The sequence below is a fragment of the Thermomicrobiales bacterium genome (assembly GCA_023954495.1).
Classification (GTDB): domain Bacteria; phylum Chloroflexota; class Chloroflexia; order Thermomicrobiales; family CFX8; genus JAMLIA01.
The window spans coordinates 1-42,901 of record JAMLIA010000023.1; the positions used below are offsets into that span (position 1 = coordinate 1).

General features: G+C 63.2%; 43 protein-coding genes. 29 read left to right on the plus strand and 14 right to left on the minus strand.

Going from position 1 to position 42,901, the window contains the following annotated elements; all coding sequences use genetic code 11:
• Together M9890_06450 and M9890_06455 are read left to right on the plus strand one after the other, a co-directional pair.
• Positions 1 to 1,197, plus strand: a 1,197-nt coding sequence (locus tag M9890_06450; protein ID MCO5176596.1) for a sensor histidine kinase, incomplete at its 5' end; no start/stop codon positions are given.
• Between the two features lie 76 nt (positions 1,198 to 1,273).
• Positions 1,274 to 1,906, plus strand: coding sequence for a response regulator transcription factor (locus tag M9890_06455; GenBank protein ID MCO5176597.1), 633 nt, complete (start codon positions 1,274 to 1,276; stop codon positions 1,904 to 1,906).
• Between the two features lie 265 nt (positions 1,907 to 2,171).
• Here M9890_06455 and M9890_06460 read toward each other — a convergent pair whose 3' ends face one another.
• The gene (locus M9890_06460; protein ID MCO5176598.1) at positions 2,172 to 4,250 is read right to left on the minus strand and encodes an LCP family protein; all 2,079 of its coding nucleotides are present in this window, start codon (positions 4,248 to 4,250) and stop codon (positions 2,172 to 2,174) included.
• Between the two features lie 312 nt (positions 4,251 to 4,562).
• On the opposite strand from M9890_06460, the gene dcd reads away from it, so the two are divergent.
• The 7 genes from dcd to M9890_06495 all read left to right on the plus strand — a co-directional run bounded on the left by dcd (position 4,563) and on the right by M9890_06495 (position 11,227).
• The gene (gene dcd, locus M9890_06465) at positions 4,563 to 5,168 is read left to right on the plus strand and encodes a dCTP deaminase (protein ID MCO5176599.1); all 606 of its coding nucleotides are present in this window, start codon (positions 4,563 to 4,565) and stop codon (positions 5,166 to 5,168) included.
• Positions 5,169 to 5,186: 18 nt separating this feature from the next.
• Positions 5,187 to 5,390, plus strand: coding sequence for a hypothetical protein (locus M9890_06470; GenBank protein ID MCO5176600.1), 204 nt, complete (start codon positions 5,187 to 5,189; stop codon positions 5,388 to 5,390).
• Between the two features lie 158 nt (positions 5,391 to 5,548).
• Positions 5,549 to 7,009, plus strand: a complete 1,461-nt coding sequence (locus M9890_06475; GenBank protein ID MCO5176601.1) for an aldehyde dehydrogenase family protein — start codon at positions 5,549 to 5,551, stop codon at positions 7,007 to 7,009.
• A gap of 216 nt (positions 7,010 to 7,225) precedes the next feature.
• On the plus strand, positions 7,226 to 9,442 hold the full coding sequence (gene argS / locus M9890_06480) for an arginine--tRNA ligase (GenBank protein MCO5176602.1): 2,217 nt from the start codon (positions 7,226 to 7,228) through the stop codon (positions 9,440 to 9,442).
• A 2-nt stretch (positions 9,443 to 9,444) separates the two neighbouring features.
• A complete protein-coding gene (locus M9890_06485; protein MCO5176603.1) occupies positions 9,445 to 10,404 on the plus strand; it encodes an arginase in 960 nt (319 codons plus the stop codon).
• On the plus strand, positions 10,401 to 10,841 hold the full coding sequence (locus tag M9890_06490) for an NUDIX hydrolase (GenBank protein MCO5176604.1): 441 nt from the start codon (positions 10,401 to 10,403) through the stop codon (positions 10,839 to 10,841). Before M9890_06485 ends, M9890_06490 begins: the two co-directional genes overlap by 4 nt.
• A gap of 74 nt (positions 10,842 to 10,915) precedes the next feature.
• Positions 10,916 to 11,227, plus strand: a complete 312-nt coding sequence (locus tag M9890_06495) for an MFS transporter (protein MCO5176605.1) — start codon at positions 10,916 to 10,918, stop codon at positions 11,225 to 11,227.
• Positions 11,228 to 11,346: 119 nt separating this feature from the next.
• On the opposite strand, the gene M9890_06500 is transcribed toward M9890_06495, so the two are convergent.
• A complete protein-coding gene (locus M9890_06500) occupies positions 11,347 to 11,649 on the minus strand; it encodes a hypothetical protein (protein MCO5176606.1) in 303 nt (100 codons plus the stop codon).
• Between the two features lie 2 nt (positions 11,650 to 11,651).
• Here M9890_06500 and M9890_06505 point away from each other — a divergent pair, with 2 nt between their 5' ends.
• The 4 genes from M9890_06505 (at position 11,652) to M9890_06520 (ending at position 13,913) form a co-directional block, all read left to right on the plus strand.
• Complete coding sequence (locus M9890_06505) at positions 11,652 to 11,993, plus strand: MFS transporter (protein ID MCO5176607.1); 342 nt, start codon at positions 11,652 to 11,654, stop codon at positions 11,991 to 11,993.
• Between the two features lie 215 nt (positions 11,994 to 12,208).
• Entirely contained in the window at positions 12,209 to 12,421 is a 213-nt protein-coding gene (locus M9890_06510; protein ID MCO5176608.1) for a hypothetical protein, read from the plus strand.
• A complete protein-coding gene (merB, locus tag M9890_06515) occupies positions 12,418 to 12,843 on the plus strand; it encodes an organomercurial lyase (GenBank protein ID MCO5176609.1) in 426 nt (141 codons plus the stop codon). Before M9890_06510 ends, merB begins: the two co-directional genes overlap by 4 nt.
• Before the next feature lie 29 nt (positions 12,844 to 12,872).
• A complete protein-coding gene (locus M9890_06520) occupies positions 12,873 to 13,913 on the plus strand; it encodes a beta-lactamase family protein (GenBank protein ID MCO5176610.1) in 1,041 nt (346 codons plus the stop codon).
• Positions 13,914 to 13,995: 82 nt separating this feature from the next.
• On the opposite strand, the gene M9890_06525 is transcribed toward M9890_06520, so the two are convergent.
• On the minus strand, positions 13,996 to 15,198 hold the full coding sequence (locus tag M9890_06525) for an amidohydrolase family protein (GenBank protein ID MCO5176611.1): 1,203 nt from the start codon (positions 15,196 to 15,198) through the stop codon (positions 13,996 to 13,998).
• 183 nt (positions 15,199 to 15,381) lie between these two features.
• On the opposite strand from M9890_06525, the gene M9890_06530 reads away from it, so the two are divergent.
• Entirely contained in the window at positions 15,382 to 16,440 is a 1,059-nt protein-coding gene (locus M9890_06530; protein ID MCO5176612.1) for a DPP IV N-terminal domain-containing protein, read from the plus strand.
• Positions 16,441 to 16,447: 7 nt separating this feature from the next.
• On the opposite strand, the gene M9890_06535 is transcribed toward M9890_06530, so the two are convergent.
• Positions 16,448 to 17,887, minus strand: coding sequence for a Trk family potassium uptake protein (locus tag M9890_06535; GenBank protein MCO5176613.1), 1,440 nt, complete (start codon positions 17,885 to 17,887; stop codon positions 16,448 to 16,450).
• A complete protein-coding gene (locus tag M9890_06540; GenBank protein ID MCO5176614.1) occupies positions 17,884 to 18,573 on the minus strand; it encodes a TrkA family potassium uptake protein in 690 nt (229 codons plus the stop codon). Before M9890_06540 ends, M9890_06535 begins: the two co-directional genes overlap by 4 nt.
• Before the next feature lie 203 nt (positions 18,574 to 18,776).
• Between M9890_06540 and M9890_06545 the strand changes: the two genes are divergently transcribed.
• The 3 genes from M9890_06545 to M9890_06555 all read left to right on the plus strand — a co-directional run bounded on the left by M9890_06545 (position 18,777) and on the right by M9890_06555 (position 21,179).
• On the plus strand, positions 18,777 to 19,457 hold the full coding sequence (locus M9890_06545; protein MCO5176615.1) for a sigma-70 family RNA polymerase sigma factor: 681 nt from the start codon (positions 18,777 to 18,779) through the stop codon (positions 19,455 to 19,457).
• 42 nt (positions 19,458 to 19,499) lie between these two features.
• Complete coding sequence (locus M9890_06550) at positions 19,500 to 20,363, plus strand: zf-HC2 domain-containing protein (GenBank protein MCO5176616.1); 864 nt, start codon at positions 19,500 to 19,502, stop codon at positions 20,361 to 20,363.
• Between the two features lie 69 nt (positions 20,364 to 20,432).
• Positions 20,433 to 21,179 (plus strand): SIMPL domain-containing protein, encoded by a 747-nt coding sequence (locus M9890_06555; GenBank protein ID MCO5176617.1) that lies wholly within the window; start codon positions 20,433 to 20,435, stop codon positions 21,177 to 21,179.
• Positions 21,180 to 21,427: 248 nt separating this feature from the next.
• Here M9890_06555 and M9890_06560 read toward each other — a convergent pair whose 3' ends face one another.
• Both M9890_06560 and M9890_06565 read right to left on the minus strand, forming a co-directional pair.
• Positions 21,428 to 22,207: a PIG-L family deacetylase gene (locus tag M9890_06560; protein MCO5176618.1), complete on the minus strand. Its 780-nt coding sequence runs from the start codon at positions 22,205 to 22,207 to the stop codon at positions 21,428 to 21,430.
• A 145-nt stretch (positions 22,208 to 22,352) separates the two neighbouring features.
• The gene (locus tag M9890_06565) at positions 22,353 to 23,603 is read right to left on the minus strand and encodes a trypsin-like peptidase domain-containing protein (GenBank protein ID MCO5176619.1); all 1,251 of its coding nucleotides are present in this window, start codon (positions 23,601 to 23,603) and stop codon (positions 22,353 to 22,355) included.
• Positions 23,604 to 23,830: 227 nt separating this feature from the next.
• Here M9890_06565 and M9890_06570 point away from each other — a divergent pair, with 227 nt between their 5' ends.
• The 5 genes from M9890_06570 (at position 23,831) to M9890_06590 (ending at position 28,477) form a co-directional block, all read left to right on the plus strand.
• On the plus strand, positions 23,831 to 24,769 hold the full coding sequence (locus M9890_06570; GenBank protein ID MCO5176620.1) for a rhodanese-like domain-containing protein: 939 nt from the start codon (positions 23,831 to 23,833) through the stop codon (positions 24,767 to 24,769).
• 56 nt (positions 24,770 to 24,825) lie between these two features.
• Entirely contained in the window at positions 24,826 to 26,259 is a 1,434-nt protein-coding gene (locus tag M9890_06575) for an SLC13 family permease (GenBank protein ID MCO5176621.1), read from the plus strand.
• 200 nt (positions 26,260 to 26,459) lie between these two features.
• The gene (locus M9890_06580) at positions 26,460 to 26,831 is read left to right on the plus strand and encodes a hypothetical protein (protein MCO5176622.1); all 372 of its coding nucleotides are present in this window, start codon (positions 26,460 to 26,462) and stop codon (positions 26,829 to 26,831) included.
• On the plus strand, positions 26,828 to 27,136 hold the full coding sequence (locus tag M9890_06585) for a hypothetical protein (GenBank protein ID MCO5176623.1): 309 nt from the start codon (positions 26,828 to 26,830) through the stop codon (positions 27,134 to 27,136). The genes M9890_06580 and M9890_06585 overlap by 4 nt, the downstream gene beginning before the upstream one ends.
• The gene (locus M9890_06590) at positions 27,137 to 28,477 is read left to right on the plus strand and encodes a hypothetical protein (GenBank protein ID MCO5176624.1); all 1,341 of its coding nucleotides are present in this window, start codon (positions 27,137 to 27,139) and stop codon (positions 28,475 to 28,477) included.
• 51 nt (positions 28,478 to 28,528) lie between these two features.
• Here the strand turns inward: M9890_06590 and M9890_06595 are convergent, their stop codons facing one another.
• Positions 28,529 to 29,542, minus strand: coding sequence for a hypothetical protein (locus tag M9890_06595; protein MCO5176625.1), 1,014 nt, complete (start codon positions 29,540 to 29,542; stop codon positions 28,529 to 28,531).
• Positions 29,543 to 29,738: 196 nt separating this feature from the next.
• On the opposite strand from M9890_06595, the gene M9890_06600 reads away from it, so the two are divergent.
• Positions 29,739 to 30,014 (plus strand): helix-turn-helix domain-containing protein, encoded by a 276-nt coding sequence (locus M9890_06600; protein ID MCO5176626.1) that lies wholly within the window; start codon positions 29,739 to 29,741, stop codon positions 30,012 to 30,014.
• Between the two features lie 14 nt (positions 30,015 to 30,028).
• Here the strand turns inward: M9890_06600 and M9890_06605 are convergent, their stop codons facing one another.
• From M9890_06605 to M9890_06615, 3 genes are all read right to left on the minus strand, one after another.
• On the minus strand, positions 30,029 to 31,000 hold the full coding sequence (locus M9890_06605) for a nitronate monooxygenase (GenBank protein ID MCO5176627.1): 972 nt from the start codon (positions 30,998 to 31,000) through the stop codon (positions 30,029 to 30,031).
• A 27-nt stretch (positions 31,001 to 31,027) separates the two neighbouring features.
• The gene (locus M9890_06610; protein ID MCO5176628.1) at positions 31,028 to 32,674 is read right to left on the minus strand and encodes a beta-lactamase family protein; all 1,647 of its coding nucleotides are present in this window, start codon (positions 32,672 to 32,674) and stop codon (positions 31,028 to 31,030) included.
• A 128-nt stretch (positions 32,675 to 32,802) separates the two neighbouring features.
• Positions 32,803 to 33,711: a hypothetical protein gene (locus M9890_06615; protein ID MCO5176629.1), complete on the minus strand. Its 909-nt coding sequence runs from the start codon at positions 33,709 to 33,711 to the stop codon at positions 32,803 to 32,805.
• A 697-nt stretch (positions 33,712 to 34,408) separates the two neighbouring features.
• Here M9890_06615 and M9890_06620 point away from each other — a divergent pair.
• From M9890_06620 to M9890_06635, 4 genes are all read left to right on the plus strand, one after another.
• A complete protein-coding gene (locus tag M9890_06620) occupies positions 34,409 to 34,816 on the plus strand; it encodes a hypothetical protein (GenBank protein ID MCO5176630.1) in 408 nt (135 codons plus the stop codon).
• Positions 34,817 to 35,159: 343 nt separating this feature from the next.
• Complete coding sequence (locus tag M9890_06625; GenBank protein MCO5176631.1) at positions 35,160 to 36,362, plus strand: Re/Si-specific NAD(P)(+) transhydrogenase subunit alpha; 1,203 nt, start codon at positions 35,160 to 35,162, stop codon at positions 36,360 to 36,362.
• Positions 36,363 to 36,434: 72 nt separating this feature from the next.
• Positions 36,435 to 36,746, plus strand: coding sequence for an NAD(P) transhydrogenase subunit alpha (locus M9890_06630; GenBank protein ID MCO5176632.1), 312 nt, complete (start codon positions 36,435 to 36,437; stop codon positions 36,744 to 36,746).
• Complete coding sequence (locus tag M9890_06635; protein MCO5176633.1) at positions 36,743 to 38,179, plus strand: NAD(P)(+) transhydrogenase (Re/Si-specific) subunit beta; 1,437 nt, start codon at positions 36,743 to 36,745, stop codon at positions 38,177 to 38,179. The genes M9890_06630 and M9890_06635 overlap by 4 nt, the downstream gene beginning before the upstream one ends.
• A 77-nt stretch (positions 38,180 to 38,256) precedes the next feature.
• Here the strand turns inward: M9890_06635 and M9890_06640 are convergent, their stop codons facing one another.
• A complete protein-coding gene (locus tag M9890_06640) occupies positions 38,257 to 38,781 on the minus strand; it encodes a cupin domain-containing protein (protein MCO5176634.1) in 525 nt (174 codons plus the stop codon).
• 166 nt (positions 38,782 to 38,947) lie between these two features.
• Here M9890_06640 and M9890_06645 point away from each other — a divergent pair, with 166 nt between their 5' ends.
• Together M9890_06645 and M9890_06650 are read left to right on the plus strand one after the other, a co-directional pair.
• Positions 38,948 to 39,508, plus strand: a complete 561-nt coding sequence (locus tag M9890_06645) for a TetR/AcrR family transcriptional regulator (GenBank protein ID MCO5176635.1) — start codon at positions 38,948 to 38,950, stop codon at positions 39,506 to 39,508.
• A gap of 61 nt (positions 39,509 to 39,569) precedes the next feature.
• The gene (locus tag M9890_06650; GenBank protein MCO5176636.1) at positions 39,570 to 40,802 is read left to right on the plus strand and encodes an amidohydrolase family protein; all 1,233 of its coding nucleotides are present in this window, start codon (positions 39,570 to 39,572) and stop codon (positions 40,800 to 40,802) included.
• A 77-nt stretch (positions 40,803 to 40,879) separates the two neighbouring features.
• On the opposite strand, the gene M9890_06655 is transcribed toward M9890_06650, so the two are convergent.
• Both M9890_06655 and M9890_06660 read right to left on the minus strand, forming a co-directional pair.
• Positions 40,880 to 42,148, minus strand: coding sequence for a hypothetical protein (locus M9890_06655; GenBank protein MCO5176637.1), 1,269 nt, complete (start codon positions 42,146 to 42,148; stop codon positions 40,880 to 40,882).
• Entirely contained in the window at positions 42,139 to 42,723 is a 585-nt protein-coding gene (locus tag M9890_06660; GenBank protein ID MCO5176638.1) for a sigma-70 family RNA polymerase sigma factor, read from the minus strand. Before M9890_06660 ends, M9890_06655 begins: the two co-directional genes overlap by 10 nt.
• Between the last annotated feature and the right edge of the window lie 178 nt (positions 42,724 to 42,901).

Genomic DNA, 42,901 nt, shown 5'->3' on the forward strand with positions numbered 1-42,901 from the left:
GCAGACCACACTGCGCAAGAGATTCCCGCTCTGCTCTGGGCCCGAATCAAACGCCTCCACCCACTGACGCTCTACCGAGCGATCGCGCTCGCCGTCGCCGTCGCGATCATGGCGTCGCATCTTCACGCTGAGAGTACGGTCCGTGGTGAGCTGCTGGGAATCACGATTGCCCTGCTACATCTGATCGCTACCGCTGTCGTGATCCGCCGCCTTCCGCGCCGGCTCACACCCGTCACGGCTGCAGCAGTGCTCATTGATGCGGCGGTGTGCGTGCTGCTGATCGGCACCAGTTATGGCTGGCAAGGGCCATTCTGGCTCTACGGGCTGTCGGCAGTCTTCTGGCCAGCGTTCGTCATGCCGTTGGTCTGGGCGATCGTCTGGGTCGCGCTCTTTGATGCGGCGATCCTGCTCACGAACCTTGACCGTATTCGATCGACATTCAACGACGGCTTCGGGGGCGACCTGGCAGCCCGACTGCTCATGGTCTTCCTCATCGCTGGTGCGATCTCGCTGGCTGCGCGCATGATGGCGGCTGTACGCGTTCTGGCGACCGAGGCGGAACGCAATCGCATCGCCCGTGACCTGCACGACGGTGTCGGCAAGACGCTCGGCGGCATCAGCCTGGAGGCGCGCTCGCTGGCGCAATGGATCGAGCGCGATCCAGTCGAGGCGCGCCGCCGCGCCCGCTACGTCACGCGCATCTCCGAACGCGCCGCGATGGAGGTCCGCGATGTCATCCGTAGCCTGCGCCAGACAGAGGCAACTGAGTATCTCCTGCCCGCCGTCACCAGCCTGCTCGAAGAGTGGGACCAGCGTCGGCCGGAAACGCTCCACGTCCGCACCAATGGGCCGGATAATCCAGTGCCGATCCTGATTCACTCCGAGATTCTGCGCATGCTGGAGGAGCTGCTGAGCAACGTCGAGCAGCACGCCGACGCGAAGAATGTCTGGGTTCGCCTTACACTGTCGTCGATGGCCGTCACGTTGTCGGTTCGCGACGATGGCGTCGGCTTTGATCAGCGCTGGCTCGATCCATGGGCGGATGATGGACATTTCGGTCTGCTGGGTGCGCGCGAGCGCGCTACGATCATGGGTGGGCATTTCGAGCTCGAGTCTGCGCCGAGAGTCGGGACTGAAGTGACCGTCGACATCCCCCTGACACCGCGAGAGGAGCGCCCCGTTCGTGTCCTTCGGTGAGATCTCAACACCAACCACGGGGCAATCGCCCGTAAGTAAAGACGTCTATGCAACCGTCCCAGGTGAGGTGCGAGTCGTGATCGTCGACGACAACTTCGTCGTTCGACGCGGTCTGCAATCGAGCCTGGAGTTTGACCCGGAGATCGAAGTGATCGGTGAAGGAGCATCCGGCGACGAGGCAATTGAGCTGGCCCGCGACCTGGTGCCCGATGTCATCCTGATGGATATTCGTATGCCGGATCGTGACGGTATCTCCGCAACGGAAGTTATCAGCGATGAATCGCCAACGTCGAAAGTCCTGATCCTGACGTGGTCTGAGGATCCCGAGCACTTGCGGAGTGCCGTACTGGCAGGTGCGAAAGGCTATCTCGTCCATGGACGGTTCTCCCCGGAGCGTCTCTCCGAGGCGGTCCACATCATCCACGAAGGCGGCGCGCTGATCACGCCGATGCTTGCGCCGGCGCTGCTCGAGTTCGTGCGCTCCAGCGCCCAGAGCGGCCGGAGTCGCACCGCCCCCGGCTCCGTGCTGACACCGCGCGAGCTGCAGGTGCTGGAGTTCATCGTCGCCGGCAAGTCGAATCGCGAGATCGCAGAACTCCTCTTCATTGAAGAGAAGACGGTCAAGAACCACATCAGCAACATCTACTCGAAACTACACCTGAAGAACCGCTACGAAGCCATCACCCGCGGCCGCGACCACCTGCGCTAGGAAACCCGGAAGGAACGATACTGGCGTGTGTTGTGGACGAGGCGGTGTCCGGGCGTTCGGCAGTCGGTTCTGGGCCAAATGGGCGTTCGCGATAAACCCCAACATTGGCTGCGTAGCCCAACACATGGCCCGGTTCGCAAGGCACTAGATTTGCGGAACGGATGCGGTGATGCAGGAGCGTATTGCATACGCCCGTTCAGGCTCACAACCCCGTTTGGGCAACGCCCTCCAACGTTGTGACCGCCGCACCAGTTCAGTGCGTGGCCTACGGACCGAACCGCGAGACAAGATCATCGCCGACAGAGACGACGATGCCGGTGCCGCCGCTGCCAGGCACGACCGCTGAGGCGTCCAGACCCAGCTGGCGGGCAATGGCTTCCGCGGTCTCAGGGTCCGACACGTAGTCGTAAATGGTCGTCGTCGGCATCACGTTGACACCCATCTCCTGGGAGACCGTCGTGAATCCGGCGTCTTCGAGCAGGTTGGAAGCTATCGCGCCGCCGGTGTTGCTCGAGGTGTCGTCACGCACGATGATCGGGATGTCGAGGTTGCCGATCGCCGTGGAACTGGCCGCGGTGCTGCTCGTTGTCGATGTCGACGCAGCGCCGGCAGTCGTATCAGCTGTCTTCATCGGGAAGTACGTGTCGAACAAATCACCGGCGATATCCCAATCGAGCACCATGTAGAAGGCGTCCCCCTCGTACTCGGGGTTGTGTTCGACCAGCGCTCCCTCTTCCCAGAGGTTGACGCGGGCGATGTCGGCCGGGTCAATATCGCGAGCGAGGTTGGCCAGCGCCAGAAGCTGGTTGAAGCTCAGGTCGGTCGTGAACGAATCCCCCATGCTCTCAATCAGCGAACGCGCGTTGAGCAGGAGATCGACATTCAGCGTCGAGCCCTTTTCGCGCATGGCCATCAGCACCTGCTGCTGCCGTTCACTCCGGGCGATGTCGTTGTCACCGTGGCGCGTCCGCGCATAGCGCAGCGCGGTTTCGCCGTCCATCTTCTGCAGACCGGTCGGGAAGTAGACGCGGGTCAGGCCGAAGTCTTCAGACGGATACTGGTCGTCCTTGATCGGCGCATTAACATCAATGGTGATGCCGCCGAGCGTATCGATGATCTTGCGGAACCCGGCGAAATCGACCGTTACAAAATAGTTGATCTGGATATTGAAATTGTACGAAATCGTCTCGGCCAGCAACGACGGGCCACCGCCGGTTCGCGCATCTTCGCCGTACGCGAACGCAGCGTTGATCTTTTCATCCCCATAGTCCGGAATCGTCACGAGCAGATCACGAGGAAGGCTCATCATCGAGACTTCTTTCGTGGCCGGATCGATACGCATGATGATGATCGAATCGGAGCGAGCCGGCTCTTCATCGCCGTTGCGGAAGTCAATGCCGATCAGCAACAGGTTGATCGGGTCCTTTTCATCCCAGTTTGGCAGGTATTGCGCCAGCTGCTCCGTCGGTACGGCAACCGGTGTGCCCTGTTCGTTGACGGTGTAGAGCGTATACGGCGTCGGGTCGACATGGGCCTTGTCAAAGGCGTCATTAATCGCCAGCGCGATGTAGAGCACGTAGGCGAGAGCGGCGATGACGAGCACACCAATGACGATGCCGAGCGCGATCAGCCAGCGCTTCCAGCGTCGCGGTCGCGACGGTTCGTCAATACCAACGCCGCCATCGTCCGGAGGGAGCGAACCGCCGCCCTGCGCCGCGCGTTGGCGGCGGACGGCGTCGGGCGTCAGAACAGTCACTGCGCCCGCCGCCACATCGGCTGCGGTATCGGCACCGGCTGACGCTTCCTGCGGCTCGGCTGGCTCTGCGACATCGCCGCGCTCGCGAGCAGCCGCTTCTTCGACGGATCGCACGACATCAGCATAGTCTTCGCTCCCGTCAGCCGCTTCGATGACCGTGGTGTCATCGCTGACCGCGTCGACATCCGGCAACTCGTCTGCCACTGCCACTGACTCATCAGCCTGCTCAGCGACTGCGACGTCTTGGGCAACTGCGTCGTCAACGACCGGTTCCGGTGTCTCGTCGGCGTCATCGACAGCGGCAATCTCGTCCGGAGCATCAATCGCAGGTGCTTCAGCGACAGCCTCAGGCTCGTCGGCAGATTCTTCTGGGATGTCTTGTTCGACTGACTCTGGAGCAGCTGCGAAGTTGGGGATTTCGAAGGCTGCGGTATCGGTCCGCACCGAGTCGAACTCGGTCTCTCCCGAATCGGACAGCGCATCTGCCGCGTCATCAGCCGCGGCACGCCCACCGCGCCGGACCTGATAGGCCGGAACGGGTCGTCGTCGCGCCGGGCGCGGCGTCAGGATTATCTTGCGTTGGGGCATCCAGGTCTCCGGAGCATCAGCAACGTCCCGCCTTACGTGGAACCCAGACGAGACACGCCCGGGGCACCGGCACAGTACAGAGTGTTGATTGCTCACGCTTCCCAAGACGCATTCGGGAAGTATAACAGCGGGATAGGGTCGGCTCAGGCATCGGCCCGATCTGTCCTTGACTCGCAGTCACGCGATGCAGTACTGTACGTACATAGCGTTGCCGAAATCCGATTGCAGGGCTTCCGGCGAACGCACGTGACAATCGCGCATCCTGCGTTCGGTCACGCGATGGGGACGGATTGGAACGAGGGTACGACAAGCATGATCCTTTCAGATCGTGATATCCGCGCCGCGATCGCGAGCGGCCGCATCAAAATTACGCCACAGCCCAACCTCGACGAGCATCTCGGTTCCGTCTCAATCGACTTCCGACTCGGCAACACATTCATGGTGTTCGAGCATTCGCGCTTCTCCTACATCGACCCGCGCCAGCCGCAGTCGATCGGCGAAGCGATGCGCACCATCGTCGTGTCCGACGACGAACCCTTCATTATGCAGGCGGGTGACTTCGCTCTCGCATCAACCGTCGAATCGCTGGAGCTGCCGGACGACCTGCTGGGTCGGCTGGAGGGGCGCTCGTCCATCGCACGGCTCGGTATCACCGTTCACTCTACGGCCGCTGTCTTCGAGCCGGGCTGGGTTGGCACCGCGACGATGGAGCTGTCGAACCTCGGACGGATGGCCGTGGCGCTCTATCCGGGCATGCGCCTGTGCTCATTCACCTTCGAGACGGTGTCGTCGCCGGTCGAAACGCCATACCGCCTGAAGAAGGGCAACAAGTACGCCGGGCAACGTGACCCACGCGCCAGCATGCTCTCCGAGGAGCAATCGTCGCTAGCTGGTCACGCCAACGGAACGCACTCATAGAACGGAAAGGTCCGTGCCATGCGATCTGTCCCTGAGCGCTTCGTGACCTATCGCCAGCAGCACGCGTCTGAACCGCGCCGCACACGCGGCTCACGTCGCAACCGCGCGCCACTGACGGCACCGCGTCGCTCACCGCTGCGCCCGACGCCAGCCTGGTCACGCCGCTCGCAAGCCGAGCGCCGACCGGTGAGAAACCTCCATCGCTGCAACATCAACTGGTAACGCCCACGCATCTACCGTCATGAATCGTCGATTTGGCACCGGATTCGGCTGCCAAATTGGCGTTTGCATGCCTATTCAATGATTGAGGACTGATAGAATAGACGTATCGAGTTGCAGCCGGGCGGAATAAAACCGCCGGGAGGGAGACAGGAAGACGCATGGCCACTGAGACAGCAACTGCTGACTTCAAGCTGCTCATCGCGGGCAAGATGGTTGACGCGGCGAGCGGCGAAACATTCGACGCCTATAATCCGGCGACGAACCAGGTCATCGCCAAGGTAGCCAAGGCCGGCACCGAGGATGTCGATCGCGCGGTCGCTGCTGCGCGCAAGGCGTTCGATGAGGGCACCTGGGCAAACTCCGCGCCGGCCGCGCGCGGACGCATTCTGCAGAAGATCGCCGACCGCATCCGTGAGCGCGCCGACGAGGTCGGTGAGCTGGAGAGCCGCAACACCGGCAAGCCGATCGCCCGCGCCAAGGGCGAGATCCTCGGCAGCGCGGCTGTCTTCGAGTACTACGCAGGTGCCGCCGACAAGTTCTACGGCGAGACGCTGCCACTGGGCGGCAACATCCTGAACACCACCTGGCGCGAGCCGGTCGGCGTCGCCGGCCAGATCGTGCCGTGGAACTTCCCATTCATGATGGCCGTCTGGAAGGTCGCACCGGCACTGGCCGCCGGCTGCACGGTCATCCTCAAGCCGGCCTCGAACACCCCGCTCTCGGCTGTCCTTCTCGGCGAGATCTGCTACGAGGCAGGTGTACCGGAAGGCGTCGTCAACGTGCTGCCGGGTCCGGGTGGCCTGATCGGCGAGCACATGTCGGCACACCCGCTGATCGACAAGATCGCCTTCACCGGCGAGACGGCGACAGGCGCAGCCATCCTGCGTGCATCGTCGGACACGATCAAGAAGGTATCGCTGGAGCTGGGCGGCAAGAGCCCGAACATCATCTTCGCCGATGCCGATCTGGAGAAGGCTGCCGCCGCCGCCGTCCCGGCCGCGTTCGGCAACTCCGGCCAGGTCTGCACCGCCCGCACGCGACTGTTCGTCGGCTCGAAGGCCTACGACGATGTCATGCAGGTGCTGGTCGATCAGGCCGAGTCGTTCAAGGTCGGCGACCCGCTGGACGCCTCGACCTCGATGGGCCCGGTCATTTCGCGCAGCCAGTGGGATCGCGTCACCTCCTATGTCGACATCGGCAAGGACGAGGGCGCTGAGCTGATCTACGGTGGAGGCCGCCCGTCGTCGTTGGCCGAGGGCCACTTCATCCAGCCGACGATCTTCGGCCAGGTCTCGAACGACATGCGGATCGCCCGCGAGGAGATCTTCGGCCCGGTCCTGTCCGTCATCCCGTTCATGGACGAGGAAGACCTGATCCGCGAGGCAAACGCCAACGACTACGGTCTGGCAGGCTCGGTCTGGACGAAGGACATCGGCAAGGCGATGCGTGTGGCGAAGGCCCTGCGCACCGGCCAGGTCGCCATCAACTCCAACGGCGGCCCGGGCGTCTATGGTCCGTTCGGCGGCTACAAGAAGTCCGGCCTCGGCCGCGAGCTCGGCATGCACGGCATGGAGCTGTACACCGAGATCAAGAACATCTACATGGACCTGAACCCGTAAACAACGGGAACTCACAGCGTTCATTGAGAGGCCGGGGCCGTAATTGGCTCCGGCCTACTTGTGACGTGTCGGCCTCCTCATTCAATCGCAGGGCAACTCCGTCGGTTGCGATCATGATGCAGCGGGCACGAGCGATTCCACGTCTCCAGACATGGAATACTTGACGTTGCCTTTCCTGATGGGCGAATGGCGCAGCAGCGACGACCTGGAGGACGGATGTTTCGGAGCTACGAGCAGCAGGCGGTTTCCCGGATCAATGACATCATCACCGAGCTCGGGTTCCAGCCGCGTCCGTTCGAGATGCGGGCGATCCCGTTCTCGGGCCAGTGGGGCACGGCGGCGTCAGTTGCTTACGCGCTAGCCAACGAAGTCGCGGCCAACGAGCCGGACGACGACGCCGAGGGGCTGTCCAAAAAGGAGCGCAAGCAGCGCCAGCAGGCACGCAGCCGCGAGAAGGCGCAGGAGATCGCCGAGCAGATCACGGCCAAGCTACTGGAAGACGGCGATTACGCGCGCATTGAGGCGGCCAACGGCTACATCAACATCTATTTCGATACACACAAAGTAGCCAATGAGGTGCTTGGTGCAGTTCACCAGCACGGGACAGACTATGGCCGTGGCGAGCACAAGGCCGACAAGGTCATGATTGAGTTCTCGCAGCCGAACACGCACAAGGAATTTCACGTCGGCCACCTGCGCAACGCATCACTGGGCGACGCTGTCTCACGGATCACCGAGTTCGCCGGCTTCGACACCGTCCGCGCGAATTACATCGGCGACATCGGCATGCACGTCATCCGCTGCCTCTGGTGCTTCCTGGAATTTCATCAGGACGAGAAGGACCAGGTCACGCCGTCAGACCGTGGGCGCTGGCTTGGCAATCTCTATGCCGAATCGGTTGCGCGGCTGGAGTATCGCGATCAGATCGTCGGGCTGCTGAACGAGATGGCCAAGATGGACTCCATCTTCAGCAAGGCAGTCGACCGGCTGATGAAGGAGCTCTACAAGGCCAGCGGGCATGGCGAGGATGTCGCCTACCTGCTCGGCCAGATCGCCAATCAGCGCGAGATCAAGTCCGACGCGATCTACAGCGACCGAACGATCCCGGCGATGTGGACGATCCTCGGCGAGCAGCTTGAGTCCGAGCTTGAGACGCTGCGCGCCGAAGGTCCGCACCAGGCACCGCCAATTCCGTCGCACTCTGGTGGGCCGCCGACGATCCCGCCGGTCGTCACGGTCGAGGACACCGAGGAGCGACTGGCACGCTGGCAGCGGCTGGGCGAGCATCTCGATTGGTGGCCGCACGTCCCGCGCTGGCAGGAGCAGATCCGCGAGACGTTCCAGCGCTGGGAGCAGCGCGACCCCGAGTTCCTGGCGCTGTGGGACGAGACGAAGCGCTGGAGCATGGACGGCTTCCATCGCATTTACAACGAGCTGGGCATCCCGTTCGATGTCTGGTTCTTTGAGAGTGAGGTTGAGGACGAAGGCCGCGCCATCGTCCAGGAGCTGCTGGATCGCGGCATCGCCGAGGTCAGTGACGGGCTGCCGGTGGTCAAGATCGACGAGCAGCTTGGCCTGACCAAGGAGACGTACCGCACCATCCCGATCCTGCGCTCGGACGGCACGACGCTGTATTCCACGAAGGACCTCGCGCTGACGCGGCGCAAGTTCGAGGATTACGCGATCGACCGCTCGGTCTGGGTGATCGACGTCCGCCAATCGCTCTACATGCAGCAGATCTTCAAGGTCATGGAGCTGTACGGGTTCGAACAGGCCGACAAGTGCTTCCACCTGGGCTACGAGGCGGTCATGCTGCCGGAGGGCGCGATGAGCAGCCGCCGCGGCAACGTCGTGCTCTACGACGATCTGGCCGCCGAAGCGCAGCGCCGGGCGCGCGACATCATCGAGGAGAAGGTGCGGCAGCTCGACCTTGCCGAGGAGCAGCGCCAGCAGATCGCCCAGCAGGTCGCCATCGGCAGCATGAAGTACATGATGCTGGCGCGCGACAACAACCGCGTCCTCGTCTTTGATATGGAAGAAGCGCTATCGTTCGAGGGCCATGCCGCGCCGTACATCCAGTATGCGCACGCGCGCGCTTGCCGCATTCTGGAGCGCGCCGGCGAGCTGCCGACGGCGGGTGAGATTACGTTCGGCGACCTGCAGCCGGAGGAGACGGACCTGATCCAGCAGATCGGCATCTTCCCGACTGAGGTGCAGCGCGCGGCAGACGAATATAAGCCGCTTGTTATCGCGAACTACGTCTTCGAGCTGGCGCGCCGGTTCAACGACTTCTACGCCGATATCGACAAGCGCCCGGTGCTGACCGCGCCAGAGCCGCAGCGCACGATGCGCCTGCGCCTGGTCGACGCAACGCGCCAGACGCTCGCGACTGGCCTCGGCCTGCTCGGCATCGCCGCACCGGAAGTAATGTAGCCATGCGCGACGAAGGCGACAGGACGAACCGGCTTAGCGATCCTTCGACCCCGATCGACGTCTTTCAGGTTCCGATGGCGCTCGGTGCCAACCGCGAGGGCGTCGACCTCGGTGCGGCGGCGCTCGATGACGCCATGCGTCGCCTGCTCACGTCGCGCGGGTATCAGCAGGTCGCGGCACGGCTCCGGCCTTCGGTCGAGATCGACGTCGTGCCGTTCGATCCAGCCAGCGACGACCGCGGCGATACGCCGAACGCCTGGCACGTTGATGCCATTGCCAACGCCTGCGGCAGGCTGGCGGACGCTGTCGCGGAATCAATCGCTGCCGAACACTTCGCGCTAATGCTCGGCGGCGACCATGCCGCGTCGATCGGTTCGCTGGCCGGAGCTGGTGTATCCGGTCGCGTCGGAGTCATCTGGATCGACGCACACGCCGACATCAATACACCGGAAACGAGCCCGAGTGGCAACGTCCATGGCATGCCGTTGGCCGTCGCGCTGGGGCACGGCCCCGAGCGACTGACTGCAATCGGGAGTCGTTCCGGTTTGCAGATGGACGACCTCGTCTATATCGGGCTGCGTGACCTCGATCCAGCCGAACGCGATCTGCTACGCAGCGGTCCGGCGCTCGTGTACACGGCTGACGCCATCGAAGAGCGCGGCATCGAAGATGCCGTCATGACAGCAATTGACCGTCTGCTGAGCAATCACGTCGACGCGGTTCACCTGTCGATCGACATCGACTCGCTGGATCCGTCGGTCGTCCCCGGAACCGGCACGCGCTTCCCCGGCGGCCTGACTTATCGCGAGCTTACCCGCGCCGTCGGGCAGCTCCGACGCAGCAATCTGCCGATCGCCTCGGCCGATGTCGTCGAGCTGAATCCACTGCTCGACCCAACCGGCGGCTCGACGATCGTCGCTGCGGCACTGACGACCGCGCTGCTGGGCCGCACCGCGCTGTGACCGACTTCCGCATGATCGTGAACGTCGAGGTCGCAATCGTTAACGCGAGCGGCCACTACCTCATGATCGTGCGCAGTGACGACGAGCCGTACATGCCGGGAGTGCTCTCGATGCCCGGCGGCAAGGTCGATCCGGTCGTGACGGTAGACGCGCTCGAAGACACCGCCATCCGCGAAGTCCTCGAAGAAGTCGGCTTGCGCATCGAGCGGCCACAGTACGTCGAGAGCCACACGTTCTATGCCGATGATGCGCTCGTCCTCGATGTCGTCATGCTGGCTCGGCATCAGGGCGACGAGCCGCAGATCGTTGCAGCCGACGAGGTCGCCGGGCTGCGCTGGATGACGCTGGCCGAGATCGAATCCGATACCGACATTCCTTCGTGGACACGCAACAGTATCCTGCGCGCAGAAGCCGTTCGTCAGATCCTGGGCTGGTAGCCCCCGCAGCAGGCGGCGAGCGAGTACAATCCCCGAACCGTCGGTCGGCGGCCAGCCGCCACGGATTGGGGGGAATGGCTACGTCTCAGCCGGAGAGCTCACCACCACCAACGCCAGTTCGTGAGCCGCCGCGCCGCTCAGTCGGCGGATCGGTCACGCTCGCACTGCGCCTCTACCCGTCATTCCGCGCGATGTGGCTGGGGACGGTCGCCACCAACCTCGGCCAATGGATGCAGAACATCGCCCTCGGCTGGTACATGCTCGTCCTGACCGATTCTCCACTCTGGGTCGGTCTGATCGGCTTCGCAGCCGGTGTGCCGTATCTGTTGATCACCCTGCCGGCCGGAGCGCGCTCATCGACCGCGCCGACGAGCGCAAGGTCCTGATGGGCACGCAATGGGCCGCAATGGCGACGGCAACCGCGCTGGCGGCACTGATCCTCAGCGGCGCAGCTGAGAGCTGGCATCTCCTTATCGCTGCGGCAGTATTGGCGCGATCATGGCGGTCAATGGCACCGTCCGGCAGACGTTCGTGCCGTCGCTCGTCTCGCGCGACCATCTGGCGAACGCGGTCTCCTCAACTCAGCCGGCGCGAACGCGATGCGCATCATCGGCCCATCGATCGCTGGCGGCATCATCGGGCTGTTCGGCGTCGCCATCACCAGCCATCCTGCAGGCGGTCGCGCTCGCGGGCGCCTTCGCCCAGCGACGGTCAGGATCGAGCCGGTGCCGAACACGCGGGCCGGGATCGCGCCGGGCGGCATCATGACGGTCTCCATGAGGTTCGACGCAATCGGCGCTCGGCTCACTCATGATCCTGACTGCCGTGCCGGCGACGCTCGTCTTCCCCTATATCCAGCTCATGCCAGTGTTTGCCCGCGACGTCTGGGATATCGGTGCCAGCGGCCTCGGCGCACTGATGGCCGCCAGCGGTGTCGGCGCATTGACTGGCGCGCTGATCGCGGCGACGATGGATCGTGTCGAGCGCAAGGGCATCGCGGTGATGCTGCTGACGACGATCTACTGCGCTGCCGTCGCGGCGTTCGCCGCCAACCCGACGCGATCCTTACACGATGCAAGAGCTATTCGTATCCGGCGTCACCGGCTCGATCTTCGGTTCGCTCAGCAATGCGCTGCTCCTGCTGCTGAGTAATGCGCGCGTTCGCGGTCGTGTCATGGGCATCTACATGCTGACAAGCGGGTTCACGCCGTTCGGCGCGCTGGCGTTAGGCGCGATCGCTGAGAGCATCGGCACGCCCAAAGCAGTCTCCGGCGCGGCCTTCCTGGCCATGCCATTGTCGGAATCGCCACAACACGGATGCAACGACTCCGCACGTAGCACAATAGAGAGAATCGGAGGAGGGGAACATGAGCCGCACCCATCTGGGGCGAGCGACGGCGCTGACGCCATCGCAGCGCCTGCTCTATCGTGCGCTGATCGACGCAGTCATTGATACCGGCGAAGCGCCAACGATGGAGACCATGAGTCAGCGCGTCGGCTTGTCAACGCGGGAGACATCACAGATCGCCGGAGAGCTTGTCGAAGCGGCTGGATTGCCACCGACGACGAGGGTACGGTGACATGTGTCTACCCATTTTCCATTGCTCCGACGAGCATCAACGCCAACTGGGATAACGTCGAGCGGGCGATGATGCGCGGTCGATGCGCTCGGCGCTGCGCCGATGCTGGAAAGTCCGTACTCGTGCGCGCCAACTGCCAGCACTGCAACCGGGCGATCACCATCGACGTGGAGCCGGATCGTCTGAAGAAGCGCACGCCGCGCTCAACAGTCATCATCCGCCGACGCACAGTCGGCCCAGCAGCCGCGAGCCGCTGCGCCGCCACGCGCTTCGCCTGCTCACCAGACCACGCCCAGCAGTGGATCCACGAGCACGGCGGCCCGGACGATGTCATACAGTCGCTGGAAGCGTCATTTATTGAGGGGCGAACGATTTTCGCCAACGCCTATCGGCACGGCAGCTCAGCACACCACGACGACTGAGCAGGCCAGAGAGAAGGGGACTGGAGACGATGGCAAGCACCACCGACCTGGAGCGACGAGACCCGGCCGACCTGGGGTTCGACCCGGAGAAGCTGAGCGCCGCAATCGCGTTCGTCAGCGACCACGAAGCGCGCGGTGACCACCATACGCGGGTCGATCTCAACCTGCCGGACAACGACATCGTCGGTCCGCTGAAGGATCGCGGTGGACATAACGGCATGATTCTGCGCCACGGCGCGGTCGCCGCCGAGTGGGGCGACACCGGGCGCGTCGACATGACCTACAGCATCTCGAAGAGCTACCTGTCGACCGTCGCCGGTCTGGCCTTCGATCGCGGCATGATCCGCGACCTCGACGAACGCGTCGCCGTGCTGGTTCCGACCGAGCACTTCAGCGGCGAGCACAACGGCCAGATCACCTGGCGGCACCTGCTGCGCCAGACGAGCGAGTGGACCGGCACGCTGTGGGGCAAGCGCGACATCGCCGACCGCCGCAAGGGTGTCGACCGCGAGATCCAGCAGCCCGGCACGTTCTACGAATATAACGATGTGCGAGTAAATCTGCTCTCGTTCGCCCTGATGAACATCTGGAAGCGTCCGCTGCCGGAGGTCATCAAGGAGTACGTCATGGATCCGATCGGTGCGTCGGACACCTGGGAGTGGCACGGTTACAGCACATCCTGGGAAGAGATCGACGGGCAGAAGATCCACGGCGTCTCAGGCGGCGGCCACTTCGGCGGCGGCGTCTGGATCGCCACTCCTGACCACGCGCGCTTCGGCCAGCTCTTCCTGCAGCGCGGCAAGTGGGACGGCCAGCAGCTCATCTCCGAGCGCTGGATCGACGAAGCCACGACGCCGGCATCAGTCGAGCCGACCTACGGCTTCATGTGGTGGCTCAACCCGGACCACCTGATGTTCCCGAGCCTGCCGACCAACAGCTACGCGGCGCGCGGCGCAGGCAGCAACATCATCTACATCTCCCCCGACGACGACCTCGTCATCGTCCTGCGCTGGGTCGACGGCGCGTCGATGGATGCGTGTCTGGCCGAGGTGCACAAGGCACTGAAGTAAGAGACCTCACCTCCACCCGGAGGGTACCCGGGCCCCCTCTCCCGTGGGAGAGGGGGAGCCTTTTCCGATTGGGCTATGCGTCCTAGGCGTTGTCGACCATGACCTGGCCGGACTTGAGGACGAGGAGGGTGTTGCGCAGGGCGCCGATGTCGTCCATGGCGTTGCCGCGAACGGCGAGCACGTCGGCGCGCTTGCCGGGGGCGAGGGTGCCGAACTCGTCGGAGCCAATGGCTTCGGCAGCCTGGCTGGTGCCGGTGCGGATCGCCTGCGCGGACGATGCGCCGACGTGCTCAACGAGCAGCTCAAGATCGAGCTGGAAGTCGTCGAAGCGGGTCATCGTGACACCCGCGTCATTGCCAGAGACGAACTTGACGCCTGTCTCCCACAGCTTGCGCAGATTGTCGATGCGTGTGTGGCGATGGGCCGAGAACGGATTCTCGATGCCATTCTCTTCCATCCACTGCTGCGCGCGCTGGCCGACGCCGAAGGTCGGGCAGACGTAGATACCCTTCTCGGCGACGTCGTTGGCGACCGACTGCTCGTAGTGGATGCCGTCCGGCACCTGGAAGGAGCAGTGCTCGATCGTGCGGACGTTGGCGGTGACGGCGTTGCGGATGCCCGGTGTGCCGTGGCAGTGCGCAGCGACGTAGCGACCGAGGCGGGCCGAATCCTGAACGATCGCGACCATCTGCGCCTCGTCGAATTGCGCCTCACGCGGGTTGGTGTTGGGCGTCAGACCACCGCCGGTCGCCATGACCTTGACGAAGTCAGCGCCAGCCTTGATCTGCTCGCGGACGGCGCGGCGGGCTTCCTCAACCGTATCGACTTCGTTCCCGAAGAAATAGCAATGTCCACCAGTCGAGGTCAGGACATTCCCGCTGGCCCAGACATGTGGCGCAGCGATCAGCCCATCCTTCGATGCCTGGCGGATCGAGAAGACAATCGAGTCAAGCGTGCCGCAATCGCGGATTGTCGTCACGCCGGACATAATCGCCTGCCGAGCGTGCTCGACGGCACGCATCATCTTCACCTCGTAGGTGTCGTACAACGCGTCCTGCAGGCATTGGCGACTACCTGACAGTGTCAGGTGAGTATGCATGTTGACCAGTCCGGGCAGAATCGTCGCATCTCCAAGATCGCGTGCGCCGCTTGCCGCGCTGCCGAGATCTTCGCGTCGGCCAACCGCCTTGATCGTGCCGTCCTCAATCTGGACGAATCCATCAGTGACGAACTCGTCTCCGGTGGCGTCGAAGACGGTCTTCGCCAGCAGTGTCGTGACTGCCATGCGTCCTCCCCCGTTTTCCCGCGTGGTGCGGTGGTAGTGAAACAACGCGCATATCTTCGCATGACTCTGAATCGACCGCCACAGGTGAGCGGAACGCACAGGGCAAGCGCGAGTTGATACTATCCGAACCATCGATTGCGATTTGCGGCAGGATTGGCCGACGGTTCGGCCAACGGTGGAGCGATGAAACAGACACGACAACAACGACGAACGAAACTGGGCAGAGCGATCTGCCTCATCGGATTGCTGGTGCTGCTGGCCGGTTGCGGTGTTCCGGATTCGGACTTCGCGACACCGGCAGCAACGACAGCTCCACAGCCGGCCGCCGATGACCCTGACGGCGAAATCCTCTTCGTCGCCAAAGGCAACATCTATCGCTGGGACGGCGACATCGAGCAACTGACGGACGACGGTCAGGCGCGCTCACCGGCCTGGAGCAGCGACGGGCAACGCATCGCCTATGTCCGCACCTGGGACGAGGGCTACTCCGACCTCATCATCGCCGACCGCTCCGGCAAGGAGATCAAGCAGGTAACGACCCACAAGCCGGACGAGGAGCCGTGGTCACGACGCTTCGCACACTATGCCTATTGGGCGATCGATCCCGAATGGTCACCAACCGTCCCGGATCAGATCATCTACGGCAGCGACAAGGGCGGCTACGAGTATGACTTCCCCGAGGATCCCGAAGATCCCGGTCGCTTGAACGACCCGATCTTCCTCTGGCTTGTCGAGCGCGACGGCGTCGATCCGTACATCCTGAACGCCTCGATGGCGCTTGGCATCACCCAGGAGAACCCCGACTTCGATCCGACCGGCACATCCGTCACCGTCACAGCACGCGAGGATGTCGGCGCGACGCAGATCTGGACGCTGAACCTCGATACCGCCGAGGCGAACAAGCTCGTCGATGGGCAGGTATCCGACCCCGCCTGGTCGCCGGACGGCCAATCGATCGCCTTCATCGAGCAGGACAGCAGCGGCAACAACATCTACATCGTGCCGAGCGACGGCGGTGAGTCGTACGCGCTGACGAACGGACTAGCCGCAGCCGCGCCAACCTGGGCACCGGACGGCAGCGGGCTGGCGTTCATTGAGCTGGCCGACAATGCGTTCCGCGTCTCATTCATTCCGGTCTCGCGCGAGGCGGATGGACGGCTGACGGCGGGCGAGCCGGAGGTGCTCTTCACCGCGGACGGCATCGACGCGCCGTCCGGCCTGTCGTGGCACGTCGGCGGTTAAGCCGACGCTAACCGATCCGGATCGGGGCCTCGGGGAACTTGTAGCGCACGACCTGCTGGCGAAGCTGCAGGGCGTAGACGACAGTCAGCGGCCCCAAGCGGCCAAAGAGCATCGTGATGCAAAGAACGAGCTTCGCTGGATCGGACAGGCTTGCGGTAATACCGGTCGTGACGCCTACGGTCGCAATCGCGCTGGTTGTCTCAAAGAGGATGTCGATAAATCGCAGATCGCCACCAGTTAGATGTTCGATTAGCACGAGCGCAAGTGTAGCGAAGAAATGCACGACGAACATGATGGCGATGACTGCCATCGCTCGAAACACAAGTGCAGTGGGAATGCGACGCCCGAATACTTGTGGCTCCATCTGACCACGCACAGTTGAGAATACTGCAAGCCCGACGACTCCGACAGTCGTCAACTTGACTCCACCAGCAGCCGAACCGGAAGCTCCTCCGACGAACATGACTGCTACCCAAACAAAGAGCGTAATGTCGGTTGCTGAACCGAAGTCGATTGTTGCGAAGCCGGCCGTTCGAGCAGAGACACTTTGAAACAGCGACACCAGCGGCCGATCAACGACTGGCACGTCGGCAAGCGATGCATTCCATTCAGCTCCAAGGAACACTCCGGTACTAATGAGAAGTAACAAGGCATTCATTATCAGGATAATCTTGGATTCAATTGTCAAACGGCGGAATCGACGCCGCAGCGCAATATCGGCGAAGAACAGATATGATAGCGCCCCAGCCTGAATCAGAACGATCAGCATGACGTTAATAACAAGCGAATCGTCGTAACCGCGGATAGATTGGAAGCCACCCTGCAAATCGAACCCAGCGTTGCAGAACGCGGCAATGGAGTGGAACACTCCTTTCCAGACAGCGAGATGTAAGGGTTCATCGAACGCAAATCGGATGGCGAGAATGACAGCCCCGATGCCCTCCATCAGGAAGGTGAAGCGAACGATCTGCCCTGATAGCTCGGCTGCTTCGCGCAACGACAGTGTTGGTGCGCCGTCTTGGAGCAGCAACGTATCTCGCAGGCTGGACGCGCCACGCTGGAGAGCCCGGAGCAACAGGCTTGCTCCGACCATAAACCCCAATCCGCCTACCTGAATAAGCGCAATGATGAGCAGCTGACCTGCAAAATTCCAATGGTCGCGAGTATCGACAACGGTTAGCCCGGTAACGCAGGTTGCCGAAACAGCTGTAAATAGCGCGTCGATGAACGGTGTCCACTCGCCATCGCGGCTGAACCACGGCAACGTCAGGAGTGCGCCCGCTGTCACGACAAGAAGCAGGAGCCCAAGAGCGAACAACTTGGCATGCTGCCGCACATTTGGCACAGATTGCCGCTCCGGCGCGGCAGGCAAGTCAATGACCTGCGTCGCCTGCAGACGCCGCCGGATGATGCGATCCCCTGGCCGACGAGAGCCCGGGCCGCTCATTCCGCTAGCTCACGACCAGGATGCATGAACTTGTAAATCTCAATGTCAGGGCCAACGAGCAGCAGCTCATCGTCCGGCTGGATGCGTTCCTCGTAGTGCGGCATGACAATAACGCGCCGCCCCCGCTTGATCATCAGCAGGTTCAGTTGCGCGTGCTGCGATGCACCGAGTTCGGCGATCGTATGGCCGATGAAGTGCGGTGGAGCAACTACCTTGACGACACCAGATGTTTCGGTGAGTGAGATGTAGTCGTTGATATTGCGGACGCCGAGCGAGTGCGCGAGACGTGCGCCGGCCTCCGCTTCCGGATAGACAACACGATCCGCGCCGATGCGCTCCAGCAGTTCGCCATGCAGGCGCGTGCGCGCCTTGGCCACGACCCACGGCACTTCCAGTCGTTTCAACAGCAGTGTGGAGAGGACGCTACCCTCCAGGCTGGCACCTTGCGCGACGATTGCGACATCGGAGCGATCGACGTGCAGCGAGCGCAGCAATTCCTCGTCGGTGCCGTCGCCCTGCGCCGCCAGTGAGACGAAGTTAGCGACTTCCGCCACGCGCTTCTCGTCGATGTCGATCGCCGTGACCTCGTAGCCAAGATCGTGCAGATTGCGGGCGAGGCTGGTGCCGAAGCGCCCGAGGCCAAGGATGGTCACGCGTTCCGGCTGAAGTGCTGTCTCTGACGCCATTGATACTCACTCAGCTGTCATCGGTTGTGTCAATCGCCAGCCACAGCATGCCGTCGACCAGCGGGTCGCGCTAGTGTACCCGACGTAGCCGCGTACTGCGGAATGGCTTATTGCTGATGGGGCGGGTGGTGTCTGCGGCTCTTCTATAATGCCGCGACGGCTCTTGCATCCCAACGTATACCGCACAGAGTGAGAGGCGACGCGTGCTGTTTGGCCTGCGGCTCCGCCGCACCGGTCCCGACCGGGCAGACAACACCGAGACACCGGGTGATGAAGACCTGATTGTGTCCGCTCTGAGCGGCGACCTCAACGCGTTCAACACGCTGGTTGAGCGCCACGAGCGGGCGGTCTACTCGGTCGCGCTGCGCCACCTCCGCACCGCCGACGCCGCGCAGGACGTGACCCAGGACGCATTTCTGCGGGCGTGGCAGGCGCTGGATACGTTCCGCGGCGGCCATCCGGGTGGGTTCCGCGCCTGGGTACTGCGCATCGCGGCGAATCGCGCACTCGACACGCTGCGAGCACGTGCCCGGCGACCGGAGCAATCGCTCGATGCACGACAGGACGACGAGGAGCGCATCTGGGAGCCGGAATCCGACGAGCCGGACGCCTTCGATCTGGTCAGCCGCGTCGAGATGTCCGGCGCACTGGAGCTCGCCCTCGGGCAATTGCAACCGGACCAGCGGCTGGCCGTCATCCTCAGCGACGTGCAGGGGCACTCGTACGACGAGATCGCCGAGATCAGCGGCGTTGCGCTGGGCACGGTGAAGTCACGCATCAATCGTGGGCGGGCGCGCCTCAGAGAAGTCCTGCTTGCCGATGAGGCCGGCTGGGAACTTCTCGGTCGCTCGCCACGTCTAGAGAGTAGCGGTCGCGATGAGTAAGCGGCCACCATTGAGCAGCATGAACTGGACAGGAGGGCGACCGTGAGCGACGACCACCACGTCGCCCCGCAGCACAACGAAGAGCATATCGATCCGGAAGCGATCGTCACCTGGCTCGATGAGCCGGAGAGCCTCGCTCCCGAAGAGCGGACGCGCATTGAGCAGCATCTGGCGCAGTGCGCCGAGTGTCAACAGGTCGCCGAGGAGTTCCGCGCGCTCGTTGGTGCGCTGGCCGCGTTGCCGGAAATCGCGCCACCACGCTCGTTCGGTCTCACAGCCGAGCAGGTTGATCGAGAGACGGCAACGCTGGCTCCGCCAATACCGATCCGCACGCCGAACCGCTGGTACGACCGGCAGATGCACGCAATCCGCTGGGCAACTGCGGTGGCTGCCGTGCTCTTTGTCCTCGTCCTCGGTGTCGACCTGGTAACAACCCGCTTCGATCGATCGATGACAAGCGACACCGCGGTAGTGATGTCGGCGCAAGATTCGGGCGGCGGCGCTGAGGAAGCGCCGGCGGCGGCGGGAGCGGCGATGTTCGCGCAAGAGGATGAAACCGCGACATCGAGCGCAGCCGAGGCGGAAATCGCTCCCGGCGAAGTCGCAACACCTCAAGCCGAAGTCGCGGAATCCGGGGAGACTGCGGCGGCGAACGAGGAATCCGAAGCACCACCAGCCGAAGACAGCGCTGCCGATGCCGAGTCGACGGTTGGTGCGGACAGTGCGCGTCAGGCAGACGTCGCACAAGTAGACGAGACGAGCCAGCCTGAACAGGCGTCGGCAGCATCGTCGCGCGAGGAGCGCTTACGGCTGATCGAGTTTGGCCTGGCAGCCATCTTCGTCTGGCTGCTGGGGCTGATGATCGCGCTGCCACGATTGCGCCGCAATCGCGGGAACCTTTCCTGACTCGCCAGCGTCATACCAGCAGAAGGTTGTGTTGATGAACCGCAGTGACAGGAGTGAACCGTGAGACTGATGTTGCAGAGGGGATCCGTGCCGCTCGCCGGCGTGCTGGTGGCCGTCGCGCTGGTGGGTGCGCTCGTGCTGAGCACCTGGGATCATGACGACAGCCGCGCGACCGCGGCCGAACCGGACACCACCCGTACGATCAACGTGAACGGCGAGGGGCGCGTCTCGCTGACGCCCGACGTCGCCATCCTTAACCTCGGCGTGATGACCCGCGACCCGCAGCTGGCGACAGCCCAGCAGAGCACGACCGAGGCGATGAACGCGGTCCGACAGGCGCTCATTGACGCGGGCGTGAAGACCGAGGATATCCAGACCAGCACATATGCCGTCAATGTCGAGCAGGACTACAACCAGCCGAATCAGCCAATCATCGGCTATTACGTGATTCAGACTGTCAGCGCGAAGGTGCGCCAGATCGACACCGCTGGTGATGTCATCCAGGCAGCCGTCGATGCCGGCGCGAATCAGGTGAACGGCATCTCGTTCACGCTCGAGGACACCTCAGCCGCGATCAACAAGGCCCGCGAGCTGGCCGTTGCCGACGCTCGCGAACGCGCTGAGCACCTGGCCGAACTGTCGAACGCGACCCTCGGCCCTGTCCAGACGATTACCGAGGGCTACACGACGCCCGTCTCGCCGGTCCGCGAGGGTGCTTTCGCTGCCGCCGAAGATTCCGCCGCCGGTGCCCCGACCATCGACGCCGGCACGATGGAAGTCACAGTCAGCGTTTCGGTGACGTACGTGATGCAGTAACGCCAGGGCAATAGTCACAAAGAACGGACGTCTCGCAGATGCGGGTCGTCCGTTCTTTGTTGGTCGCTGGCTAACGATCCGCAAGGCAACGTGATCGCGATGATGCAGGGGCGAGTCGCATACGCCCGGCTGGGGACACGACCATCCAGTAAGGGTGCCCAGGTGCGGTGGCTGCCAGTTGGAACGGGTTGGGGGCGGGACGGGCGCATGCAATACGCCCCTGCATTATTGTTTTGCGTTACGGCGATTCAGCCATCCCGCACGATCCTCTTGCAGGGGAACGCCATCGCCACGGCAGCCCGCCCGCCTGCAGCTGCACCACACTGATCGTCTCTGCTGCGTCGAGCTGGTACGGTGCCGATGGCAGTGGCGTGGGCGCGCCAGTTAGTGCGGAGGGCGGCTGGGTCGCTGGTCTGCGAGGCGTGCTCCAGGCGGGCGTCGATCTGCAGATCGAGCGTCGCCGTGATGTCGATTGCCGTTGTTGGCAGCGACGTTGAGAACATCCAGACCTGCGAGACGATGTGCGGCTCCAGACCGGCGGCAACCTGCGCAGGAAAGAACAGATGGTCGCGCGCCATCGGGTAAACCGCGTCGAGGACGGCACGACCGACGATACGATGATCGCGGTGAGTGATGTACGGCGGCCAGACGTGCTCGGGGTCGTGAGAGAAGATGACATCCGGCCGCACCTCACGAATCAGCTCGACGATCTTCCGGCCCAGTTCCAGTGTGTCATCAACCTCACCATCGCGCTCGTCAAGAAAGCGCAAATCGGTCAGGCCGAGGCGCTCATTCGCGCGCGCCGGCTCAGCCAGCCGCGTTGCCGCGACATCATCCGGTGTCACGCTGCGATCTGCCGAGCCTGTATCACCGGCAGCCACCAGCGCCATCGAGACGTCCGCGCCCTGCTGAACCAGATGCGCGAGCGTGCCGCCGCACCACGACTCCATGTCGTCAGGATACGCGCAGATGACCAGCACAGTCGCCACGTTTGGCAACGGCGCATTCTGGATGACAGGTGATTGCACGTACCCTCACTCCCCGATCAACGATCTCGACGCTGAGATCCTGTTCGGAAACACACAACGCCCGGAGCAATACTGCTCCGGGCGTTGCGCGGGGGTGGTGGGGTGGAGAGTGGTCGCCATGCGGGCACGACGACCACGGGTGTACTTACTGGTCGGCCGGCCGCGTGCCGAGGGTGACCTGAACGGTCACGGTCTCGCCGGTCGTGCCGCGGGCGATAGTCAGCTCAACCGTGTCACCCGGCTTGTGCTGGAACAGGATGTCCTGCAGCGATGTGGTCTGACTGATCTCCTCACCGTCGATCGCGGTGACGATGTCGTTCGCCTCAACACCGGCTGTCGCAGCCGGCCCACCGGCGACCACATCGGCGATGAACGCGCCGTGGTCAACTGGCAGATTCTGGGCAGACGCGATCTGCGGGTTGATGAGCTGGTAGGAGATGCCGAGGAACGGACGCACAACCTGACCGTTTTCGATCAACTGGGAGGCGATGTCCTTGACCGTGTTGCTCGGAATCGCGAAGCCCAGACCCTCAGCGGTCACGCCCGGCTCTGCCTGGCGAACGACGGCTGTGTTGACACCGATGACCTGGCCCTGCATGTTCAGCAGCGGGCCGCCGGAGTTGCCCGGGTTGATCGGCGCATCGTGCTGGATCATGTTCTCCATGCCAGCGCCGCCCTGCGAATCGAGCGAGCGACCGAGGCCGGAGACGATGCCCTGGGTGACGGTGTTGGTGTATTCGCCCAACGCACTACCGATCGCCACCACGTCTTCACCAACGCGCAGCGTGCTGGAATCGCCAATCTCTACCGTGGCCGGGACCGTCTGATCGATCTTGATGACGGCGATGTCGCTCACCGGATCGGTGCCAACGAGCGTCGCGTCAACCTCGGTGCCGTCCACGAAGAGGACGGACAGGCTGTCGCTGCCCTCAACGACGTGGTTGTTGGTGATGATGTATCCGTCGTCGCTGACGATGAAGCCGGTGCCACTGCCGGCCGGCTGCAGCTCGCTGGACGACTGGCCAAACCCTGCGAATGTCTGCTTGTTGATCACGGTCACGACGGCCTGATTCACGTCGTCAACCAGATCGGCCGTATTGTCGTAGGTCGGTGCGTCAGCGGAGCCAACGAGGAATGGATAGGCGGTCGATTGTGTGGCGGCCGGTTTCGCGCTGGTGGTCTCGACCTTCACCGTCGAGGTGTTCGTTGCCGCCGCCGTTGTGCTTTCGGTCGTCGCCGATGCGGCCCCGGTTGCTGATGTGGCTGTGGCGATGACCGCCGTGCCGTCGTCATTGCCACTGGAGCCGGTCGAGCAGGCGGCCGTCAGGCCCATTGTCACCATCAGGACAATCACGAGCAGGAGATGAGATAACGAGATTCGTCTTACACGTTGCATATCCAGATGCACCTTTCCGTTCTTACGCCATCCGCCGCCGGCCCTGTGGCATCATCGAGCGGATCTGGCGGATGTCGCCGCTCCAGTCACACCGGGGCATTTCGTTTATGAGTATCACGGAAGCAACTGAGGTACTGGTGAATGCGACCTGAAAGTTCGCTGAAAACGCATCGCCCCTGTTTGCACCGGAGTGGTGGTCAATTGTCACGTCGCGTAGTGCAGCAATCGTGCCGCCCACAATCCGCCTGACGCGCCGCGCGCTGCTGGCCACGACGGTCGGCCTCGTCGCCGGAGCATGCCTGCCGACGGGCGGCGAGTCAAACGATCCGCCCACGCTCTCGACGACTGCCTTCCCCAATCCCGACATTCTCGCGACGACGGACTGGCTCGCCGAGCAGATGAGCAACCCGCACCTGCGGCTGGTCGATTGCTCGTCGCTGCGGTCGTGGAGGCGCGATCATCTGCCCGGCGCGCGGCACGTCTGGTGGCAGGACACGATCGAGATCCACAACGAGATCTACGGGATGCTGGCCGGGGCAGAGAGTCGGCAGCGCATCTTGAGCGACGCAAGCATCACTGCCGATTCCATGGTCGTCTGCTACGACCGCTCCGGCGGTGTCTGGGCGAGCCGCGTCCTCTGGATGCTGCACGCCAGCGGCTTCCGGAACGTGCGGCTCCTGGACGGTGGCGAGCAGGCGTGGCGGACGTCCGGGCATGCCGGAGAGCGTGCCGTCGAAGCCTCGGGCGAGCCCGTACATATCCAGCAGGACGAGAGCGTCATCGCGCACGGCGCAGACATCGTCGGGCTGCTGGAGCGCCCGGAGGTCGCGATTCTGGACACCCGCACGGAGGCGGAGCGCCGCGAGACGTGGTTCGATCACCTGCAACGCGGCACGATCCCGAACAGCCACTGGCTGCCGCGCGACGCATTCCTGATCGGCGGCGACAGCCTGGCGCTGGTTGCGCCGGACCTGCTCGAACAGCGTCTCGCCAGCGCAGGTGTGTCGCCGAACGCCGAGGAGATTATCGTCTTCGGCCTGCATGGCACGCTCGCCTGCCTGCCATACGTCGCGTGTCTCGCACTCGGGCGACAGCGCGTGCGCGTCTACGACGGTTCGTGGGCGGAGTGGGGCGCACAAGCCAAGTGGCAGATTGCGCCGATCTGAGACTAGCCTGATAGCGCCTGAGCCGGTAGCATCTGCGGCGGGGGGCAGATAGCCGGGTGTCATCTGAACAAGCAGACCAACGACTCCAACGCCGACGACTGATCGTCTCAGTCGTCGCCTTTGCCTTTCCGCTCATGGCCTCAATCGCACCGCCGACCATCGACGATCTGAGTCCGTGGGGGCTGCGAGTCCTCTCGGTCGTCGTCGCTGGGCTGATCCTCTGGATGTCGGAGGCGATGCCGATCGCCGCCACGTCGCTCGGCGTCGTCGCGATGCTGGCCATTGTCGGTCCGGGCGAGAGCGACGATGCGCTGCGCACGGCGCTGGCCGGGTTCGAGTCGCCGGCCCCGTACTTCCTGCTCTGCGCGCTCGCCCTCGGCACAGCAACGGTCAAGACCGGCCTGGCCCGGCGATTGGCGCACATGCTGGTGCGCGGCGCGCGCGGCAGCGGTCGTCGTCTCTACAGCCAGATGGTCGGGATGATGGGTCCGATGGCGGTGCTCGTGCCGTCTGCGCTCACCCGCAGCGCCATCCTGATCCCGGCCTACGAGTCGGTTTTCCAGACCCATCGGATTGAGCGCGGCCACCGTCTGCCACGGCTGGTGATGCTCGGTACCGGGCTGCTGCAGCCGCTGGCATCGACAGCAGTGCTGACCGGCGGGGCGGTTCCGGTCGTCGCGTCGTCGCTGGTTGGTGGCATCTCGTGGGCGCGCTGGTTCGCGCTGATGTCAGTGCCGATGTACACCCTGCTGATTTGTGTTGGCACCGCGCTCTACGTGCTCTACCGCCCGATCGACATGCCGGCCGAACGTCCGGCTCAAGCTGACGCGAAACCCACCGAGCTGCCACCGATGAGCGCCGTCGAGTGGCGCGGATTGATCATCATCGGCTCGACGACGATCCTCTGGCTGACCGACTTCCTCCACCACCTGAACCCGGCGATTCCGGCGCTGATCGGCGCGACAGCGCTCTTCCTGCCGGTCGTCGGCGTCTTGCGCTGGGATGAGTTCGAGAGCGGCTCGCCGTGGTCGATCTTCCTTGTCACAGCCAGCGCGTTATCGTTGGCGGTCGCGCTGAACGACAGCGGCGCGGCCTCGTGGGTGGCCGCAACGATCGTTGAGCAAATCCCGCTAGACACGTTCCCGCTGGTCCCGCTGTTACTCTCAATGATGGCGATCGTCGCCGTAGTGAACGCCATCCTGCCCAACCGGACAGCTGTGCTCGGCATCACGATTCCGCTACTCATGTCGCTGGCCGGCCCGCTGGGGCTGAACCCGGTCGTCGTCGGGCTGATGGCCCCGATCATCGCTCAGACAACGATCTTCTACCCGGTACAGATTGCAACCGCGCTGATTACCTACCGGACAAACCACTACACCGCCGGGGAGCTGGTGCGCGGCGGGGCGATTCTGACCGTCGTCAGTATCTTGATGATCTTCCTCGTCGCGCTGCCCTGGTGGGCACTCATGGGTGAGCCAATCCATCCATAAGAGTTACGCAATGTTTTCCCCGCGTGGCTGCGTCGGATGCGACGCTTGTGCATGACTCTTGACGCAAATGGTAAAACCTTCTGCGATTGCTGGAATGCCAGCTCGACAGCGCCACGCGACCTGCCAACTTCTCACCCGTTCGTGGATATGCTGCGACCCCTGGCCAGCCGAAGAGCGCTCCTCTTCGGGGAAGGTTTCGTGTGTCTCGCTATCGTGCATCGGCGTTGCTTGCCGTCGTAGCAGCCTTCGCGCTGCTCCTTACCTCCGTACCGCTACCATCACTCGGTGCCCGCCCGTCGATTACTGCCGGGCTCCAAACCTCACCTTCGCTGCCTCCAATTGACCCTGCCGTCAGCGCCCAGTGGGACGCTGCAGATGGCCCTGTCGCGCGCTTCGAAGTGACGCGCGGCTGGGTCTGGGGGCCGTCAATTACCGCTATCAGTGTCGACGATGTACCCGGAACAGACGGCGCAGTGCGGCGACAGGTCTACTTCGACAAGGGCCGTCGCGACGTTTGTCGATCCCGCCGCCGATCTCGCGGCCGTGGTTCGCGGTCGGCGCTCAACTGGTGACCGAACTGCTCTCGGCGCGATTCAGACGGCGGACGGTCAGTGGATTGAGCGCGGCCCTGCCCAACATTCCGGTCGTCGGCGATGTGGACCAGCCCAATCCAGTAACCTACGCGACCCTCGGCACACTCTCGCGCCTGCCAACCGACGAGTCGCCGGTGCTCGCCGACGACGCGACCGGCTCAGCCGTCACCGCCTTGCTGCACCCAGACGGGTCCGTGTCGGCAGACGGCCTGCCCGCGCCGGCGATCGCCATCGGTCGCTTCGACGAACAAACTCGTCACAATATCGCCTGCGGCGGTTGTTGAGTGGGAAGCACATCGCAGCCGTATTCCGCACTGTACGTCCTCGGCCACCCACTGAGCGAGCCGTACTGGGTGCAGACGGAGGTCGCCGGTGTCGAGCAGTACGTCCTGCTCCAGGCATTCGAGCGCCGGGTGCTGTCGTACACACCCGGGAACCCGGACGGTTGGCAGACCGAATCCGGCAACGCCGGACAGCACTACCGCATCTGGCGCAACCTGCATACGATCGCAGATCCACGACTCGCGGCGCTTGCCGTCACGATCCCGTACGGTGATGAAATCGTCCAGGCGGCCACCGAAGCCGGCGTCGATCCGTGGCTGATGGCGGCGATCGCGACAGCCGCGTCGGATGGCAACCCGCTATCGACGACCGACGACGGGCATACCGGGCTCATGGGTATCCGTTGGAGCGATGTGCCACGCGATCCGCAGGCAAATACCCGGATCGCGGCGGCGGAGCTCGCCCGCATCAGTGCCGCGACGAACGACACGTCGCTCATCCTCGCCCGCTACTACGCCGGGGACAACGCTGACCCGGCTGCAGGAAGCGTTGCGGCGTTCGTCAGTTCCGCGACAACAGCATTGAACGCTCTCCACGCGCGCATCAGCATCCCTGAGGCAGCCACCAACGCGGCATCGAGCGACCCAGCCAATGCACCCCTCGTGCAACTCCCCGCTCGCTTTGACAGCAGTTGGTGGTCGCAGTCGCTAGCCTGGTATGCAAGCTGGTCAGGTGCGCGCCCGGGCGCTGCGGATGATCCGGCGGACCGCTGGTGCGTCGCAGATGGCTACGTGCCCGGCGACCGCCTCCAGCTCACGGCCAACGGCAAGACGACCGACTGCACTGTCGGCGCGACGCCGGGATCAGTCGGCCTGCCAACCCTGGCTGACGGCAGCATCGGCATCAGCGCGGCGGCGGCAACGAGCCTGTCGCTCAACGGCGAAGCCGATGGCGCTGTGATTGAGCTCAGCACACAGCCAACGGTACAAACGCAGTCCGCCGAGCAACTCGTTGGCGAGGGCGCTGCCGCCTACTACAGCGCCAGCTACGACCGCGCCTGGTGGGAGCGCACAATCGGTCTGCACGCCAGTTGGGGCGGTGCGGTGAGCGGCTGGGCCGTCGACCCGAACGGCTACTACTGCGTCCATCCGGACTTCCGGCCGGGCCAGCGCCTGCGGCTCGTCGCCAACGGCATCACCATCGAGTGCACCATTGGCGATACGGTCCAGGCAGCGCATCAGGCGCAGTGGCGCTCGCGCTGGGCGATTGAGCTCTCCTGGAGCAGCTTCGCCGCACTCGGCCTCGACAAGAAGAACGTCGTCCAGGTGTTTGCAATCGAGTAACGCCTGCCAGACGCATGCGTTCGCGCGGGATAGTGCTTGCGCTGTCCCGCGCTAATTCGGGTTCATCACCGTTGCGCCATCCCAGTTGTCGACATAGTCGAGGAAGCGACGGATGTGATCGGCGAGCTCGGCGGTGGTGGGGTAGCCATCGACGCGGGTGAGCGGGCGCTGGTAGGCGTGCGACGCCGGCTCGTGGGATTGCACGGCTGCGTAGAACTCGACCCGAGCGCCGTTGGCTTCCGGGATCGCATGAACCAGCAAGCCACGCTGGAACCCGGCAGATGACCAGCGAATGACGACCTGCGCTGCTTCGGCCTGATCGTCGGTGGCGATCGTCACCGGATGCCGCCAGCCGTTGCTGGCTGTGCCAGCTGCGACCGCCAGGATACCGGCCAGCTCGCGGCGGCCATCGTCCGGCTGCATCTCCGGGCGCGGTCCGGCAAAGGCGGCGAACTCCTGGCGCAGACCGGTGCGGCGTTCATATCCGGCCCGAATACGCGGATCGCGCCAGAGGACGACTCCAGCGATCAGAATCGCGACGTGCAGCACGCCGATGACGGCGCTGAAGACCGGCGTCTGCCGCGAATAGATCGTCTCCCAGTCGCCGGAGACGCCACCCACCGCATCGATCAGCGGATAAAACACGAGCGCATTCAGCAGGCTGAAGGCACCGAAGACGAACAGCAGATAGGTGATCGCCACGTTGCCGGGCTTGAACCAGGCCCAGGCAAATGCGCCGAATCCAAGGATGACGTTCACCAGCGTGCCTGCAAAAGCGATCCAGGCCAACTCGATCGGCGTGTAGCGCCCGATATGCTCGACGTAGCCGTAGTAAAGGAAGAAGCCCCAGCCGACGATCTGGCCGCCGAGCGCCTTGACGAAGACCGCATGTCCGAGCTCGTGGAGGATGACGCTGATCGGCACCAGCACGAACAGCGCAAGGCGGGTCAGGCGCTGGCGCTCGTCCATCGTCAGGCGATTGTCGAACAGCGCCTTGCGGTTTCGGACGGCGTCGACGAGCGACGCGACGGCAATGACCGCCAGCATCACCGTGAAAATCGGCATCCCACCATCAAACACGGTCCCGGTGCCCCCGTCCGGCTCTGCTCCACGCGCCGCACCATCTGCGACGTCGCCATTGTACTGAGAGTGGGCGACGCAACTCTCGGCACGCGATATGCGTCATTGGATAACACCAAACGTCGTGTTCGCGTTTTTGGCATCGATCACTAGATCGGCGTTGCGAAAGGGGTGTCCGCCAATGCTTTTCCCTGACGATCAGAGCCCGATCTCTGAGCTGCTTCACCGTGACCATTACACACCGGACGAGCTGGCACGACTGCTCGATCTTAGCCCGGAGGTGGTTCGTCACGAGGTCCGCGTTGGCCGACTGAAGGCGTACATTATCGATCACCGGGTAATCGACATCCGACGGCCAGACGTGATCGATTGGCTCGATCGCCGCCACACTGAGCTGATCGACATGCTGCAGCGTGGCGCGAGCGAGCCGGCGACGTCGCATTCCAGCGAAGACTGAGCGCGCTAGCACGCTCAGTCTTGCACGACCGCAGCTGCCGCCGAGCGCAGCGCGCTCGTGGCAACTGCGGTCATGTGGCGGATGATCTCATCGACCGGCAGAATCGCGTCGATCAAGCCAACGCTCTGGCCGGACATGGCAACGAGCTCGTAGAGACGGCCCGCTGCGCCCGCGGCTGCCACTTCGCGGCGCATCGCCTCGACATCCAGCGTGCCGGCCTGCCAGGCCGCTTGCACACGCTCGGCAAACGGCGTGCGGATGGCAGTCGGAACGGTCGCGTACTCGCCGGGTGCCGGTGGGAAGATGGTGTTCCAGGCGTTGAGCTTCATGACATCGCCCGGCCCGCTGGCGACGATCATCTCTTTCCAGCCCTGCGCGATCTCCGCCTCGACGGAGGCGAGGAAGCGCGTCCCGACGTTCACGCCCTGTGCGCCAAGGGCCAGCGCCGCGGCGATCCCACGCCCGTCGGCGATCCCACCGGCTGCGACGACCGGTATCGGCGACACGGCGTCGACGACCAGCGGTACCAGCTCAAGCGTCGAGATCGCGCCGGTGTTGCCGCCCGCCTCAGCGCCCTGGGCGATGATGATATCTGCGCCACCCTCAGCCGCCTCAACTGCCGCGCGAACCGTGACGACCTGCTGGACGACGACCGCGCCGACCTCGTGGGCACGCGCGACAAGATCACCCGGATCGCCAAGCGCGAACGAAATGACGGCTGGTCGCGCGTCGAGCGTGGCCTGAAAGGCTTCCTCATCAAGCTGGGAGATGCCGTGATTGACCGCGAACGGGCCATTGGTGCGCTCGGCGGCCACCTCAATCTCGTGGCGCAGCGCGTCGGCACTGAGCCGCAGTGCGGCAATGCTCCCCAGCGCACCGGCGTTCGAGGCAGCCGCGGCCAGCATGCCGGTCGCCGCCCCGCCCATCGGCGCTTGAATGATCGGTGTCTCGATCTTCAGCAGATCGCACAATGCGGTGCGTAGCATGACCCCTCCATATCCCCACCCGTGGCCCTATGGCGTGAAGAACCGATAGTAGTCGCCGCCCGAGATCGTGGCGCGCAGGGCCTCGCCATCAACGATCGTGTCGAATCGGATCCAGTCGTAGATGTGACCGTTAATCGGAATGCCGAAGAGACCATCGCCTTGCGGCACAAGTGCCTGCTCTTCGTCAAAGCCATCCGGCGCTGCATAGGTAAAGAGCAGTTGCAACTGGCCCTCACAGGCAACGACACGAACATCACTCGTCCACGGGTTATGCGAACGATAGTGGCCAGTGTAGGCGTGCCACTCCTCAGGCAGCGGGTCATATGACGGGCGTTCGACGCCGTCGCGGTAGAGCACATCGCCACCATGAACGAGCGCCACAGCGTTCTCACCATCAAAGCGCACTTGTAGCCAGGTCCAGGCGAGTTCCGGGTCAGCCGCACGGAACGAGGTCGCGCCCAGCTTCGTCAACGGAACCCGGCGTCCCTCAGTGACCAGCGACAAGCGATCGCCGGACGCCACGATCTCCCAGGTAAGCAAATCGGAGCGATAGGTTCCAGCGATGCTGTCAGCATTCTCAACGGCATCGAGGTCCGGCTCGTCCGGCAGCGGCGGCAGATCGGTCCCGTCCTGCGCGGCAGCGAGGACCGAGATCGCGTAGCGCACGATCCGCTGCTGCATGCCAGTGCCGTTGACCAGGACAACAGCACCGATGCCGCGCTCGACATCCGCGAACATCGCCGATTCGTAACCGACCATGCCGCCGGTGTGCCCGAGAATCTCCATCCCCTCGCGCGTGTCGGTATACAGCCCGCAGCCGTACCAGAGGCCAGAGCCCTTGCCCATCTCGATGACCCGCTCGGTCAGCAGCGCAAAGCTCTCCTCGGAGAGAACGCGTCCGGCTGGGCCGACTCCACCGTTCATCAGCATCCGTAGCCAGATCGTCAGGTCGGATGCGGTCGAGCAGATGCAGCCGTCGCCGGTGTTGGACTCCAGCCAGGTCGCCGGAGCGAGTGGGTCGCGCGGGTGCCACGGGCGGTCACCATCACGAGCGACGTAGCCGACAGCCAGCCGCGGTCGCACGTTGTTGTCGATTACCGGCACTGTATCGTGCATCCCGAGCGGGTCGAGCAGACGCTCGCGAATAACCTCCGCGTAGGGCTTGCCCTCCAACCGCTCCAGCAGCAGGCCGAGCGCCTTGTAGCCCAGGTTCGAGTAGTGGAATCCCTCGCCGGGTGCGTGCGCCGCCTGCAACTCGCGTGTCGCCCAGACCTCGAAGCGCGGATCGGGCGTGAAGTCGTTCCCGCCGGACAGGCCGGATGAATGCGTCAGCAGGTGATGAACAGTGATCGGCGCGTACTCGGACTGAATCGCAAACAGCGGCAGCAGATCGGAGACCGGCGTATCCAGATCCAGCCGACCCTCGTCGCGAAGCTGCAACAACGCAACCGCCGTGAACGACTTGCCGATCGAACCGAACTCGAACAGGTGCGATGGTTTGACCGGTATCCCGGCTGCAACGTCAGCCAGACCGGTCGTCGCGACGGCGATCAGCTCGTCGCGCGTGGTGAGTGCCAGCGAAATCCCCGGACCGGTATCTCGCGCGAGCCGTGCATTGACGAATTCGTCGATCCTGCCGAGTGCAGCATCGAGCGCCTCGTTGGTCCAGTTCACGTCTATCCTCCGGTGTGCGAATCACTGCTACACGTGCCGACCGACCATTGGCCGATCCAATAGCAGAATAGCGCACTCCGTCCGGAGAGACTGGCTGTCAACACGCCCGGTTGCGCAGCGGTGCTGGCTCAGCCGATCGGTGCAGGGACAGGGCTGTTGTCGGCGTAGCGCCAGCGGTAGTAATGCTGGCCGATGTTGCCCGCCTCGACCTGCCAGCCGGCGGCGTTGTCGGGTGTGTAAGTCAGACAGCGTCGCTCGAAGCACTGAATCAGCACGTCCCGATCGACACCGGCGACCTTGACCGTCGCCCAATACGCCTCGGTGATCGGGAAGCCGGTGGCGTAGAACGGATCCTGGAAGATCTTGCCCTGCGCCGTGTTGCCGTTGTCCCAGACGACGCCGCTCGAATTCATGAAATCCCAGAAGACGGACGCGACCTGGTGGTCGATGCCCCACGTTTGCAAGCGATAGCCAGCAGTGACGCCAAAGCGCGCCAGGGAGCTGTCGGTGGTTGTCCGGCCATCGCGGGCGACACGGGTCGTCAGCACCTGGCCGTCCATCGCAGCCGGAGCGTTGAGCAGCCGCAGGAACGTCGCGTAGGTTGGCGCAGTCGGGTTGACCGCATCACCGGCGACCGGGATCTGCGCCGGCTCCCAACTCCAGAACAGGTTATCGCCAGCCTGCACGCGCCCGGTAATCAGCTCCTTCGCCAGCAGACCGTTTGTGACGTACCACGGGGAGTCGGGGGCAACAGTCGGATCGGTCGTGATCTCCATCCGACTCTTGTCGAAGTACTGGACGATGCGCTTGCCACCGGGCGCTTCGACATACGGCTCGATGATGCCGCCGGTGTAGCCCGACGGCCCCCACATCCAGGTGCGGCTGACCGCGACATCCGCGACCGGCTTGTCAGTACGCTGCCAGGTGGTTTCGAACGCCGGAGTCCAGATCAGCGACCCAGCGCTGGCAGCCGAGGTCGCCAGGGGGAAAACAACGACAACAACAATAAACACCAACGGAATGAACCGAGATCGCACAGTCAGATACTTCCAGAGTAGAGAACGGGTCGGGCGGTGACGCCGAGCTTCCCGGCCCCGGCGTCGAACCAGAAGTATTCACCGCCGGGGTGGCGGTTGCCGAATTCAAGGTTCGCATCGAGTTCGCGCCTGCGTCAGTGCCGCAGACCACTCGCGCGATAAAGTGGTCGGCAAAGTCCAAGTTTTGTCTGGGATATGGTAATGCAATCGTGTTGTTCGCAGCACCAGGCGTGTTGCTTCAAGGAGTTACATTATGACTCTCGCTATCCGTTCTGCACACAACCAGCTTTCTGAACAACTGCAATGTGCGCTCAGCGACGGTTACCTGACCACTGAGCAGGTTCGAGAGCGGTGCATTTCAAACCCAATCGCCTCGACCTCAACGTAGCCGAGGCTATACAGTGTGCCCACAACGACAGTCTTCCTCAGACAACTGTGGGTGCGGACTTGAGCTCCTTATCAGCCTCCTCGCTGACTAGCCTGCATGCCAATCTGCGGACGCACCCTGCGTGAGGCAGTTGGCGAGTTCGTTCATCATCTGAATTCCCTGCTCAGCAGGATGTTGACGCATACACCTCTCCAGTCATTCGTCTCCGAACGCATCGAGAATGGCACTCGCCGCGAATTTGCAGTTGTCACGTTCCCTCGCCAAAGCGACGGGACTGCAACGATCGAACTGGCAACCGGATACGGTCTAATGGACTTCTACATTGCCCAGACGCTCGACGGTGTTGAGGATCCTGATCGGAAGCAATTGCGACTACGAGCCGTGAGCTATGTATATGCGCTTCAACCGCATTCGTGGGACGATCGCATCGTTCGGTGGGAGTACGTCAAATTCCCGGCTCAGGAGTCATTCTGGTGTCGCCATCATCTCCAGGGGCCGTTGGAGTTTGCGATTCGTGACAGCCGAGGTGCAATACATACCTCGACATTGAACGAATGGCACCTGCCAACCGGGTGGGTCACAATCGAAGAAGTCATCCGCTTCTGTCTACACGATCTCGAAGCGTCAGCGCTCACGGATCGCCAAGAGTGGCATGCGGCACTGAACGACAGCATCGAGATCTTTCGAACCCGATTCTCAGCGTTTGGTGAGACGTAGAAGCGCCTGCGCTCGCCGGGCCCGCGTTTAGCCAATACTGCTGCTTCACCTGCCGTCTGCGTTGCGCAGCCAAGCGCATACCCTGAATTCGTTGTAGAATTCACAACCCGAGGCATGTCGATGCGCAGGGTCGTCAGGACAGCGTGCGCTGGTCACGTCCTGACAGCGAATCTGGGCCATCCGATGGGGGTCGGAACGCTACCTCGGTCCGGTACAGCGACCACCTGCGGCGACATCCACGTCTGGCCGACGAGAGGCGTCAGGCACCTCGTTGCGCACCTGCGCACGAGCGATTGCGATGTCTACCCGTCGGCACGTTCAATCTCTGGGAGGCGTACCGGTCATGGTGGAATCCGCACCTACAGCTGCTGCCCAGGCCCGTCCGGTAACCATCGGCGTGCCGAAAGAGATCGTCGAGAACGAGCGTCGCGTCGCGCTCATCCCCGACGCAGTCAAGAAATTTGTGGCAGCCGGCCACTCCGTCCTCATTCAGTCCGGGGCAGGGCTGGAGGCGGCGTACACCGATGATGCCTATACGGCAGCCGGTGGGACGATTGTGCCGGACGCCGCTGCCGTGTTCGGCAAAGCTGATCTGATCCTCAAGATTCAGAAGCCGGAACCGAACGAAGTCGCGATGCTGCGCAATAGCACGACGCTCCTCGCCATGCTGCAGCCGCTGGTGAACCACGATCTCGTCCGCCAACTGGCGAGCGCAGGCGTGACGTCCGTCTCGATGGACGCGATCCCGCGCACGACGCGCGCGCAGTCGATGGACGTGCTCTCGGCGATGAGTACGCTCGGTGGCTACAAGGCCGTCCTGCTGGCAGCCGACAACATGCCCAAGATCTTCCCGATGCTGATGACCGCCGCCGGCACAATCGCACCGGCCAAGGTGCTGATCATCGGCGCTGGCGTGGCCGGGCTGCAGGCGATCGCGACGGCACGTCGCCTCGGCGCGGTCGTCGAGGCGTATGACACTCGCCCGGTCGTCAAGGAGCAGGTCGAGTCGCTCGGCGGCAAGTTCGTCGAAGTCGACATGACCGGCATTGAGGCACAGACGCAGGATGCCGGTGGCTATGCCCGCGAGGCGTCGCCAGAGCTGCTGCGCCGCCAGCAGGAGACGATGGCAAACCGGGCGGCGCGCTCCGACGTGGTCATCACTACGGCGCTCGTGCCGGGCCGACCAGCTCCGAAGCTGGTGATGGCCGACACCGTCGCTAAGATGCAGACCGGCTCAGTGATCGTCGATATGGCCGCCGAGACGGGTGGCAACTGTGAGCTGACCGTCCCCGGCGAGATCATCACGACACCCAACGGGGTGACGATCATCGGTCTGACGAACCTGCCGTCCACGCTACCGTTCCACGCGAGCCAGATGTACTCGAAGAACCTGCAGAACCTCCTGGCGATCATGCTGACCAAGGAGGGCGCGCTGAACATGAACTTCGAGGATGACATCATCAAGGGCACGACGATCACGATGGACGGTGCGATCATCCACGAGGCCACGAATAAGGCGATGGGACAACCGGCCGCAACGAGCTGAACGACTGACGATCAGCGAGCGTTGGACCTGGGGGTAAGGAGAGGTTGTGCGTCATGAATCGGGGGCTCGGGTATGAGTAACGAGGTCCTCCTCGGGATCTACGTCTTCCTGCTGGCGATCTTCGTCGGCGTTGAGGTAATCGGCAAGGTGCCATCGACCCTGCACACGCCGCTGATGTCGGCGACGAACGCCATCCACGGCATCGTCCTGCTCGGCGCGATGATCGTGCTCGGCTGGGCAGATCAGTGGTGGCTGCAAGTGATTGGCTTTTTCGCGGTGATCCTCGGCGCGGCCAACGTCTTCGGCGGCTTCGTCGTGACTGACCGCATGCTGGAGATGTTCAAGCGCAAGCCGGGCGCTGGATCGGCAGGCCAGAAGCGATGAGCGATCTGTTTACGACCCGCGACGGTCTGGTCGGACTGGCCTATCTCGTCGCTGCGATCTTCTTTATCTTCGGTCTGCGCTACCTGTCGAACGCCCAGACGGCGCGACGCGGCAACCAGATCGCCGCAATCGGCATGGGTATCGCCATTCTGGCGACATTCTTCCTCCACCAGGATGGTGTGGGGATGTCGGCCACCAACATCGTCCTGATCATCGTTGCCATCGCGATCGGCGGCGCTGCATCGACCTATCCGTCACGCAAGGTGCCGATGACGGCGATGCCGCAGATGGTCGCCATCTTCAACGGCATGGGCGGCGCGACGGCAGCACTGGTTGCCATCGGCGAGTTCATGCACCTGAGCGACGAGCTCAGCCGCGGACAGACCATCTCGGTCGTCCTCGGCGTCATCATCGGCTCGATCTCCTTTGCCGGTAGTGTCATCGCCTTCCTGAAGCTGCAGGAGATGATCTCCGGTCGGCCAATCGTCTGGACCGGACAGAACATCGTCAACGCGATCGTCGCCCTGGGCATCGTGGTGCTCGGCGTCTCGGTGGCGCTCGGCTTTGTCGAGGGTGATACGGCCAAGGGCCTGCTGCTTGGCGTCTTCGGCCTGTCGCTGCTGCTCGGTCTGGCGACGGTGCTGCCCATCGGTGGCGCGGACATGCCGGTCGTCATCGCGATCCTGAACTCGTTCACGGGCGTCGCGGCGGCCATCACCGGCTTCCAGCTCGACAACCAGGCGCTGATCGTGGCTGGTGCGCTCGTTGGTGCGTCCGGTGCATTCCTGACGCTGTTGATGGCTCGCGCGATGAATCGCTCCGTCTCCAACGTCCTCTTCGGCGCATTCGGCTCGCACACAACATCTGGTGGTGGTGCCACTGGCGCAGGCGGCGAGGCGCTGCCGGTGCGCGAGATCAGCGCCGAGGATGCGGCGATCCCGCTGTCATATGCCGAGCGCGTCATCATCGTGCCGGGCTACGGTCTCGCCGTGGCGCAGGCGCAGCAGCAGGTGCGTGAGCTGGCCGATCTGCTCAAGGAGCGCGGCGTCGATGTGCGCTACGCAATCCACCCGGTGGCAGGTCGTATGCCGGGCCACATGAACGTCCTCCTCGCCGAGGCCAACGTCGCTTACGACGACCTCTACGAGATGGAGCAGATCAATGACGACTTCGCCAACACCGATGTCGCGCTCGTGATCGGCGCGAACGACGTCACCAACCCGGCGGCGCGCAGCGACACGAGCAGCCCGATTTACGGCATGCCGATTCTGAACGTCGACCAGGCGAAGAACATCATCGTCCTGAAGCGTGGTATGAGCTCCGGCTTCGCCGGCATCGAGAACATGCTCTTCCACGACCCGAAGACATCGATGCTCTTCGGCGACGCCCGCGCCTCCCTCGGCAAGCTGATCGAGGCGGTCAAGGCGACCTAGGCCCAGCACATCTGACACAGTGACACGAGCGGGGGAGAAATCTCCCGCCCGTGTCGTTGTCCACGCACAACAGTCGCTCATCGACTGGCAGACGGTGGCCGATAGCCGCGCAGGCGGACAAACGGTCGGAGCAACAGACCTCCAACCCGGATGATCGACCAGGGCGGCGATGTCGGACGCAACACATCGCCGTAGCTGCTGATGAGAACGATCATCCTCGGCGTTACTTTCACGCCGTCAGACGTCGGAGGTGTTTCGTCCATCAACGCAAACCAGTCGCGGAAGAACTCTTCACTCCGCAGCGCCGGTCGCGCTTCCTGCAGAGAGTGGGCGTCCTCCGGGCCGGGGTTCCAGAAGTTGTGGGGAACATTGGGAGGAATGACGATGCGCTCACCAGCGCGAACGACGTACTCCTGTCCTTCAATCGAGAAATGCAGCACTCCAGCCAACACTTCAGCTGATGTCTCCTGATGTGGGTGAACATGCATCGGCTCCGGTGGTCCGGGCGGGTTGACCGTGTCAATCTGTAGCAGAGCTGCATCATGATGAACAAACAGCATGCGCTGACCAGTGCGGGGATTGACGATCTCGTTGGTGGGCATGGCCGACTCCTTCCTCTGGGTGAACGTCGATGCTGTGGTTCGGCACATTGTTTGATATTCGATAGAGTGAATCTATACTGAATATATGACACCGTCAAGATCTCGCCGCCAATACGATTCAGCCAGACGCCGCGAACAGGCCGCAGCCACCCATGAGCGTATTCTCGTGACTGCTGAGCGGCTATTCGCCGAGTTCGGCTACACGACGGTAACGATGGACTTGATTGCTCGGGAGGCCGGTGTTGCGGTCGCGACTGTCTATCAGCACTTCCCGGCACGAACGGCGATCATCGAAGCTATGGCTGATGCCGTTGTTGCTGCGCCGGATCTGAACGTTGAACAGGTGACAGCCGAGGTCGACCCAATCGAGCGCTTCAAAATCGGAGCACGGATCATCAGTGACCTGAACGAGCGAGCGTGGCTGGTCAACAGCATCTTGCGCGATTCGCGCGGAAGTGACGCAAGGCTGGCAGAGATATGGAACACGTGGCAGTCGCGTCACTACAACGCGGTTCGGCGCGCGGTCGACTCACTGGCTGCTGCTGGCGATCTGCGCGCAGGCGTCGATACTGAGCGGGCTGCCGACGTGCTCTACGCGCTGATGGGCAGCGAAGTGTACCGGGCACTTGTCAACGAACGTGGCTGGACGCGGAAACAGTACGAAGAGTGGCTCTTCCAGATTACCAGCCGCGAACTGCTGGACGGTCCACCAAACGACCTGCGGTAGACTAGCCGCGGCGTGCCTCTCGGCGATGCCAGGAGAGAACGATGGAGATGGGAGAGACGCGATGGCAGGGCGATATCTGATTCGTGGCGGTGTGCTGATTGACGGTACCGGCGCAGATCCGATTGAGGACGGCGCGGTTCTGGTCGAGGACGACAAGATTGTCGAAGTCGGACCGGCCAGCGCCATTTCGGCCGGCAGGGCGGACGTGATCGACGCCAAGGGCCGCACGATCATGCCGGGCATGATCGACACCCATATCCACATCGGCTCGGATGGCAACCCGAACCCGATGGGACGGCTCAAGGACCTCGTCGCGTATTCCGCTATCAAGTCGGCGGTCCACGCCAAGGCGCTGTTGGAGGCGGGCTTCACCGCCGTCCGCGATGCCGGCGCGCACGGCTACACCAACATCGCCACCCGCCAGGCGATCAACAACGGGCTGATCGTCGGGCCGCGCATGCGCGCGCCGGGCTACGGACTGACCAGCACCGGCGGCCACGGCGATAGCTACTACCGCCCAGAGGTCCACATCGACAATCCCGGTCTGGTCGACGGACCGGACGAAGTGCGCCGCACCACCCGCCTGATGCTGAAGATGGGTGCCGACTGCATCAAGTTCGTCTCGGCCACTGGCGGTGTCATGTCGGACGGCGACGAGCCGGCAGTGCCGCAGTTCACTGTCGAGGAGATGGCGGCAGGCATCCACGAGGCCAAGATGCACGGCGTCTACACCTTCGCGCACGCGCAGGGCAATCAGGGCATCAAGAACGCCATCACGGCCGGTATCAACAGCATCGAGCACGGCTTCTGGATCGATGATGAAGCTGCCCAGATGATGATCGACAACAACGTCTGGTTCGTCCCGACACTCAACGCCGTCTATCAGATCGTTGAGTACGGCGAAGAGGCTGGTATCCCGTCCTACGCGGTGCGCAAGGCACGCGCTGCGCAGGAAGCCCACCTCGAGAGCTTCGACCGCGCCTACAAGGCGGGCGTCAAGATCGCGATGGGCACAGACGCCGGCACGCCGTTCAATCGCCAGGGCGAGAACGCGATCGAGGTTGACCTGATGGTCCGCGCCGGCATGAAGGCGATGGACGCCATCGTCGCCACAACCAAGACTGCTGCCGAGCTGCTGCAGTGGGGCGACAAGACCGGCACGCTGGAGGCCGGCAAGTGGGCCGATGTCATCCTCGTCGACGGCAACCCGCTCGACAACGTCGGCATCCTCCGCCAGCCGGATCATATTGCGCTGGTCATGAAGGGCGGCACCGTCGCCGCAAGCCGGATGTAGGCCGACAACCAATCCATCTGCAACAGCGTGAGCCGTTAGGATTCCCGAGAATCCCAACGGCTCACTTTCGCATTCCTTTACGGAGTGCTCGTAATGGCCTCGACGAGATCGACCAGATCATCGAGCGTCCAGCGCGGCGCGGCCAGCACGGAGATTGAGTACCACGACTCAGCGTCCGACCATACGGCACTCGCCGGATCGCCGCTGTCTGGATGACCAACCCAGGCCACCTCGCCAATTGATGTGGTGATGTGCTGCGCCGCACGAGGTGCTGTCACAACGGTATTGCTGCGTGGGCTGATTGTGAGTTCCAGAGGCATGCCATCGGTGCTGCTCAGGATAATGTGATCCCAGGTGCCATCTTCGCAATATTGATTGGTGACCTGCCATTTGACGGGCAGCACCGCCTCGATCATGACTCGCGAGCACGTCGCGGAGGCTGCTGCTGTTGGCGTTGCAAACACGTCACTCGCCAATTGCTCACTCGGCAGCTCATCCCAGGTTTGGACATCGGACGAAGAGACGACGACAGTCCCACTATGCGCTGTCTCAGCCACGAAACTGATGCTCAACAGCCGTTCGCTGTGATCATCCAGTACAACACGGCGATGCACGCCGACTACGTCATCATCGATGGCATTGGAGAGCGACGCGAGCGACGCCGCGTCGAACTCAGGTGAAAGGTCAACGTCGATGAGCTGCTGACCTTCGCTTTCAGTAATGCGGATGTGATCAGCATCAGCAGCAATGAGATTCGTCCGAATCTGATCGAGCGACAGTCGTGTCACGTTCAGCTCGTCCGGAACCCATGTCGGCTCGCCGTCACCTGTCGCGACTCCATCTCGATACAGCAGCGCCCAGGTTGTTTCGGTTTGAACAAGGCGACCGATCACCGTGCCATCCAGGTCACGGGCCTCGATCGTTTGTTCCCAAACTCCGTCGTCAGAAGTTCGCTCCCAAATCTCCGTGACCCATGTTCGCTCACCACCCTGCTGACTCGAACGCTGGAATACCGTCGCGACAATATGACGGCCCTGTCCAGCGTCCGGAACAGAGACGAGTCGCTCGGCCGCTGAGGCAACATCGAATGCGTGATTCGGCTCGCGTTGGAGAAGCAGGCCAACAGCAATCAAGATGACCAACACAGCACCATACAACCCGGCCCGCATGAACCCCGGACGACCTGCCAACCAGAATCGCTTGGGTTGTTCTTGTTGAACGTTGGACGAAGCAACGATCATCAGCACTCGTTTTCGAACCGACGCTGGCGCATAGATCGATGTGAATGTCGAACGCAGTTCATCTTCAATCGCATCATCATTCGTCATCAGGTTATCTATCTGCATGCAGCAACCTCTTCACGGAGTTGGCGAATAACGCGCGTCAGGCGCATACGAACAGCGCTGCTCGAAATACCCAGGATGTCGGCAATTTCCACGCTTGTCAGTTCAGCGGCATATCGAAGAGCCACCAGCTCGCGTTGGTCACCAGGGAGTCGTGCAACCGCATTGAGAAGACAAATGCGCGTCTCAGTTCTTGCAACAGCAGCAAACATCTCGTCATCAGCGGTAACCTGACGGCGTCTGCGAGTGTCTACCGCATGCTTGATTGCACGCCATCTGTTGCGCTGGTGGTCAGCGATTCGACGAGACGCAATCGTGAACACCCAGGTGGTAAAAGCTCCGCGGTCGGCATCAAATGCATCAAGACGTTCGAACACGGCTAGCATTGTTTCGCTTGTAATGTCCTCTGCGGCATCGAAGGAGCTGGTTCGCGATAAGGCATAGCGAAAAACGCGATCTGCGTATCGGTCGTACAACTGAGCGAAGCGCTCAGGGTCATGCAGCGCAGCCACGACCAGTTGCGCGTCACTTACCTCTGTGCCCGTCACAACTTCTGAGGAAACGACCTCAAACGGCATGACACTCCCCTCACTGGTGCGAGTTGCCGCAAGTCTGATCGTTATTCGGGGAATACAGCAAAGTGCAACACAGAGAGCGAAGCCCCTGCCGATCCCTCCGCATGGACAGGACCCGGCCTGTCCTCGCCGTGAGGCGATTCTCCCGCGCCAAATGATCGTTTCTGGAATCTACGCCATC

Excerpts from the sequence above, each read along its gene's own strand:
- M9890_06460 (MCO5176598.1), bottom strand. The coding sequence starts at position 4,250 with ATGCCCCAACGCAAGATAATCCTGACGCCGCGCCCGGCGCGACGACGA.
- dcd (MCO5176599.1), top strand. The coding sequence starts at position 4,563 with ATGATCCTTTCAGATCGTGATATCCGCGCCGCGATCGCGAGCGGCCGC.
- M9890_06470 (MCO5176600.1), top strand. The coding sequence starts at position 5,187 with ATGCGATCTGTCCCTGAGCGCTTCGTGACCTATCGCCAGCAGCACGCG.
- M9890_06475 (MCO5176601.1), top strand. The coding sequence starts at position 5,549 with ATGGCCACTGAGACAGCAACTGCTGACTTCAAGCTGCTCATCGCGGGC.
- argS (MCO5176602.1), top strand. The coding sequence starts at position 7,226 with ATGTTTCGGAGCTACGAGCAGCAGGCGGTTTCCCGGATCAATGACATC.
- M9890_06485 (MCO5176603.1), top strand. The coding sequence starts at position 9,445 with ATGCGCGACGAAGGCGACAGGACGAACCGGCTTAGCGATCCTTCGACC.
- M9890_06495 (MCO5176605.1), top strand. The coding sequence starts at position 10,916 with ATGGCTACGTCTCAGCCGGAGAGCTCACCACCACCAACGCCAGTTCGT.
- M9890_06505 (MCO5176607.1), top strand. The coding sequence starts at position 11,652 with ATGATCCTGACTGCCGTGCCGGCGACGCTCGTCTTCCCCTATATCCAG.
- M9890_06510 (MCO5176608.1), top strand. The coding sequence starts at position 12,209 with ATGAGCCGCACCCATCTGGGGCGAGCGACGGCGCTGACGCCATCGCAG.
- M9890_06520 (MCO5176610.1), top strand. The coding sequence starts at position 12,873 with ATGGCAAGCACCACCGACCTGGAGCGACGAGACCCGGCCGACCTGGGG.
- M9890_06525 (MCO5176611.1), bottom strand. The coding sequence starts at position 15,198 with ATGGCAGTCACGACACTGCTGGCGAAGACCGTCTTCGACGCCACCGGA.
- M9890_06530 (MCO5176612.1), top strand. The coding sequence starts at position 15,382 with ATGAAACAGACACGACAACAACGACGAACGAAACTGGGCAGAGCGATC.
- M9890_06535 (MCO5176613.1), bottom strand. The coding sequence starts at position 17,887 with ATGAGCGGCCCGGGCTCTCGTCGGCCAGGGGATCGCATCATCCGGCGG.
- M9890_06540 (MCO5176614.1), bottom strand. The coding sequence starts at position 18,573 with ATGGCGTCAGAGACAGCACTTCAGCCGGAACGCGTGACCATCCTTGGC.
- M9890_06555 (MCO5176617.1), top strand. The coding sequence starts at position 20,433 with ATGTTGCAGAGGGGATCCGTGCCGCTCGCCGGCGTGCTGGTGGCCGTC.
- M9890_06565 (MCO5176619.1), bottom strand. The coding sequence starts at position 23,603 with ATGCAACGTGTAAGACGAATCTCGTTATCTCATCTCCTGCTCGTGATT.
- M9890_06595 (MCO5176625.1), bottom strand. The coding sequence starts at position 29,542 with ATGCCGATTTTCACGGTGATGCTGGCGGTCATTGCCGTCGCGTCGCTC.
- M9890_06600 (MCO5176626.1), top strand. The coding sequence starts at position 29,739 with ATGCTTTTCCCTGACGATCAGAGCCCGATCTCTGAGCTGCTTCACCGT.
- M9890_06605 (MCO5176627.1), bottom strand. The coding sequence starts at position 31,000 with ATGCTACGCACCGCATTGTGCGATCTGCTGAAGATCGAGACACCGATC.
- M9890_06620 (MCO5176630.1), top strand. The coding sequence starts at position 34,409 with ATGGACTTCTACATTGCCCAGACGCTCGACGGTGTTGAGGATCCTGAT.
- M9890_06625 (MCO5176631.1), top strand. The coding sequence starts at position 35,160 with ATGGTGGAATCCGCACCTACAGCTGCTGCCCAGGCCCGTCCGGTAACC.
- M9890_06630 (MCO5176632.1), top strand. The coding sequence starts at position 36,435 with ATGAGTAACGAGGTCCTCCTCGGGATCTACGTCTTCCTGCTGGCGATC.
- M9890_06635 (MCO5176633.1), top strand. The coding sequence starts at position 36,743 with ATGAGCGATCTGTTTACGACCCGCGACGGTCTGGTCGGACTGGCCTAT.
- M9890_06640 (MCO5176634.1), bottom strand. The coding sequence starts at position 38,781 with ATGCCCACCAACGAGATCGTCAATCCCCGCACTGGTCAGCGCATGCTG.
- M9890_06650 (MCO5176636.1), top strand. The coding sequence starts at position 39,570 with ATGGCAGGGCGATATCTGATTCGTGGCGGTGTGCTGATTGACGGTACC.
- M9890_06655 (MCO5176637.1), bottom strand. The coding sequence starts at position 42,148 with ATGCAGATAGATAACCTGATGACGAATGATGATGCGATTGAAGATGAA.
- M9890_06660 (MCO5176638.1), bottom strand. The coding sequence starts at position 42,723 with ATGCCGTTTGAGGTCGTTTCCTCAGAAGTTGTGACGGGCACAGAGGTA.